The organism is Pseudoalteromonas sp. T1lg88, from assembly GCF_002964765.1.
Lineage (GTDB): Bacteria > Pseudomonadota > Gammaproteobacteria > Enterobacterales > Alteromonadaceae > Pseudoalteromonas.
In genome coordinates, this window is record NZ_PQCF01000002.1 from 1 (window position 1) to 57671 (window position 57671).

40 protein-coding genes, 3 tRNA genes and 3 pseudogenes (1 of these 46 running past the window's edge) are annotated in these 57671 nt (G+C 49.9%); 23 read left to right on the forward strand and 23 right to left on the reverse strand.

Features of this window, described 5'->3' with window-relative positions; genetic code table 11:
- Positions 1–7 precede the first annotated feature (7 nt).
- The 3 genes from C2M34_RS00630 to C2M34_RS00640 all read left to right on the forward strand — a co-directional run bounded on the left by C2M34_RS00630 (position 8) and on the right by C2M34_RS00640 (position 378).
- A tRNA-Glu gene (locus C2M34_RS00630) sits at positions 8–83 on the forward strand.
- 28 nt (positions 84–111) lie between these two features.
- Positions 112–187, forward strand: a tRNA-Ala gene (locus C2M34_RS00635).
- 115 nt (positions 188–302) lie between these two features.
- Positions 303–378, forward strand: a tRNA-Glu gene (locus C2M34_RS00640).
- A 445-nt stretch (positions 379–823) separates the two neighbouring features.
- Here the strand turns inward: C2M34_RS00640 and gloA are convergent.
- From gloA to C2M34_RS15980, 3 genes are all read right to left on the reverse strand, one after another.
- Positions 824–1222, reverse strand: coding sequence for a lactoylglutathione lyase (gene gloA / locus C2M34_RS00645; RefSeq protein WP_105190388.1), 399 nt, complete (start codon positions 1220–1222; stop codon positions 824–826).
- Positions 1223–1435: 213 nt separating this feature from the next.
- The gene (locus C2M34_RS16030; protein ID WP_105257806.1) at positions 1436–5728 is read right to left on the reverse strand and encodes an Ig-like domain-containing protein; all 4293 of its coding nucleotides are present in this window, start codon (positions 5726–5728) and stop codon (positions 1436–1438) included.
- Positions 5709–7043 carry a S8 family serine peptidase gene (locus C2M34_RS15980; RefSeq protein ID WP_158681372.1) on the reverse strand — a complete coding sequence of 445 codons (1335 nt, stop codon included), beginning with the start codon at positions 7041–7043 and terminating at the stop codon, positions 5709–5711. Before C2M34_RS15980 ends, C2M34_RS16030 begins: the two co-directional genes overlap by 20 nt.
- Positions 7044–7236: 193 nt before the next feature.
- Here C2M34_RS15980 and C2M34_RS00660 point away from each other — a divergent pair, with 193 nt between their 5' ends.
- Together C2M34_RS00660 and C2M34_RS00665 are read left to right on the forward strand one after the other, a co-directional pair.
- A complete protein-coding gene (locus C2M34_RS00660) occupies positions 7237–10314 on the forward strand; it encodes a ligand-binding sensor domain-containing protein (protein WP_158681373.1) in 3078 nt (1025 codons plus the stop codon).
- Positions 10311–10958, forward strand: a complete 648-nt coding sequence (locus C2M34_RS00665; RefSeq protein WP_105200622.1) for a response regulator — start codon at positions 10311–10313, stop codon at positions 10956–10958. Before C2M34_RS00660 ends, C2M34_RS00665 begins: the two co-directional genes overlap by 4 nt.
- A 43-nt stretch (positions 10959–11001) precedes the next feature.
- Here C2M34_RS00665 and C2M34_RS00670 read toward each other — a convergent pair.
- Positions 11002–11243: pseudogene (locus C2M34_RS00670) on the reverse strand (endonuclease III); the annotation flags it as partial.
- Positions 11244–11444: 201 nt separating this feature from the next.
- Between C2M34_RS00670 and C2M34_RS00675 the strand changes: the two are divergent.
- Positions 11445–12272: a MipA/OmpV family protein gene (locus C2M34_RS00675; RefSeq protein WP_105257809.1), complete on the forward strand. Its 828-nt coding sequence runs from the start codon at positions 11445–11447 to the stop codon at positions 12270–12272.
- 41 nt (positions 12273–12313) lie between these two features.
- Here the strand turns inward: C2M34_RS00675 and nth are convergent, their stop codons facing one another.
- The 8 genes from nth to C2M34_RS00715 all read right to left on the reverse strand — a co-directional run bounded on the left by nth (position 12314) and on the right by C2M34_RS00715 (position 20137).
- Positions 12314–12946: an endonuclease III gene (gene nth / locus C2M34_RS00680; RefSeq protein ID WP_105200619.1), complete on the reverse strand. Its 633-nt coding sequence runs from the start codon at positions 12944–12946 to the stop codon at positions 12314–12316.
- A gap of 39 nt (positions 12947–12985) precedes the next feature.
- A complete protein-coding gene (locus tag C2M34_RS00685) occupies positions 12986–13687 on the reverse strand; it encodes an electron transport complex subunit E (RefSeq protein ID WP_105257810.1) in 702 nt (233 codons plus the stop codon).
- Positions 13687–14325 (reverse strand): electron transport complex subunit RsxG, encoded by a 639-nt coding sequence (gene rsxG, locus C2M34_RS00690; protein WP_105200617.1) that lies wholly within the window; start codon positions 14323–14325, stop codon positions 13687–13689. The genes C2M34_RS00685 and rsxG overlap by 1 nt, the downstream gene beginning before the upstream one ends.
- The gene (rsxD, locus tag C2M34_RS00695; protein ID WP_105257811.1) at positions 14322–15380 is read right to left on the reverse strand and encodes an electron transport complex subunit RsxD; all 1059 of its coding nucleotides are present in this window, start codon (positions 15378–15380) and stop codon (positions 14322–14324) included. Before rsxD ends, rsxG begins: the two co-directional genes overlap by 4 nt.
- Positions 15377–17824 (reverse strand): electron transport complex subunit RsxC, encoded by a 2448-nt coding sequence (gene rsxC, locus C2M34_RS00700; protein ID WP_105257838.1) that lies wholly within the window; start codon positions 17822–17824, stop codon positions 15377–15379. The genes rsxD and rsxC overlap by 4 nt, the downstream gene beginning before the upstream one ends.
- 11 nt (positions 17825–17835) lie before the next feature.
- Positions 17836–18390, reverse strand: a complete 555-nt coding sequence (gene rsxB / locus C2M34_RS00705; protein ID WP_105215795.1) for an electron transport complex subunit RsxB — start codon at positions 18388–18390, stop codon at positions 17836–17838.
- A gap of 2 nt (positions 18391–18392) precedes the next feature.
- The gene (rsxA, locus tag C2M34_RS00710; protein WP_105190380.1) at positions 18393–18974 is read right to left on the reverse strand and encodes an electron transport complex subunit RsxA; all 582 of its coding nucleotides are present in this window, start codon (positions 18972–18974) and stop codon (positions 18393–18395) included.
- A gap of 131 nt (positions 18975–19105) precedes the next feature.
- Entirely contained in the window at positions 19106–20137 is a 1032-nt protein-coding gene (locus tag C2M34_RS00715; RefSeq protein ID WP_105257812.1) for a LacI family DNA-binding transcriptional regulator, read from the reverse strand.
- A gap of 486 nt (positions 20138–20623) precedes the next feature.
- Here C2M34_RS00715 and pgi point away from each other — a divergent pair, with 486 nt between their 5' ends.
- The 7 genes from pgi (at position 20624) to hemH (ending at position 31135) form a co-directional block, all read left to right on the forward strand.
- A complete protein-coding gene (pgi, locus tag C2M34_RS00720) occupies positions 20624–22267 on the forward strand; it encodes a glucose-6-phosphate isomerase (RefSeq protein ID WP_105257813.1) in 1644 nt (547 codons plus the stop codon).
- 370 nt (positions 22268–22637) lie between these two features.
- Positions 22638–24110: a glucose-6-phosphate dehydrogenase gene (zwf, locus tag C2M34_RS00725; protein WP_105200613.1), complete on the forward strand. Its 1473-nt coding sequence runs from the start codon at positions 22638–22640 to the stop codon at positions 24108–24110.
- Positions 24110–24820, forward strand: coding sequence for a 6-phosphogluconolactonase (gene pgl / locus C2M34_RS00730; protein ID WP_105257814.1), 711 nt, complete (start codon positions 24110–24112; stop codon positions 24818–24820). Before zwf ends, pgl begins: the two co-directional genes overlap by 1 nt.
- 405 nt (positions 24821–25225) lie before the next feature.
- A complete protein-coding gene (locus C2M34_RS00735; protein WP_105257815.1) occupies positions 25226–27826 on the forward strand; it encodes a TonB-dependent receptor in 2601 nt (866 codons plus the stop codon).
- A gap of 397 nt (positions 27827–28223) precedes the next feature.
- The gene (locus C2M34_RS00740; protein WP_105200610.1) at positions 28224–28931 is read left to right on the forward strand and encodes a SapC family protein; all 708 of its coding nucleotides are present in this window, start codon (positions 28224–28226) and stop codon (positions 28929–28931) included.
- A 190-nt stretch (positions 28932–29121) separates the two neighbouring features.
- Positions 29122–29766, forward strand: coding sequence for an adenylate kinase (adk, locus tag C2M34_RS00745; protein WP_105215662.1), 645 nt, complete (start codon positions 29122–29124; stop codon positions 29764–29766).
- Positions 29767–30130: 364 nt separating this feature from the next.
- Positions 30131–31135, forward strand: a complete 1005-nt coding sequence (gene hemH, locus C2M34_RS00750) for a ferrochelatase (protein WP_105200608.1) — start codon at positions 30131–30133, stop codon at positions 31133–31135.
- Between the two features lie 52 nt (positions 31136–31187).
- Here the strand turns inward: hemH and tpx are convergent, their stop codons facing one another.
- From tpx to C2M34_RS00775, 5 genes and pseudogenes are all read right to left on the reverse strand, one after another.
- Complete coding sequence (gene tpx / locus C2M34_RS00755) at positions 31188–31784, reverse strand: thiol peroxidase (RefSeq protein ID WP_105215660.1); 597 nt, start codon at positions 31782–31784, stop codon at positions 31188–31190.
- A gap of 316 nt (positions 31785–32100) precedes the next feature.
- Positions 32101–33608 (reverse strand): annotated as a pseudogene (locus C2M34_RS00760) (SpoVR family protein).
- Positions 33609–33622: 14 nt separating this feature from the next.
- A complete protein-coding gene (locus C2M34_RS00765) occupies positions 33623–34909 on the reverse strand; it encodes a YeaH/YhbH family protein (RefSeq protein WP_105200605.1) in 1287 nt (428 codons plus the stop codon).
- 29 nt (positions 34910–34938) lie between these two features.
- Positions 34939–36862 (reverse strand): annotated as a pseudogene (locus C2M34_RS00770) (PrkA family serine protein kinase).
- Between the two features lie 226 nt (positions 36863–37088).
- Positions 37089–37673 (reverse strand): Fe-Mn family superoxide dismutase, encoded by a 585-nt coding sequence (locus tag C2M34_RS00775; RefSeq protein WP_105200604.1) that lies wholly within the window; start codon positions 37671–37673, stop codon positions 37089–37091.
- 337 nt (positions 37674–38010) lie between these two features.
- Here C2M34_RS00775 and C2M34_RS00780 point away from each other — a divergent pair, with 337 nt between their 5' ends.
- The 4 genes from C2M34_RS00780 to C2M34_RS00795 all read left to right on the forward strand — a co-directional run bounded on the left by C2M34_RS00780 (position 38011) and on the right by C2M34_RS00795 (position 45659).
- Positions 38011–38352 carry a Grx4 family monothiol glutaredoxin gene (locus C2M34_RS00780; protein ID WP_105200603.1) on the forward strand — a complete coding sequence of 114 codons (342 nt, stop codon included), beginning with the start codon at positions 38011–38013 and terminating at the stop codon, positions 38350–38352.
- Positions 38353–38603: 251 nt separating this feature from the next.
- Positions 38604–39434 carry a substrate-binding periplasmic protein gene (locus tag C2M34_RS00785; RefSeq protein ID WP_158677886.1) on the forward strand — a complete coding sequence of 277 codons (831 nt, stop codon included), beginning with the start codon at positions 38604–38606 and terminating at the stop codon, positions 39432–39434.
- 343 nt (positions 39435–39777) lie between these two features.
- On the forward strand, positions 39778–44235 hold the full coding sequence (gene gltB / locus C2M34_RS00790; protein ID WP_105257817.1) for a glutamate synthase large subunit: 4458 nt from the start codon (positions 39778–39780) through the stop codon (positions 44233–44235).
- An 8-nt stretch (positions 44236–44243) separates the two neighbouring features.
- The gene (locus C2M34_RS00795; RefSeq protein ID WP_105257818.1) at positions 44244–45659 is read left to right on the forward strand and encodes an FAD-dependent oxidoreductase; all 1416 of its coding nucleotides are present in this window, start codon (positions 44244–44246) and stop codon (positions 45657–45659) included.
- A 77-nt stretch (positions 45660–45736) separates the two neighbouring features.
- Here C2M34_RS00795 and recN read toward each other — a convergent pair whose 3' ends face one another.
- Together recN and nadK are read right to left on the reverse strand one after the other, a co-directional pair.
- Positions 45737–47410: a DNA repair protein RecN gene (recN, locus tag C2M34_RS00800; protein ID WP_105257819.1), complete on the reverse strand. Its 1674-nt coding sequence runs from the start codon at positions 47408–47410 to the stop codon at positions 45737–45739.
- A gap of 247 nt (positions 47411–47657) precedes the next feature.
- A complete protein-coding gene (gene nadK, locus C2M34_RS00805; protein ID WP_105200598.1) occupies positions 47658–48542 on the reverse strand; it encodes an NAD(+) kinase in 885 nt (294 codons plus the stop codon).
- A gap of 88 nt (positions 48543–48630) precedes the next feature.
- On the opposite strand from nadK, the gene C2M34_RS00810 reads away from it, so the two are divergent.
- Both C2M34_RS00810 and grpE read left to right on the forward strand, forming a co-directional pair.
- On the forward strand, positions 48631–49575 hold the full coding sequence (locus tag C2M34_RS00810; RefSeq protein ID WP_105257820.1) for an HrcA family transcriptional regulator: 945 nt from the start codon (positions 48631–48633) through the stop codon (positions 49573–49575).
- Positions 49576–49634: 59 nt separating this feature from the next.
- Complete coding sequence (gene grpE / locus C2M34_RS00815) at positions 49635–50210, forward strand: nucleotide exchange factor GrpE (RefSeq protein ID WP_105215646.1); 576 nt, start codon at positions 49635–49637, stop codon at positions 50208–50210.
- 30 nt (positions 50211–50240) lie between these two features.
- Here the strand turns inward: grpE and C2M34_RS00820 are convergent, their stop codons facing one another.
- Positions 50241–51434, reverse strand: a complete 1194-nt coding sequence (locus C2M34_RS00820) for a multidrug effflux MFS transporter (protein ID WP_105257821.1) — start codon at positions 51432–51434, stop codon at positions 50241–50243.
- A 212-nt stretch (positions 51435–51646) separates the two neighbouring features.
- On the opposite strand from C2M34_RS00820, the gene C2M34_RS00825 reads away from it, so the two are divergent.
- Together C2M34_RS00825 and C2M34_RS00830 are read left to right on the forward strand one after the other, a co-directional pair.
- Positions 51647–52441 (forward strand): M48 family metallopeptidase, encoded by a 795-nt coding sequence (locus tag C2M34_RS00825; protein WP_105257822.1) that lies wholly within the window; start codon positions 51647–51649, stop codon positions 52439–52441.
- Positions 52442–52456: 15 nt separating this feature from the next.
- Positions 52457–52990 carry a hypothetical protein gene (locus tag C2M34_RS00830; RefSeq protein WP_105257823.1) on the forward strand — a complete coding sequence of 178 codons (534 nt, stop codon included), beginning with the start codon at positions 52457–52459 and terminating at the stop codon, positions 52988–52990.
- A 62-nt stretch (positions 52991–53052) separates the two neighbouring features.
- On the opposite strand, the gene efpL is transcribed toward C2M34_RS00830, so the two are convergent.
- The 3 genes from efpL to C2M34_RS00845 all read right to left on the reverse strand — a co-directional run bounded on the left by efpL (position 53053) and on the right by C2M34_RS00845 (position 55868).
- The gene (gene efpL, locus C2M34_RS00835) at positions 53053–53619 is read right to left on the reverse strand and encodes an elongation factor P-like protein EfpL (RefSeq protein WP_105200592.1); all 567 of its coding nucleotides are present in this window, start codon (positions 53617–53619) and stop codon (positions 53053–53055) included.
- Between the two features lie 42 nt (positions 53620–53661).
- A complete protein-coding gene (locus C2M34_RS00840; RefSeq protein WP_105257824.1) occupies positions 53662–54456 on the reverse strand; it encodes a nucleoside-binding protein in 795 nt (264 codons plus the stop codon).
- Positions 54457–54554: 98 nt separating this feature from the next.
- On the reverse strand, positions 54555–55868 hold the full coding sequence (locus C2M34_RS00845) for a Na+/H+ antiporter NhaC family protein (protein WP_105200850.1): 1314 nt from the start codon (positions 55866–55868) through the stop codon (positions 54555–54557).
- Positions 55869–56258: 390 nt separating this feature from the next.
- Here C2M34_RS00845 and dapB point away from each other — a divergent pair, with 390 nt between their 5' ends.
- The gene (gene dapB / locus C2M34_RS00850; protein WP_105257825.1) at positions 56259–57071 is read left to right on the forward strand and encodes a 4-hydroxy-tetrahydrodipicolinate reductase; all 813 of its coding nucleotides are present in this window, start codon (positions 56259–56261) and stop codon (positions 57069–57071) included.
- A gap of 206 nt (positions 57072–57277) precedes the next feature.
- Positions 57278–57671, forward strand: the start of a protein-coding gene (gene carA, locus C2M34_RS00855) for a glutamine-hydrolyzing carbamoyl-phosphate synthase small subunit (protein ID WP_105200589.1). 743 nt of this gene lie beyond the right edge of the window; only the first 394 of its 1137 coding nucleotides appear in the window; it begins with the start codon at positions 57278–57280; its stop codon lies off the right edge, out of view.

A 57671-nucleotide genomic window follows, 5' to 3' on the forward strand; every position in this document is an offset into this window, starting at 1 on the left:
ACTTTGTGTCCCCTTCGTCTAGAGGCCTAGGACACCGCCCTTTCACGGCGGTAACAGGGGTTCGAATCCCCTAGGGGACGCCACTTTACTGATTTGTCAGTATCAGGTTTTGGGGCTATAGCTCAGCTGGGAGAGCGCTTGCATGGCATGCAAGAGGTCGGCGGTTCGATCCCGCCTAGCTCCACCAAATCCTTTGTTCGACGCACATCATCCTATTTTAGGCTGAATATATTCATGTTTAGGTGTGTTCGATAACTCGCATGGTAAGAGTTTAAATAACCAGTCCTAGTGACACACTTTGTGTCCCCTTCGTCTAGAGGCCTAGGACACCGCCCTTTCACGGCGGTAACAGGGGTTCGAATCCCCTAGGGGACGCCACTTTCTTCTTGTTCTTATCCGGTTATATCCAACTTTTTAAAATCATCAGCGTTCAGCTCTGATATTTATAGATACAATCGATACACTCCTTTCCTGCTCAATAACTTCAGTTAACTTTTTTTAGCACAGTTGCGTTTCGGCTTTGCCATGTCTTGACAAAGATCTTGGCTTTTAAATCACTATCCCAATAACGCTAAATCTCTAAAAGAAGGCGAAGGCAAGTTCTACCTGGGTATAGTCACGACTTTAAAGCTGGATAGCGCATCTCTGAGCGCGTCTTATCAAATCTCGGGTGATTGCAGCCGATATCCTTACAGCCAGGCGCTTTGGTGCAGATAGATCGGGTTAAACATAATTATCGAGTGTCAGGCCTTGCTGGCCTTGTTAGGCAAGTGGTTGTTAATAGCGGCGGCGCAACCTAAAGTAGTTAGCCGCCGTTTTACAGTTAAAAGCTGGTGTATTCTTTTTTCTGAATAAGCTCGATGGCATAGCCATCTGGGTCCTTCACAAAAGCGATTTCAGTGGTGCCGCCTTTTACCGGGCCCGGCTCACGGCTAATTACTCCACCTGCAGCGCGAATATCGTCGCACGCCTTGTATATATCATCATACTCGATGGCGATATGGCCATAGGCCGTGCCCAGCTCGTAGCTATCCTGATCCCAGTTATAAGTCAGTTCAAGCACGGTATGATCTTTCTCTTCACCATAGCCTACAAAGGCTAAGGTATAGCGGTATTCTTCATTGTCTGCTCGGCGCAGCTCCTTCATCCCTAAAACTTGCGTGTAAAACTCAATTGAACGTTCTAAATTGCCCACGCGTAACATGGTGTGTAATAAGCGCATGATGCCACCTTACATTGTATATATGGAAAGACGCCATGGGCTTATCGGCAAAAACACCCGATAGCACACAGCATTATAACCGGGCTACTTTAACGTTAAACCCCTAGGGCTACAACCGCCAATTGGACAACAAAGCGGTGCTGTAAATACAAAAATGCCGCTCACTAATGGAGCGGCATGGGTTAACACTAACCTAGTGTCGGGCTTATGATGTTAGGCTTTTTGGCGGCGCAGCCAAGCAAAAGGAAGCAGTAGTATGAGCCAAGCAAATGAACCACTTGAGCTCTTTTTCTCTGTCTCTTCAACCGTGCTTTGCGCGGTCACCGTCACATTAACGCTTGAGGTTACTTCTTCCATACCATCGGAAACGGTAACAGTGAAGGTATGAGTGCCTACGCTCAAACCACTTACCGAGGTAGTGGCTGCAGTTTGGTCTGCAATCGAACCAGGACCTTCCCACAGGTAAGACAATTCATCACCGTCTACATCTGCTGCGTCAGCGGACAAGGTGATACTTGAGCCTTCAACAACTTGAGCGCTGTTTACACTCGCCTCTGCCGTCGGGGCGTGATTGACTGCCTCAATTTGCTCGGTTACCGTCACAGTGACGCTTGAGGTTACTTCTTCTGTGCCATCGGAAACGGTGACAGTGAAGGTATGAGTGCCTACGCTTAAATCACTTACCGAGGTAGTGGCTGCAGTTTGGTCTGCAATCGAACCAGGGCCTTCCCACAGGTAAGACAATTCATCACCATCCACATCGGCTGCGTCAGCGGACAAGGTGATGCTCGCGCCTTCAACAACTTGCGTGCTGTTTGCACTTGCCTGTGCCGTCGGCGCGTCATTGACGGCCTCAACATTGAGCATAAATGTAGTGCTCATAGCATCCGTTGGGTAGTTGTTATCGCTCACTTTCACCGTTACTTGCGTTTCACCACTGAAATCCGGATTAGGGGTAATATCTATGGTTGAACCGCTTTGGTGGCCATTTACTGTGGCTGTAAAGCCTTCACCGCTAACGGAAATGGTGTTAGAGACATTGTCATTATCCATATAGTCGACACGAATACCGCTCACCGTTTGCTCTTCCATCGTCGTTACATCGTCGATAGAGAACAAAGTGATATTCGATGGGAAACTAATCGTTTTGCTCATTGCCATCATAGGTTCACCTTCGATGTCAGCATTCACTGTTACATCAAAGTCTTGACCAATTGAGTTTGCATTTGAGCTGGCAACTATGTGTACTTTGAACGCGGTCACTTCCGGGCCATCGTAATCAAGGCACACAACCATGTCGTCTTTAAGATATTCATCAAGTAAGCCATAGTTGTCATCCCAAGGAACGATACTCTGGTTTGTCCAACCATAGAAGGGCGAACGCTGGTCCATTGGGCCGCGGAAGCCACGGATACCGGCAGAAGCAAATTCCATCACACCTAGACCGGCTTGGATACCCGTGCCGTTACCGTTCCAATCTTCAAAGTGCAGGTTGTCATAGGCGTAAATAACCTCATAGGCACCTGGGGAGTGGTCGTAGCCACGGGCAATAATTGCCTGGGCATCCACTCGCATATCATTGCCTTCGAGTGGTTCATACTCAAAATCAAGACCGCAACTGAAGTAATCACAGCCATTTTTACCTTGCATATGTTGCAGGTTGTCCCATTCAACGACTACGTGCGTACCTGAGCCCGTTCCTGGGTCGACAAGTCGAGTAACCGTAATACCTGCGACCTCACTTTCGGGCAGGGCGTTACCCTCAGCATCGTTCACTTGGTAAGGTGCGCCCCACGCCATTTCTTTAGCCATCACAGGGTGGAAGCGGTTATACCAGAATGCCCCCATCAGTTGCGCCGGACTGTTAAAGTTGTCAGCGGCAAAGCGGTAGCTCAGTGTGACTGCGCCATCAAAGTCGATTGCACCGGTTGGGTGAATGTATAGGCTATCTGACGCATTACCAAACTCATAGTTGTGGAACAGCGCAAATTGCTCGTCTTTTTCTTTATCGGTAAAGAGTGTCGAGAAGGGGATTTGCCATGCGCCGTCCAATGGAATAACCGGGGCGCTGGGCTCAGGTTGAATACCGTAAGAGAGCAGGTCGATATAGCCACCGTTTCCTACCGGCGTCTTACATGACTGATCGGTAATGGAGTCGGTGATATGGTACATGGACTTGCGGCCTTGGCTGTTGTTTTGCACGCCAGAGACCACAAAGCTATTGCCCTCAATCGCTACTTCGCCAGTGATGAAGCCATTGTTTGATAGATACACATCATCCAGGGTCAAGCCCTCTGGCAACTCAGCACTGATGTTGAAGGTACGGTCGCCGCCAGAAACATTCGGCAACACATCCAGTTCGAAGGCGATTTTATCACCGGCAATAGCCCGCGCTTTATCGCTATGGAAGCTGACCACATCATCACCGCGATTAACGTTGATCGATACTAAACCAAGGTTATCCGGGTTTTGGCTGTCCGAGCCCAGCTCAATGGCAGTGTAATGGCGCTCACCTGTTTGCTGCTCAAAGTCGTTAAATTTAACGGTAATATCTGACAGTACGTCAGAGTCAGTCACGGCACTGACCGAGCCTTCGGCATTCTCAGCCTTGTTACCAAGCACCACGGCAGTTGCTACCTTGTGCGGGAACCAGGCATCTTCTTTGCCTTGCCAGTAGTAGCGATTCTGGTTGTTTTCTTCCCACACAACCCAGTATTTTCCTGCTTCCGGGTAAGGAATATTACAGAACTCGGTCACTTCGGTGTTTTTAACCGTAGACTTACAGATAACTTCATCGTCGTATTGAACCTGGTTGTCGCCATTAGCGTCGATACCCACGTAAATACTGATATTACCTTTGTCTGCGTTACGCTCGTCTTCAACCGTTGCCGGGCCAGAGCTGACATGCTCGGCGATAAAGCGCACCGCGTCTTCGGGTACATCGACCCAAGAAACGTGCAGCGTTTCACTCGACGTATCCTGTTTTGCTTGGAACATTTCAGAGCCATTGCCATTTGGCAGCTCTTTAAGCAATAGCTCTTCTATATTCGCTTGCACCGGCTCATACACAGTCACCTGTGGCGCCGTGGCTTTACCAAGTGGCTGGTTATCCAAACGGAAGGTGGGCGCATCCGTGTGCGAAGTAAATTCAACAATCTCAGGCAGCTTACCGCTGTCCAGAGACATTTCCACATTCAATTGCGACACAGGCACGGCAGGGTCTTGAGCAATTAACTGCACCTTACCAAATACCGTGGCACCACGGGCACTGTCGGTAATACTTTGAGCATTTTGCCAGCTGCCCGTGATCGACAAGCGCTGCGTCTCACCTTTTTTCAGGGTGAATTGTTTTGGCTCAACATCGACATGGACGCTGTATTCATCGGTAATCGTGCTGACATCCCAGGTGCCATCGACCGTTGCCGTGACTTCTCGGATCCAGTTGCAGCTATAGAAACAGCGTTCGTCCACCATATTAGGGGTGTTTAATGCACCTAAGTTACCACCACCATATGGGTTCGTAAGCTGATAGTGCTCAACCGGCACGTGCATGATGAGGCCGGCATTGATTGCTTTATCAACTTGCGCAATACCCGAGCCATGGAACCAAGGGTGAATGTTGTCATAGCGGCCCAACGCATTTTTTACATCATCGTTGGCGGTGAGCTGAATGGCTGACATCACCTCTGAAGGGGACCACTCGGGATGTGCTTGACGCACTAGCGTCATAGCCCCAGCAATATGCGGGCTGGCCATGGAAGTACCACTTTTAACGCCGTAATCTGCCGGTCCAATTGAGCCAATCGCAACCTGAGCACCATAAGTAAACGGTTGATCTGTGGTGTCTGCGGCAAGGATATCCGAACCCGGAGCGGCAATACCCGGCGCCGTAGCTTCACGGTATTGGGGCACCGCAGCATGACCGATAGAGCTGAACATAGACATGGCATCGACCATGTTTTCGTTATGCTTAATGGTGTTATTTGATTTAGGGATCGTTAAGCGATGATCCGTGCCTTCGCTCAACCAGGCGACAAATTCGTTAGCGTTGCTTAGAGGTGTCATGCCAAGTGGAATGTCGGTTTCCAAGGTATAGTGCATGTTGGCGTTCGATGACTCAGTGTTGTAAACAACTACAGCCGCAGCACCTGCGTCTTTAGCATGTTTTACTTTGTCGGCTAGGGCGCCATTTTCACTGCTGCTATCTGAGCGGGCGCAGAACACGATTTCACCATTGGTAAAGGTGTTGGTAAAGGGCTGTTCACAGAATTCGTTGCCATAATCCGAGGCCAGTACCACAGGGCCTGTAATGTCACTTAAGAATGTCCCGTAGATATCTGTACGCCAGCTGCGAGGAGGAGTAATGCCTCCCTCTAGGTTGATAGCGCGAGATGATTGGGCGATGGAAAACGAACGGCCCGTTTGTGTTGAGCCTACGGATAGTACCCAAGGAGAGACGTGCTGCACGGAGCCATAGGTTCCGGCGTTACCGGCAGAGGCCGACACGGTTTATGCCCGCTTCATGAGCGGCTAAGAAGGCCAGCTCTACGTCGTCGTTGTGGGGATCCCAACCACCGGAGATCGAGTAGTTGATAACGTCTACGCCATCAATGATCGCTTGTTCAATTGCGGCAACCAGGGGTACGGTCGGACAGCCGATGTATTTATCCAAGGCACCGACCTGACCGGGTAAACAGGCCTGGTATGAAATAATGTTGGCATGAGGGGCCACACCGGATACTTGATCCAACGTAATACCTGTCTCGATGCCCTGTGAGGTAGCAGCCAGTGCAGGCAGTTTATGTTTTACGTTATAGACAATATTCCCCGCCGCGGTACTTGCGGTGTGGGAACCATGGCCATTGAAGTCCAAGCCCACTTCAGGACGAGTTTCACCGTAAGGCCCAGCTTCAGGGTCGCTGTACGCCGAGGTAATATCTGGGTGTGACCAAATACCGATAAGTTTGTCATTACACAGGTCTTCATAGCCGTCGATTTTACAATCGTGAAGGTAGTTGCCACTGCCCAGTGGGTTCATTACGGTATAGCCGTCATCGCCCGTGGCTTGGAACATAGGGTGTTCTGGATTAATACCCGTATCAACCACGCCAACGAGCATGCCTTCACCCTTTAGGCCCGTGCTCGAGCCATACTGAGTGTTCGCCCATGCTTCTTTTGTGCCAATGCGTCCGTGGCTGGTATCTGTCAGCAGATCATAGGTTTGTACCGCGCGTACACTGGCAACTTCTGGCAGCTTCGAAAGGCGCTCTGCATCGGCGGTGCTTAAGTGTGAGGCAATACCATTGATAGCAATTTGAAAACTATGCTCGACCGCGATATTGATACCGGTTTGGCGCTTAACGCTTGAAACGAAACTTGTTTGTTTTTGTTTCAACGAGTCAATGTAGTTCGCTACTTCAGGCTTAGCCAGTGGGTTTTGCTGGCGGGCGCCAAGCGTATTGGCAGCGAATAAAGCGGTTTGTGAGCCGTCTTGCTGAAGCTCTTTATGCAAGGCTGCCGGCGTATCGCGAAGGCGAATTAAATAAGTATGCGACGGGGCATCATCAGGCCCAGCAACAAATTTTTGTGGTGGCCGAATCATCACATTACGACCATTGCCCTGAAGCAGTGATGGCTCTTCAATATTGGCCTTTTGCGCTTCCATACGAGCTGCAATGGCTTGAGAGTTAAATTCGATTTTATCTACTTTTAATGCCGAATTTGGCGCTGAAGGCAAGGTAGTAGCACCAAGGCTCGCTACATACATTGCCGTTAAGGTAGCTAAAGCTGTTTTAGCAAAAACCTTGTTATGACGTTTCATATTTCCATCCTGTTGATTAGAGGATTGTTCTAGTTGGTGGTGAATAAGCATTCACTTATAAGGGTTATAACAACTTGGTTTTCAGGAGGGTATTAGGGGAAACCCTAGTATGAAATGTACCGAATTTAGCCTCTTGACCCTGAATCCATGGGCGAGGTATTGTTTCTCGATTGTTTTATTTGTAGAAAAAATATTGAAGTTTGTTGCATTTTTTGTCATTGCACTGAGTGTTCAAAGTGCTTTTGCGAGTCTAAGTTTTCATCATGTTGGCATTGATCTGGGTTCAATAATCGATATTGAATTCGATAGCCAAGGAGTGATGTGGTTGGCCTCTCGTGAGGGGCTGTATCGCTATGATGGTAGTCGCCTGCAGCATATTTCTTCTGAGGATGGCTTGTCCGACGATGATATACGCTCATTGACCGTTGATATGTCGGACAATATATGGATAGCCACGAACTCGGGAGGGCTCAATATCTTTGACCCAAAAACGGGCTCGGTGCAGCGCTTTAGGCAAACATCTTCGCCGAATTCTTTGTCCAATGACTCCGTTTATGATGTCGCCTTCGTTGGCAAGGACCGCGCCTGGGTGAGCACACAAAACGGCCTAAATCTTTTTGATATTCAAAGTGGTACGTTTACGCGGTATTTTCATAAAGCAACTGATCCTCAGAGTGTTTCCGCTAACTACGGTTATTCATTATTTGTCGATGATAGCCAAAGGGTATGGGTCGCGACCTTAGGCGGAGGGGTGTCTGTCTATAACCCCGAGCAGGATAACTTTGAACAAATCTGGTTGAGTCGTTACACCACATTTAAAAACAGTGATGGGGTGTTTGCAGTCAGACAATTGTCGTCAGAGCTGTTCCTATTCGCTACTCGTACCGGCTTGTATCGCTATCACTACGTCAGTAAGCAACTAGAGCCGGTGACCCTGTCGTCTGAACCAGGACAAGAGCTTGGAACCGTGACCGACTTGGCGTTAGATGAGAGTAAAGTCTTTGTCTCCACACTCAATGACGGTGTCTTCGTCTATGATATTCAAACTGCTTCACTGAGCGCCGCTAATCCGAGCGAGTTGGGCTCCCGTCTGCAGACGCCCGCGGTGCCCATTTACAGTTTGGCCCTATACGAATCTCAGCTGTTTATAGCCACTTTAAGTAAAGGCCTGTACAGCTCAAGAATTAACTATAACGACCTTGATGCACGGCTAATGCGCACGGATGTGATGGGCGATCTGACCAATATCACCAGTGTGGATATTGTTGACAATGGAGACCCTATATTCGGTAGCTTTGGTGCTGGCTTGATGGTAACCCAAGGCGATGAGTCATTGGTGAGAATGGACCAAGGAAGTGTTCAAGGGATATCCGCCTCTCGGTTCCAGCGTTTACGAGAGCAATACCCAGAGATAACCAAGGTTGGCATCCTGGCCGTCGATTTTGATACCGAACGAAATAGGCTTTATTTGGGCACCACGGTCGGGTTATGGGCTATCGATTTGAATACCGAGCAGTTGCTGAAAATTGCTCGCTATCGCCATACAGAGATTGGCTATGTAAACGCCTTACACATAGACGACAAGGGCGATGTCTGGTTTGGCAGTGGTGGTTTAGGCTTGATGCTTTGGTCGGGAAAATCTCAGCTCTTGATAGGCTTCAACGAGCATGAAATGCCTAACTCGGGACTCAGCGGCGACTATGTCACGACGCTGCAAAGAGATGGGCGCTATCTCTGGGTGGGTACCCGCTCCAATGGCCTCAGTCGCTGTGAGATAAAACCGCTAAAATGTGAACACCTGGACTCGCTCAGTGGCAGTGCATCACATTTTAATGTAACAGCAATCGCTAAGTTGAGTAATGGCAACATCATGTTTGCAACACGTGGTGGTGGAGTCTTTGAGCTAACCAATACGAGCTCAAGTACCAGCCTACACAAGGTCACCGAGGAGCAGGGCTTAAACTCAAACATTATTTTAGCCGTTGAGGAAGACAGTGATGGCAGTGTTTGGCTTGCCACTGCCAAGGGACTTTCACGGCTAAACCCAAGTCGTGATGATGTTGTCAATTATCCAATCGATGAGTTGGTAGGCACCCCCCAGTTTAATGCCCACGCCAGCGCTCAAAACGAGGATGCGCTTTTTTTCGGTGGGCTCGAGGGCGTGATACGAATTAACAAGCATACAAAAATGCCTGCAGACGTTGAACATTCGCTGCTTTTAAATGCAAAGGTGAAGCAAGAAGATAAGACGTTGAAGTTCACCACAGATAGTTCTTTGTCGGTGGGCCCAAGAAGCATAATCGAACTCGATTTTGCCTTGTTGGATTATGGCGTAGGCACTAAGGAATATGAGTATCGACTCAGTGCCAATGAAGCCTGGCAAGCCATTGGTGCAACCCAGCAATTCTTGCTGCATCATTTGTCTGCGGGAAGTTATCAAATCCAGGTTCGTAGCCGGGACTTCACCGGCCGATGGCAGTACAGCAAGCCCCTGCTTGTGAAGGTAAACCCACACTGGTGGCAAACACTCTGGTTCGTTGTAATCCTAGTCTGTGGGGCGCTTGTAACCATGTGGTGGTGGCACAAAATGCGCACCCAAAGGTTGCATCAGCGCAATCAGGATTTATTGCGTTTGCAAGCGTTAAAGCAGCAGGCAAAGGAGCAAGAAAGACGGCACATATCCCGGGAGTTGCATGATGAAATAGGGCAAAACCTGACGGCGTGCAAACTCGGTCTGCAAATGCTTAACTTGCAACAGCAAAGCCCCGACTTGTGTGCTCAAGTCGCGGGCAGCGTGTCCTTGCTTGATAAAATTATCAGCCAAACCCGTGACTTAACCCAGTCCCTGCGACCCCCCATGCTTGATGAATTAGGGCTGTTTGCGGCCTTGGACAGATACTTTATAGAGCTACAAAAGCGAACCAACACACGGCTCTGTGTGTATTTACAGCCTGATCTGGAGTCAAGCATTAACCACCACGGTGAGCTGGCCTTCAGGGTGATTCAAGAGGCGGTGAATAATGCCTTAAAGCACGCCAATGCCAGTACCATAGAGGTGAGTGCGACACGGGTGCGAGAGCACCTGGTGCTGACGGTGGCCGATAATGGCGTTGGCATTGAGCTAAAAGACATTGAGCAATGCATTCGCAGCGGCAAGCATCTTGGCTTACTGGGGATGCGCGAGCGCTTATACCAGGTTAAAGGCGATTTAACTATCAACGCAGGGCGCCACCAAGGCTGTAAAATCAAAGCAAGGATCCCATTACAATGACAGCGATAGAAAGCTTGATCATGGCTGATGACCATGAATTGGTGCGCTCGGGTTTAAAGAGCTTGATTCAACAACAATTCCCAGATGTTCCCGTGCTGGAAACTGGGTCCGGCGATGGCGCGTTGGCGTTGATACTCGAACAGCAACCGGCATTAGCCCTGCTGGATGTAACCTTGCCAACGATGAATGGGTTGGATGTGGTCGCCAGTGCGCGAAAGGCGGGATTCAAGGGCAAAGTAATCATGCTCTCCATGCATCACTGGCCAAAGTATGTTGCCCGAGCCTGGCTTAACGGCGCCAACGGCTATGTGTTGAAAGACTCTGCCTTTGAAGAGTTGCTGGTGGCCATAAATACGGTGATGAAGCATGAGCGCTATTTATCAAAAGGCATTTGTGCCCAGGCCGTGGACGATGTTTTAGAGTACATGGATGCGGAGCAAGAAGAGCTGCTTACACCGCGGCAAAGGCAGGTATTGCAGCTGGTGGCAGAAGGGCACTCGTCCAAGTACATCGCCAGTGAACTCAATGTCAGTTTAAAAACCGTTGAGGCTCACCGCAGCTCAATTATGAACAGGCTAGGCATTCATGATCTTGCCGGCTTGATTAAAGCGGCGATCAGTTTAGGTCTAACCGAGCTGGATTAGTGAAAAGGGCCTGGCGATTGCCGCTGCTGCGCTCTTTATTCAGCTATTCCGTCTTATCCTTAAACTCGCACAAATCTTCAATAATACCGCTGCCACAGTGCGGTTTGCGTCACACAGGTGTAACGGCCATGGAGAATAAGCCAGTGGTGCATATCGGCCTTAAACTCTTTCGGCACCAGTTTTTCTAGCTTTTGCTCAACCGCCACCACGTCTTTGCCATGGCGAACTTGGTACGGTTTGAAACGCAAAGATATGGGTGTCCACGGCTATGGTCGGCCAGCAAAAAAGGATAAAAAAGGGTAGATGTAAAAGTATGTTTAACTATCGATAGCTGTTCTGTGCCAATAGCGAAAGGTAAGTTTAGTCTGTGATAATAGGTCGGTATAACTTTAAAACATAAAACGAGAATATGTGAACCTTTCACTAAGCCCACGCGTAAACTAAGGTTACTAGGTATATCTACCAGCACTTATACAGGGTAACCAAATGAAAAATATTAAAAGCTTACTTTTGGCCTTGCTAATACAACTGCCCTTCTTTAATACAGCAATAGCACAAGACAACAAACCCGCTTTAGTGCCTTTACCTTCGGTAGATGATTTTACCCGAGGGGAAGATGGGTGGGCGTTAGGACTTGGGTTAGGTGTTGAATATGAGTCTGCGTACGAAGGGTCAGACGAATTTGGATTTGAAATCCAACCTGCTGGTGCTGTGCAGTGGCGAGACGGTAACCACATATATTACTTTGCAGGAGAAGCACTTGGTTGGCGAAGTCTTGTTGCTGAAAACTGGCTGCTAGATGCCTCGGTTGGTTTTGATGAAGGACGAGAAGAAGGTGACTCGGATGATGGTAGACTTGACGGTCTTGGTGACCAAGATGAAAGCTTTGAACTAGTGTTTCAAGCCCGCCGCTCATTCACCTCCGACTGGCGATATTGGTTAGTAGGCCGTGTGGTGGCAAGTGATGAGGGAAGTTTAGGTTTATTTGGCGTGGGTCGCCGCTTTGGGGAGCAAGTTGATGGCACGGGTTCAGAGATTAATTTGGTTGTAGTTGTTCATGACAGCGATTACGCTAACAAAGGTTTTGGTATAGATGCAAAACAATCGGCTGCATCAGGCCTGGCAGAAACCAACCTAAGCGGAGGAATACGTTCGGTTGGTGTTGATTATAATTACCGACATAATATCAATAAGCACTGGCAAATATATGGTGAAGCACTTTTTGAATACTATAGTAGTGAAGTTAGAGATAGCCCAATCGCTCGCAATAATTATGAAGCTGAGGTAGGTCTAAGTGTCATTTACACGTTTTAGCTAGCTCAAGCTTGGGACGTATCACTAAAAGCAGCCTATGGTCACTCGGTCTTATCCTTAAATTCACATAGGTCTTCGATAATACAGCTGCCACAGCGCGGTTTACGCGCCACACAGGTGTAACGGCCATGGAGAATAAGCCAGTGGTGCACATCGACCTTAAACTCTTTGGGCACCACTTTTTCCAGCTTTTGCTCAACCGCTACCACGTCTTTGCCCATGGCAAATTTAGTGCGATTAGAGACGCGGAAGATATGGGTATCGACGGCTATGGTTGGCCAGCCGAAAGCTGTATTAAGGACCACGTTAGCGGTTTTTCTGCCTACGCCTGGAAGGGCTTCTAAGGCCTCGCGATTTTCCGGTACTTCGCCGCCATGCTGCTCCACCAGAATTTGGCACATCTTGTAGACATTATTGGCTTTGGAGTTGAACAGGCCGATGGTTTTAATGGCTTCGCGCAGCTCTTCTAAGCCTAAATCAAGAATGGCTTGAGGCGTATTTGCACGCGGAAAAAGTTTGCGGGTAGCTTTGTTAACGCCCACGTCCGTAGCCTGCGCAGACAAGGTAACGGCAACCAGCAGCTCAAACGGCGAGCTGTATTCAAGCTCGGTTTCCGGGTGCGGATTGGCTTCGCGTAAGCGCTCTAAAATCAGGCGGCGTTTTTCTTTATTCATTTTCTGCCCTTGTTATTTTTATACAGTTTCGCGTGGACGCTAGTCTAAGCTGGTAACCCGAGCGCGAGGCCCTTTTACCTGCTCGGCATCCGGTGCCAGTTGCTTTGCCTTTAATTGCGCGTCAATGAGGTTTTTAGCGGCAATCAATAAACCCAAACCGATAAAGGCACCGGGCGGCAAAATAGCCAGTAAAAATTGATTATCAAAATGAATGATGTCCAGGCGCAGGCTTTGAGCCCAAGGGCCAAGGAGTAAATCGGCACCGTCAAACAAGGTGCCTTGGCCAATCAATTCGCGCATGGCGCCCAATACGCAAAGAATAAGGGCAAAGCCAAAACCCATCATCAAGCCATCCCAGGCACTGAGCAGGGGGCTATTTTTTGAGGCGAATGCCTCGGCGCGACCAATAATGGCGCAGTTGGTCACGATCAAGGGAATAAAAATACCCAGTGATTGATACAGGCCGAAGGTAAAGGCATTCATCAGCAATTGAATAATGGTTACAAAGGCGGCAATGATCATCACAAATACGGGAATACGTATGTCTTTAGGCACCCAGTTACGTACCAGGGACACGGTGACATTCGAGCCCACCAAGACCAGCAGGGTGGCAAGGCCAAGACCTAGGGCATTGGTGATGGTGCTGCTCACCGCCAGCAACGGGCACAGGCCAAGCAGCTGAACCAGGGCCGGGTTATTGGCCCAGACACCGTCTTTAAAAAGGGTTTTGAAATCTCTCATTATGACTCTCCCGGGTTGCAGCTATTCTCTGCCTGGGCCAGGGTATTGAAATTACGCTGCGCATAGAGCACGGTATTTTTTACCGCACCTACCACGGCGCGCGGGGTTATGGTGGCCCCGGTAAACTGATCAAAGGTGCCGCCGTCTTTTTTCACCGCCCAGCGTCTGTCATCCTGGCTGCGCACCTGTTGGGTGCTAAAGCTGTTGATCCACTCGCTGCGTTTGGCTTCTATCTTATCGCCAAGGCCGGGCGTTTCGTTGTGTTTGGTAACCCGCACGCCCGCTACCGTACCGTCGGGGTAGATGGCGCTGAGCAGCTCGATATTGCCGCTGTAGCCATTCGGTGCCGTGCTTTGCATCACCAAGGCCACCACCTCGCCTTGCTGTCGGGCCCGGTAGACGGTATAGCTAGGCTGTGGGCCCAGCTCCTGGCTGCTTATCTGAGTGCAATCCAGATACAATTCGTTGTCATAGGCAGACTCGGGAAGTACTTGATGCAGCAGCCCCTGTAGCTGTTTTTTCTCTTGAATGGCAATTTTAGGTGCGGTGAATTGCTGGACCAGGGTCACAGCACCTGTGGTGAGCAGCGCAAAGGCGGTCAAAATGGCGCCATTTTTTCCCATAGATGAGAGGATCATGATTTTGCTCCATAGCCATAGGTGCGCGGTTGGGTGTAATGGTCAATCAGCGGTACCGCCATATTCATCAGTAACACGGCAAAAGCCACCGCATCCGGGTAGCCACCGAAACTGCGGATCAGGTAAACGATCACGCCAATGGCGGCGCCATAAATCAGGCGGCCACGATTGGTAGTAGATGCCGATACCGGATCCGTGGCGATAAAGAAGGCGCCCAGCATGGTGGCGCCACTGAGTAAGTGGAATGCTAAGCCGGGCTGATTGCCTGAATCGAAGATATAGCCGATGCTGGCACACAGGGATAAGGCTGCGAGCATGGCCACGGGAATATGCCAATTGATCACCCGCTGTTGCAGTAAAAATAAGCCACCAAGTAAATAAGCGGCGTTAACCCATTGCCAACCCAAGCCGGCGGTCTCGGTAAAAACAGGCTTTGTCATGCTCTCGGCCACGGTCAAACCATGGCTGACATCGGTGCGCAGGGTATCCAAGGGCGTGGCCATGGTAATGCCATCGACGTTGGAGCGCAGTTGCTCCAAACTGTATCCAGATTGGCTATAGTTGCTGAAAATCATACTTAGCTCATCAAGCAAACCGACCTGATGATGCATCAATTCTGCCGGCGGTAACCAGGAGGTCATTTGCACCGGAAATGAAACCAGCAGCAAGACATAGCCCGCCATGGCCGGGTTAAATAGGTTGCCACCCAAGCCACCATAAAGCTGTTTAACAAAGACGATGGCGAAGAAAGTGCCGATCACTATCACCCACCAAGGTGCCAAGGGAGGAATACTTACCGCCAATAACAGTCCGGTCAACCAGGCGCTGCCGTCTTGCAGGGTGTGCCAAATTTTACGGCCGCGCAAATACAGCACACCGGCTTCAAACAGGGTGACACACACCAGGGCCAATGCCAGCTGGATCAGCACCCCAGCGCCGAAAAAGTAGCACTGCGCCAATATTCCCGGCACCGCAGCCAGGGTCACTAACATCATCACACTTGTGAGCGATTTATGGCTGTGCTTATAAGGTGAACTCATCATATTGAGATTCATGATGGATCCTCTTGATCTGGTTTATTTTGGGCATCGCGCGCCGCTTTTTTCGCTTTGGCACGAGCTATGGCTGCCGCAACCGCCGCTTTCTTTTTATCTTCCGCTGACGATTGCGCATCAAGGGCTTTCGCTCCTTCGTTAGGCTTGTCCTGAGTAGCTTCGCCTTGAGCAGTCTCGGTTTTAGCGGCGTCTGCAGCTTGGGCCGCTTTCTTTGCTTTGGCACGAGCTATGGCTGCCGCAACCGCCGCTTTCTTTTTATCTTCCGCCGAAGATTGCGCATCAAAGGCTGTCGCTTCTTCGTTAGGCTTGTCCTGCGTAGCTTCGCCCTGAGCAGTCTCGGTTTTAGCGGCGTCTGCAGCCTGGGCCGCTTTCTTCGCTTTGGCACGAGCTATGGCAGCGGCGACGGCGGCTTTCTTTTTATCTTCCTCGGACTGTGGTGCTGCGGCCGAGTTTGCGTCATCGTTTGTCTCTACCTTTGCTTCATCGGCTTCGGCTGCCTGTGCGGCCTTTTTCGCTTTAGCACGGGCAATTGCGGCGGCTACTGCAGTCTTCTTATCGTCTTGCGCCGGTGCGTCAGCATCTTCGGCTTGCGCCGCTTTTTTCGCTTTGGCGCGAGCTATGGCAGCGGCTACCGCGGCTTTTTTATCGTCCTGCGCTGGCGCCTCAGTTTCTGCAGCCTGGGCTGCTTTTTTCGCTTTGGCACGAGCTATGGCAGCGGCTACCGCCGCTTTTTTATCGTCTGCTGCGACCGGCTCGGCAGTATCCGCTTGTTGCTTTTGCTCTTTATACAAGCGTGCCTGCTCTTTACGGGCGGCGCGCTCCTGCGCTACTTCGCTGTTATCCGGTTCAAGCTGTTCGCCTGCCTTTTTCGCTTTAGCACGGGCAATGGCGGCGGCGACCTTGTCTTTGTCAGCGCCTTTATCGGCTTGCTTGCTTTTAACCCGAGCTAGGGCTTCGGCCACCTTTTCTTTGCTTTGCGTGTCTTGCTCTTTGCTGCGACTAGGACGCTTATGGCGATTGCGACGTTCTTCTTGTTCGCGCTCTAAGCGCTCCTTACGGGCTTCAAAGCGCTCCTTGGCACGGTCCGATTTAATTTGTTCAATCTGCTGTTCGCGAATTTCCGCTTTGGCCACGCGATAATACTGCACCAGTGGGATTTCGCTGGGGCAGACATAGGCACAGGCACCGCATTCGATACAGTCGAATAGCTTGTGCTCTTCGAGCTTTTTGTATTCCTTGGTCTTGGCGAACCATTGCAACTGTTGCGGCAACAAGGAAGCCGGGCAGGCATCGGCGCAGGCGCTACAGCGAATGCAGGCACGCTCTTCACCCGGGAATGGCATCTCGGCTTCACTTGGCGCCAGGATACAGTTTGTGGTTTTCACCACGGGAATACGTACCGTGGGCAGGGTAAAGCCCATCATGGGGCCGCCCATAATCACCCTTTGCATCGGCTCCGGAGTAAAGTCTTGTTGCGCCAATAGGTGTTTGACCTCGGTTCCCAGCAAGGCCCAAACATTGCGCTGCTCGGCCAGGGTGTCACCGGTAACTGTGACCACACGCTCAATCAGTGGCTTACCCAGCTCAACCGCCTGTTGCACCGCGTACATGGTACCTATGTTTTGCACCAGCACGCCAATATCGGCGGGAATGCCGCCGGCGGGCACTTCTTTTGACGTTAGGATCTGGATCAGCTGTTTTTCCCCGCCGGATGGGTACTTGGTGGGGATGGCGCGCACCTGCATATCTTCAATGCTGGCACAGGCTTGCTCCATGGCCGCTATTGCCTTGGGCTTATCGTCTTCGATAGCGATCAGGGTGATCTTGGGCTGTAACAGATGGCGCAGTACTTCAATACCGCGCACGATTTCGTCGCTGTGCGCCTGCATCAGCACATCATCGGCGCTGATATAGGGTTCGCACTCGGCGCCGTTGATGATCAGCACCTCGATTTGCTGCTTGGTCGAAGCCTTAATATAGGTTGGGAAGCCTGCGCCACCCATGCCGGAAATACCGGCAAAATGCAGTATGTCGATTAAACGCTCGGCAGTCAGCTCGCGGTAATTAGGGTGGGGCACTAGCTCGCACCAACGGTCTTCGCCATCGGGCTCAATAATAATGCTGAGCTCCGGCAATGCCGACGGGTGTGCCGAGGGCATAGGAGTAATATCGACGATTCGCCCAGAGGTTGGCGCATGCACGGGCACCGACCAGTTGGCATGAGGCTTGGTTAATGCCTGGCCTTTAAGCACCTGCTCATGGACATTCACCAGCAGGTGTCCTTGCGCCCCTATATGCTGTTTTACCGGCAGCACCAGGCGCGGCGGCAGCGGCAGAATATGGATAGGCAACGAATTTGACTGGCTTTTGTTTACCGCCGGGTGAACGCCACCTGGGCTTGGCCAAAGTTGTCCGCGACTAATACGAGCTAATAAAGAGTCCAACACTGCACCTCTTAATCAATTTGTGTCACGGGGATGGCTTGCAACTGCCATTTCCACGTCTGTTTGGTTTGCGCTACCGGCACCATGTCGATGCAATCCACCGGGCAGGGGTCGACACATAAGTCACAGCCGGTACATTCATCAATCAGTACCGTGTGCATTTGTCGCGTGGCACCAACTATGGCGTCGACCGGGCAAGCCTGAATACATTTGGTGCAGCCGATGCACTCGTCTTCGCGAATATAGGCCACTTTCTTCTCCGGCTCGGCCTGTTCGCCACCTGCGAGCGGGGTCGCTTCAACGCCCATAAGGTCGGCTAATTTTTTAACCGTGGCTTCACCACCGGGCGGGCACTTGTTGACATCATCGCCATTGGCGATGGCTTCGGCATAGGGACGACAGCCTGGATAACCGCACTGACCACACTGGGTCTGAGGCAAAATGGCATCGATTTGCTCGACTATGGGGTCGCTTTCAACGCGAAAACGCACCGCGGCAAAACCTAGGATGACGCCGAAGATTAACGCTAGGAGCCCTAAGGCACAGAGGGCGTAAAATAAAATCATCATTAAAACTTAACTAATCCGCTAAAGCCCATAAAGGCCATAGACATTAACCCAGCGGTGACCATGGCAATGGCCGCGCCTTTAAAGGGCACAGGCACATCGGCACCGGCTAAGCGCTCGCGCATTGCCGCAAACAGCACCAAGACCAAGGAGAAGCCCACCGCGGCACCGAAGCCGTAAACGGCCGACTCGACAAAACTATGCTGCTCTTTGATATTTAACAAGGCGACACCTAGCACCGCACAGTTGGTGGTGATGAGCGGCAAGAAGATACCCAGTAAGCGGTATAGTGTGGGTGAGGTTTTCTGCACCACCATTTCGGTAAATTGCACCACCACGGCGATCACCAAGATAAAGCTCATGGTACGCAAAAAGGTCAGCTCAAGAGGCAGCAGAATATATTGATTTACCAGGTAACTAGTGACGGACGCCAGGGTCAGTACAAAGGTGGTGGCCAGTGACATGCCGACGGCGGTATCCAGTTTGCTGGACACGCCCATAAAGGGGCATAAACCCAAAAATTGTACTAATACGAAATTGTTGACCAACACGGTACTGACAAGCAGTAAGAGATATTCCGTCATAGGCACCCAAGAAGCTGAAAAGAACCGAACTATTATCCTTATTTCTCGGCCATTTCACAACCATTGCGATGGTCAATAGGCGAGGATGGTCAATCGCGAGAGAGTGGCGGCCGAGACCGCCATGTTTGTGCTTAGGCGGTTTTGGCGTCGGAGCTGCCGCGGATCACCAGGCTTGGGGTGAAGATACGAGTGATGTCTTTATCCTGATTGCGTGCGCCTCGGGTTTTACTGAACAAGAGTCGTGCCGCATGCTGGGAGATCTCGTCATTATTCTGATGAGCCGTGGTCAACTTGGGCCAGGTTTGTTTGGAAAAGGGTGAGTCCTCAAAGCCGGTGATAGCCAGTTCGTCAGGGATGGCAATATTCATCAGGCGCGCGGCAAACAAGGCGCCGGCGGCGATTTCATCGTTACCGCCCATCACGGCTGTGATGCCAAGGGCATTGTCGTTTTTGAGCAGTTCCTTGGCCCCCTTTACGCCAGACTCAAAGGAATAGTCGCCGCGGAAGAGCAGGGCTTCGCTGGCCTGAATCTGATTGTCTGCCAGAGCTTGTTGGTAGCCGGCCAAACGCTCGGTGGTGGACTTGTGTCCCTGATCACCGCAAATAAAGGCGATGTTCTTATGGCCAAGCTGCAACAGGTGAGAGGTGATCTCGTAGGCCGCCGCATAGTCGTTAACATAAATACAAGCGCTGTTGTCCTTGTTATCACCACGACCTGAGAGAATGCGCACATAATGCATATTCATTTCATCGAGTTCATCGATAAGGTCTTGTTGTTCCGACAAAGGCGGGGTGAGCACCAGTCCGGCAATACGGGAGCGGCGGATCATGGTTTTCAGTTCGGTTTTCATATCGCTGTCGGCGTAGCTGCAGGGATGGATCACCAGCTCATAGCCTTCCTGGCGGCAGCGCGACAAAACACCGTTTTGCATGTCGATTACATAGTAGGCGTTAGGGTTATCGTAAACTAAACCTATGGCGTAGGAGGAAGTACCGGCCAGGTTGCGGGCGGCCAGGTTGGGCTGGTAATTGAGTTCTTTTACCGCGGCCATGACCTGGTCATGGGTTTTTTTGCGCACCGAAGGCTCGTTATTGATTACCCGCGAAACCGTTTTCATTGACACCCCGGCCAGTTTCGCAACGTCATTTATGGTTACTTTCATGAGCGTTTCTTATTATTTTGGCAGCGCTTGGCGGTGCCCGTATTTGTTATCTAATTAGCGTCTCTAATTAGTGACCTAGATGGTACTGTACACAGCAGAGAATCGAGTAAAGCTTAGGTCTATTCGCTTCCTAGTTTTGCCAGTTCCCACTCGCTGTTTCCAAAGAAAAATGACTGTAGGTCAAGTTTTCATTGAGTGTATCTAAAGTTATAAATAATTAGCAGGAATAATTTTAATTTTTCCTAATGATACCGGTGTCAAGGACGAAAATATGCGCTATGATCCGCCCATAAAATTTCAAATAAGCAGTTTGACAGCGTTGTCATTTTAACTTAACGTTTACCGAAAATGGCAATTTTAAACGCAAGATTAGTGGGTTTGTCCTCGTACTTTCACAAAAATAAAGAAAAATGTGGTGATAGTGAGTGAATTCGCGCGCAACGGTCGCGAGTCTATTAATCTAGTTGGAAAGGTAAGGAATTAACAATGGTAGCAAGTCGTTCACAATTAACGAGCTGGCAAACGCTTCAAAAGCAGGCCCAAGGGTTAAAAAACACCCACTTAAAACACCTGTTTGCCGCGGACGCAAGCCGCTTCGATAAGTTGTCATTGGCTATTCCCGGAGTGCTGTTTGATTATTCCAAACAACTGATAGATGTACAGGTACGCGACACCCTGGTTGAGCTGGCGGAGCAATGCGACCTGGCTCAGTGGCGCGACAAGATGTTTGCTGGTGACAAGATCAATTTTACCGAGCAACGCGCGGTCTTGCATACGGCACTGCGTAACCCAGGCACTCAGGCTATTAATCTTGATGGCGTCAATGTTGTTGAACAGGTACACAAGGAACTGGCGAAAGTAGCCGCTTTTGTTGACAAGGTGCGCAGTGGTCAATGGCGCGGTTATAGCGATAAAGCCATTCGTGATGTAGTCAGTATTGGTGTGGGCGGTTCTAATCTTGGCCCGCAAATGGCGACAGAAGCATTGGCAAGCTATGCCGATGATACCCTCAACATACATTATGTTTCCAATGTTGATGGGGTGCAGATAGCTCAGGTATTAAAGCAACTCAACCCAGAAACTACCTTGTTTGTGGTGTCGTCGAAAACCTTTACCACCTCGGAGACCATGACCAACGCCGCCACCGCGGTACGCTGGTTAAAAGAGGCGGCCAAAAATGATGGCGCTGTGGCCAAGCATTTTGTTGCCGTGAGCACCAATTTGCAAAAAACTGCAGCCTTTGGCATTGCCGATGAAAACGTATTCACTATGTGGGACTGGGTTGGTGGTCGCTTTTCGATGTGGAGTGCGATAGGTTTGCCTATAGCCCTGTATCTTGGCTTTAACGCCTTTAGTGAATTGCTGGCCGGCGCCTTTGAAATCGATGAGCATTTCCGCGAGGCCCCGTTAAACGCCAATATCCCGGTGCTTATGGGCTTGTTGAGCGTTTGGAATACCAGCTTTTTAGATCATAGAGCCCAGGCTATTTTGCCTTACGATCAAGCCCTGCATATGTTGCCTGCCTACTTGCAGCAAGGGGAAATGGAAAGTAATGGTAAGGCGGTAAATTTTGCCGGTGAACCTGTGCCTTATACCACGGTGCCGCTGATCTGGGGGATGACGGGCATTAATGGTCAGCATGCCTTTTACCAGTATCTACACCAAGGCACGACTATAGTGCCGGCGGACTTTATTGCGTCGGTCGAGCCGCAGACCGAGGTTGATGGCCATCACCATGTTTTGATGTCGAACTTCTTCGCTCAAAGCGAGGCCATGATGAACGGGGTTGACGCCGAGCAGGTGCGTGCCGATTTGCTGCAAAAGGGTGTCAGTGAGCAACAAATAGAAGAGTTGATCCCTCATAAGCTGCATCCGGGAAATCGGCCAACAACCTCTATTATTTTAGATAAGTTGGATGCGAGAGCGCTGGGGCGCTTAATCGCCTTGTATGAGCATAAGATTTTTGTGCAGGGGATCATCTTACAGATTTGCTCCTTCGATCAATGGGGCGTCGAACTTGGCAAGGGACTGGCAAAGAATATCGAGTCGGAACTGCGGGCGCAGAGTGTTGGGGAGCACGATAGCTCAACGCAGGGACTGATGGCGTATTATCTGAATAAACGCCGATAACAGATTTAGCTGCATCGTCAGCAAAGCCGAGTGGCGCTTATCCCATGATGGGACGGCTTACAGAATACCTTTGAACGGGTAGCGCTGGAGTCTTTGGGGCCTGTATTTTTGTGAGAGGAATTACAGTGACCCTAAAGCTCATTTATTCCCAAGCTCCGATAGCTAGTTGTCTAGGATCGGAGCTTTGCCTTTTTCGCCGCTAAGAATTCGTCTGGCGTTAAGGGCTAGACGCACCCTTGGGTGCGCACCAACATCAGGGTCACAGGCCGTGGGCTTGTTATAATTCCCAATAAGAACAACGAATATGCCCTATACAGGCTCGGCATTGCTGGCTTGTCGGAACACACAGTAAACAGGTAGAGAGTAAATCATGCTAAATCCTTTTGATATCATAATCTTTGGTGGTGGTGGCGACCTTGCTTTGCGCAAGCTGCTACCGGCCATGTATCGCGCTTATCAGGAAGGGAACCTGCCACAAGGAACGCGGATCTTACCTAGCGTACGCAGCGTAGAACAGCGTGACGAATACATTGAAACAGCTCACACAGCTTTAAAAGAGCACCTGAGCCAGGGCGAATACAATAACAAAGACTGGCAGGCTTTTGCCAACTACCTGGTACCCGTGCTGATCAATGTAACCGAGGCCGATGAGCATTGGGATGAGTTGAACAGCATTCTGAATGAGCATGATGAAGATAAATCACGTGTTTTCTATCTTTCTCTGCCGCCAGCCGTTTACGGTACCTGCTGTGAAATTTTATCCACCAAGGGTCTTATCACCGACACCTCGCGTGTGGTCGTGGAAAAACCAATCGGCTATTGTGGTGAGTCTGCCGAGCAGATCAATGGGAAAATCGCGCAATACTTTAGCGAAGAGCAAGTTTTCCGTATCGACCATTACCTGGGTAAAGAAACGGTGCAAAACCTGATGGCGCTGCGTTTCTCTAACTCAGTATTTGAGAACCTGTGGGATGCCAAGACCATAGATAATATTCAAATCAGCATTTCCGAGACAGTAGGTCTGGAGAGCCGCGCTGGCTTCTATGACAAGGCCGGGGCGCTGCGCGATATGATACAAAACCACTTGTTGCAGTTGCTGTGCCTGGTGGCCATGGAGTCGCCGCATAAGCTCAATGCCAACTCCATTCGCACCGAAAAATTAAAAGTGCTTGAGGCGCTGCGTCCGCTGGTGGCCGAGCAGGTCGATGACAATATCGTTCGTGGCCAGTATGTGCCCGGCGATCTTGGCGGCAAAATAGTCCCGGGCTATCTTGAAGAGCTCGCGGACGGCCCAAGCAATACCGAAACCTTTGTCGCCATTAGGGCGCATATTGATAACTGGCGTTGGGCGGGTGTGCCATTCTATCTGCGCACCGGTAAGCGCATGAAAAAACGTTGTGCCGAAATCGTGGTTGAGTATAAGCCAGTTTCTCATAATGTTTATGATGAGAGTGTTGGCCCCATTCAGCCTAACCGTTTGGTGATCCGTTTACAGCCGGAAGAGAGCATTCAATTAACCCTGATGTCAAAGCGTTTGGACAATCTTGAGATGCAACTTGAGCCGGTGACCTTGAACATTGAATTATCCGAGTCTTATGGCTCAGGTTTCCACTCCGATGCCTACAAGCGCTTGATGCTCGATGCTGCGGCCAATAATCCAGCTCTGTTCATTCACCGTGACGAAGTACGTCAAGCCTGGCAGTGGATCGACCCTATTATTGAGCGCTGGCAGGAAAAAGGCGCGCCGGCTTTATACCGTGCCGGTACTTGGGGCCCAGTCGATGCCGATGAACTGCTGGCCGAAACTAATCACCGTTGGTTCAACACAGGAGAGGGTGCATAATGGCGACCATTACAGAGCATTTTTTTGATTCAAAAGAGCAAATGACACAGGCCCTGGCAGCTTCGCTGGCGGAGCGTTTAACCAGCGCTTTAACTGAGCGTCAACGTGCGTCTTTAATGGTATCCGGCGGCTCTTCACCGGCACCGGCCTATAAATATCTGTCGGGCCTGGATATTGCCTGGGACAAGGTTGATGTGGCCATGGTTGACGAGCGTTGGGTTGATGCCGACCATGATAAGAGCAACGAAAGCTTTATTATCAGCACCTTGTTGCAGGATAAGGCGGCAAGCGCCAACTTTATCACTATGAAAAATAGCGCTGAAACCGCCGAGGCCGGGGTTGAGCAGTGTGAGCAAATGTATGCACAGATCCAGCGTCCGTTCGATGTCACCATCTTGGGCATGGGTCCGGATGGCCATACCGCATCTTTATTTCCTCACGCCGAAGGTTTAGAAACAGGCTTATCTTCACAGCAATTAGTGTGTGCGATTAATGCCATCGAAAGCGAAGTGACCGGTGCTATCACCGAGCGTATGACTCTTACCCTTCATGCTATCGCCCAATCGCGAGTGGTTAAGTTGTTGATCAGCGGCGAGGAAAAACTGGCTGTCTACAAAGAAGCCAAAGCAGGTGGTGATGTGCAGGCGATGCCTTTGCGCGCTGTGTTACAGCATCCAGACATCGAACTGGAAGTATACTGGGCTCCGTAAATAATTACCTGTAAGGCTTGGCCTTTAAAATACAGAAAACGCAGCTTAGGCTGCGTTTTTTATGGCCATAGGTTTACCTATTTCATTTCGATATCCTTTTGTGATCAGCTCTTGCAACCGCGTATTAACTTTCACTTATCGCGTACTTTACTCTTGCTCTAGTATTTGTGTTATATTCGCCGCGATTCAATCCAACAAACCCCTAATAGCTCATAGTTAAATCAAATAAAATCAGTTTGTTACAGTTTTATTAGTACTTTTTTTAAACTAAAAAGACAAAAAATGTAGCGAATTTGTAATTTTGAGTGTAAGGTTTGTTACTAGATGACAGCGTTGTCATCATCACTGGGCAGAAGTGATTTGATAATCAATAAAATGATTCAAGAATAATTAAAGGGGAATCCTGTGTTAGCTAAAAATTTTAAGAAAAGCTTATTAGCAGTGAACGTTACTCTCGCGCTCGGCGCCGGTTTTTCTGGTGTAGCCGTGGCGGCCGATACACAAACACAAGTAAAAGAAGATGTTGAAGTAATTGAAGTTCGCGGTATTCGTCGCTCGCTTGCGGCGGCCATGAACACCAAGCGTTTCGCCAATTCGGTTGTCGATGCCGTATCCGCAGAAGATATTGGTAAATTTCCAGATAGCGATGTGGGTGAAGCCCTGGGTCGTATTTCCGGTATCTCGGTAAACCGCCAGTTTGGCCAGGGTCAACAGGTGTCTATTCGCGGTGCGTCGGCGCAGCTGACTCGCACCTTACTTAATGGTCACTCGGTGGCATCAACAGGTTGGTATGATCAGCAGTCAATCGACCGCAGCTTTAACTACACCTTGTTACCACCTGAGCTGGTTGGCGGCATTGAAGTAAGTAAGTCTTCACAAGCAGATACAGTAGAAGGCGGCATCGGCGGCACGGTGAACGTGAAAACACGCAAGCCGCTGGACTTAGATGCCAACACCATTTTCGGTGGCATCAAGGCGGACTATGGCACTATTTCCGAAGAGACGGATCCGGATGTATCGGGTCTTTATTCGTGGAAAAACGACAACGAAGACTTTGGCTTCCTAGTAGCCGCAGCTTATTCGGAAACCAGCTATCAGCGTAACGGCATCGAATCTCTAGTTGGCTGGGGTGAGATAGTTCCTACTACCTTCCAGCAAGAGCGTGAGCGCACCGCAATCAATGCCGCTTTCCAGTATCGTCCAAGCGATGCCCTTGAATTAGGCTTAAATATCATGAGCCTGGAACTTGAAGCAAACAACGCCAACACTTCGCTGTTCGCCGTATTCCCGGATGACAAAGCCGCGGCCTGTGAGCAAACCAATGCTTCGGGTACCTGTACTTTCTATCGTCGTAGTGCCGATGATACTAACCCGGGCTGGGCGCAAACCTGGGCTCGTGCAGGTTCAATGACCTCAGATACGGTTGATTTTGACTTTAAATATGTGGCCGACAACTTCGAAGTAACCGGCCGTATCGGTAATACCCAGTCGGACGGTGGTACCAACCTGACTTCAAACTATGGTTTCTGGTTGGGCACTCCGGCGGATTTCGCGGGCACCTATGATGCTACCGGGGATGTGATCAAGATAGATATCGCCAATAAAGAGTTTGATGCCAGCGACTTTAACGGCGAGCTGTCGCCGGCAGGTTGGTCACTGAAGAAACAACCCAACTCGGACGAAGAAACCTATGCCCAGGTGGATTTCACCTTCCCGGTAGATTTTGGTGCCATTACCGCTATTAAAACAGGTGTACGCTGGGCTGATCATGAGGTTAAGCAGCTGACCTATTCGGCAAACCTGATTGATAATATCGCCGCTAAGAGCGCCGATCACTATTACTCAGGCACGGTTTCATCGGGCGCAGGTTTTACTTTGCCAGAGCCAAACTTGGATGCCATGATCACCGACGGTTACGCGGCAATTGCCAGCTTTGATAATACCTCTGACGTTTATCGCTCAGGTTACGGCACCATAAAGGAAGAAAACCTGGCACTTTACCTAATGGCCGACTTTGAAGCCGAAGGGATGCGCGGTAATATCGGTGTGCGTTATGTGTCTACCGATGCCGAGTCTGACTACTATGATCTCGATGCCATGGGCAATTATGCGGATACTCTGAGCACCGACAAGGCGGACTATGATGAAGTCTTGCCGAGTGTGAACATTGCCTTTGACCTAAGCGAAGACGTGATCTTACGCGTGTCGGCGGCCCAGGTTATGTCACGCGCTAACTACGCGGATATGTTCTCAGCTTCCACTTTGGCCGGTTACAACGACGGTACCTCGGGTAACGAAGTGCTGAAAAAAGGTAATATCGGTCTTGAGCCATTCAAGGCAACTCAGGCGGACTTTGGTATCGAGTACTATTTCGATAACGACGCCATGTTCAGCGCCACTTACTTTATCAAGGATATCTCTAGTTTTACTAAAACCGATCAAGTGCTTAACCAAGGCATAGGTATTGTTGATAACGATTCGGGCGTAGATAACTGGACCATAGCCACCATGGGCACAGGTAGCGGCGGTGACATTCAAGGTCTTGAGCTGCAATTGCAGGACGGCTTTGACAATGGCTTCGGTTACCAGGTGAACTACACCTTAGTAGATTCATCGGCACCGGCGGAAAACTTCCCGGATCGTGTATCCGTGTTTACCGATTCATCGGATCACACGGTTAACTTGGTTGGTTACTATGAGACAGACGACTTTAACGTACGCCTTGCCTATAACTGGCGCTCTGAGTACATGATCCGTGAGTTGCCTGGTTTCTATGGCAACCGTGAGCACCAGGACTATGGCACTTTGGATTTAAGCGCCAAGTACTCGGTGACCGACAGCCTGGATGTGACCTTTGAAGCCGTGAACCTGACCGAAGAAGACAGTGTACAAATCGGTGTAGCCGAAGGCGATGCTCAGGTAGTACCTGAGCTGAAAGACGGCTACCCGGCGTGGTTCTTCGAAGGCGAAGCTCGCTATAAGCTTGGTTTACAGTTCCGATTCTAATACCAATTCTGTTAAGTATGTGAGCAGATATAGCGCTGGATAAATGATGTGATAACAAGGCGGGATTTTTTCTTATGTAGTTATTCTACATAGAAAAATTCCAACGCTGTGAGCATGATATTTAGCCCGCTAGAATGATTAGCTATTTAAGTGAATTGGTATAATTAAGCTGTGCGCTACAGCAAAAAGCCAGTGTTTGAGCACTGGCTTTTTTTATGCCCTTAATTTGCGGCGTTTTAAACAAGTCTAACCAAGGGCTAGGGCATTACCGAACCGCCAAAATAGGGGGAAAAGGGTACATCAAACTTTAATGTATTTTCACTTTCTTTTTGTCAACAAAACCGATAGCCTTAGGCCACAACAAGTAATAAATACGTAAATAGTATGGAGCAGTATCATGGCGGAACAACAAGTACAGCCTTTGCATAACGAAAAGCATGCCAACACAAAAATTAAACCTGGCCTTAACATCGAATTTTTAAAAACTCAGCATTTAGTGCCGGTAGTGGCGCACGAGTTTGGTCGTATCGCCAATGAATTCCCACTGGCGTTCGTAAAAAACAATGAGTCTGGTAAATTCCAAGCGGTTGCCTTATTCGGTCTTGAGCCGGGCGAAAACCTGTTTATCAAAGACGACCAATGGCAGGCAGCTTTTGCCCCGCTAGCGGTTACTCGCTACCCACTAGGTCTGGTTAAGCACCCAGAGCAAGAGCAATACGGTGTGGTTATCGATGAAGCCAGCCCGCTAGTTGGCGAAGAAGAAGGCAATGCCCTATTCGAAAACGGTGAAGAGACGGAATACCTTAAGCGTCGTAAAGAAGCTTTGGTTTCTTTTATCGAGTTCAGCGGTGTAACCGATGCCTTCACTCAGTACCTTGCCGATAAAGAACTACTGGTAGCACAAACGCTAACCGTTGATATCAAGGGCGAGAAAAAAGACATCACGGGTATCCACCTGATCGATGAGAAGAAGTTGCAAGAGCTTAGCGATGAGGACTTCCTTGAGCTACGTAAGCGCGGTTACTTGGCGCCTATCTACTCTTTCTTAACCTCGACTCATCAGGTTGGTCGCCTAGCTCGTTTGAAAGCTGAGCGCGATGCATAAGTAAATCGTTTAACAACGAACATAAGAGCCCGGAAATAACCGGGCTTTTTTATGCCCGGCTGGTCACTAAATCGGCTGTTAACCATGTTGGACGAAAGTTTTACCTTTTTATCCTTGAGTAACACTCGTCCTTGTGAAAAAATTTGAGTTTATTTTATGACCCCAATAACGCAGACACGAGGATATGATTATGCGCATTATCTTATTAGGCGCACCCGGTGCTGGTAAAGGCACGCAAGCTCAGTTTTTAATGGACAAGTACGGCATTCCACAGATTTCTACCGGTGACATGCTACGTGCTGCTATTAAAGAAGGCACGCCGCTTGGTTTAGAAGCGAAGAAAGTGATGGATGCGGGCCAACTTGTGTCTGACGATATTATCATTGGTCTGGTTAAAGAGCGTGTAGCTAAAGCCGACTGTGAAAACGGCTTCCTACTTGACGGTTTCCCGCGCACGATTCCACAAGCCGATGCCATGAAAGAAAACGGCATTGCCGTTGATCATGTTATCGAGTTTGATGTTGCCGACGAAGTGATCGTCGAGCGCATGGGCGGTCGTCGCGTACACCCAGGCTCTGGCCGTGTTTACCACGTAGTTTACAACCCGCCTAAGGTGGAAGGTAAAGACGACGTGACCGGTGAAGACCTAATCATCCGTGATGACGACACCGAAGAAACGGTACGTAAGCGTCTGGCTATTTACCACGACCAAACCAAGCCTTTGGTTGATTACTACCAAGGTGAAGCCGATGCGGGCAACACTCAGTACCACAAGCTAAATGGTACTCAGGCGGTTGAAACCGTAAGTCAGCAACTAGCTGAATTACTAGGTTAAGCGCCGAAAAAACAAAAACCGCCGTCAGGCGGTTTTTTGATCCTAGCGCTGCTTTTATCGGTATAATCAGTATCCTAGGGTCTGTTTATCTTTGCGGTTTACTTTATGTTCAATCTAAACCCATTCTGATCGCGACGCTCGTTATGCAGCATAGTTATTCTATGTCGGTAACGAGCAACAAAGAGCAGAGGGCGTTTAGAAGAACCCCTAGGGCAGCGCTTGAAGCCTATTTCTCCCGTGTTGGCACATGTTTATGTAGAATAACTACACCACACATGTGCCGCCTTGTATAAATACGTTACAAACAGCTACAGAAACAAACAACAAAGGTCAACAGACCCTTGCAACGAAAGGAAATGAGTTTATGTCTTTAGCTTTGACGCAGCCAGCCAGTCGTTATGGTGTGTTGTTGGTCAATTTGGGAACTCCGGAGGCACCGACGGCCGCGGCGGTGCGTGCTTACCTTAAAGAGTTTCTTTCGGATACCCGAGTGGTGGAGATCCCGCCTTTGCTGTGGTCCATCATCCTCAATGGCATTATTTTGCCCACACGTTCAGCTAAGGTGGCCAAGGCCTATGCCTCTATCTGGCAAAGTGAAGGCTCGCCGCTGCGGGTCATTACCGAGCGTCAGGCAAAGGCCCTCAAGCAAGCCATTCAAAGCCAAAGTGGTCAGTCTATTCATGTGGACTATGCCATGACTTATGGCCAGCCCAGCATTCAACGCAGAATTGCTGATATGCAGGCTCGCGGCATCGACAAGATAGCTGTCTTGCCTTTATATCCTCAGTATTCGGCAACCACCACGGCGGCGGTATTCGACAAGCTAAACCGTCATCTTGCTAAGGTGCGTAATATTCCCGAGATCCGTTTCTTAAAGCATTATTATGAGCGCGACAGCTATATTCATGCCTTGGCCGGGTCTATTGCCAAATACCGCCAAGTTCATGGTGACGCAGAAAAGCTGATTTTCTCCTTTCATGGTATCCCTAAGCGCTGTGTGAATAAGGGCGACCCTTATTACGAGCACTGCAAGTTTACCGCCGAGCGCTGTGCACAGAAGTTGGGGCTCAGCGATGAGCAATGGCTGATGACCTTTCAGTCGCGCTTTGGCAAAGAGGAGTGGTTACAGCCCTATACGGATAAAACCTTAACCGAACTGGGTCAAGCCGGAGTGAAGAAGCTGCAGGTGGTGTGCCCGGCCTTTGCCGCCGATTGTTTGGAAACCCTGGAGGAAATATCGGTAGAAAATGCCGAGATTTTCACCGAAGCGGGCGGTGAGCATTTGGGTTATATCCCAGCACTGAATGATGATGCCGAGCATATCGAGCTCTTGGTCGAGCTTGCCTATTCGCAGTTGCAGAACTGGTAATTAAAAAAGCGCCCTCGGGCGCTTTTTTAATGTCTGATTTTTACCGCGGATATTAAAGTGAATCTAGAGCGGCGATGGCTTTTTTATAGTCCGGCTCTTGTGAGAGTTCACTGACCAATTCCTTGTAAACCACCTTGTGCTCTTTATCGAGGACAAATACGGCTCGGCTTAAAATGCCCATGTCTTTAATAAGCAGCCCATAGTGTTCGGCAAAATCGCGCCACACAGCATCGGATAAGGTTTCCAGCTTGTCTATGCCTTCTGCGGCACAATAGCGTTTTTGCGCAAAGGGCAGATCGGTGCTGATGGTGAGCATGGCTACCTGCGGGTAATTGGCCGCCACCTGCTCGTTAAAATGTTTGGTTTGAATGCTGCACACCCCAGTGTCTAGGCTCGGCACTACGCTTAGCAGTACTGCCTGTTGTTGATAATCACTCAGGCCTTTGGCCTGGAATGCACTATCGACAACACGAAAATCAGGAGCCTTTTGACCAACGGCTACACCATTTCCGAGCAGTACCACGGGCTTGCCTTTGGCTGTAACCTTATTGGCATCCAGGGTGTTGATGGTGGTGCTTTGTTCTGCGAAGGCGCCGTAGCTGACACTGGAAGCCAGCACGAGGGCGCTGAGCAATACTTTATTTATCATATTCTTGCCTTAATTTTAATCTGTATGCTGTAAATTGTTTTGATAGAGCCAGTCTATATTTAAATTGAGTAATGTTAATACCACTATTTGTGGTTAGCTTTTGTAAAATAAGCGGTAATTATCATTTCATACCATTCTCAGCCCCTGGTGTCAGGTATTCTAAGTGATGAAAACACCAGTGTCGCGCAGCCGTAACTCGCCCGCTTTTGCCCACAGGCTGAGAAGTAAAACTTATGCTCGCAACCCATGACTGAGAATGTCTGACTCTATTACAGACCGACAATCTAGACGTTTTATTTCTTCGTTTATTCTCGACTTAGTGCTCGAGTTCCAACTCTGAGTTGGGGCAAGTGCCTAACTTGACTATGCTACCGTCAGCGTTTTCCTGCTCAAGGCGCACGGGGAAGCCCCATAACCTGTGCAGGTGTTTAAGCACCTCATCCTTGGATTCGGCCAATGGAATACCAAGATGAGGGATATAGCGCAGGGTTAGCGACCTATCGCCACGAATATCAATGTTATAGACCTGAATATTGGGCTCATGATTGCTGAGGTTGTATTGTGCTGACAGCGCCTGGCGAATTTTTTGGTAGCCGTTTTCATCGTGGATCGCTGCGACTTCTAAATGCGGTTGCTGGCTGTCATCGACAATGGAAAAAAGTTTGAATTCACGAATGAGCCGCGGTGATAAAAACTGGCTGATAAAGCTCTCATCTTTAAAATTCTGCATCGCAAAATGCAGGGTTTCCAACCAATTACTGCCCGCATACTCGGGGAACCACTGACGGTCCTCATCGTCCGGATTTTCACAAATACGGCGAATATCCACCATCATATTAAAACCCAAGGCGTAGGGGTTGATGCCGGAGTAATAATTACTGTTGTAGGGTGGCTGATAAATTACATTGGTGTGGCTTTGCAGCACCTCGAACATAAAACCATCGGTGAGTTTGCCCTCGTCATAGAGGTGATTAACAGGGTGTAGTGCCAGAAGGTGGCCCAGCCTTCATTCATAACCTGGGTTTGCTTTTGCGGGTAGAAGTACTGGGATATTTTGCGCACTATACGCACTATCTCGCGCTGCCAGGGTTCCAGGAGAGGCGCATTTTTTTCGACAAAATAGAGAATATTTTCCTGCGGTTCTGAAGGAAAACGCGGGCGCTTTTTACTTTTTTGTTGTTCACTGGTGGGAATGGTACGCCACAGCTCATTGACCTGAGATTGCAAGTAATCGGCGCGCTCCTGCTGGCGCTTTTGCTCCTCATACAGGGATATTTGCTGCGGTCGCTTATAGCGGTCGACGCCATAATTCATCAGTGCATGGCAGGAGTCGAGAATATCTTCTACCTCATCTATGCCATATTTTTGCTCGCACTCGGCGATGTAGTTTTTGGCGAACAGCAGGTAATCGATAATGGAGCCGGCGTCGGTCCAGGTTTTAAACAGATAATTCCCCTTAAAAAAGGAATTGTGGCCATAACAGGCATGGGCCATCACTAAGGCCTGCATGGCCATGGTGTTTTCTTCCATCAGGTAGGCAATACAGGGGTTGGAGTTAATAACGATTTCATAGGCCAAGCCCATTTGGCCACGGCGGTAGTTTTGCTCTGTTTGAATAAATTTCTTACCGAACGACCAGTGGTTGTAGCCTATGGGCATGCCGACGCTGGAGTAGGCGTCCATCATCTGCTCGGCGGTGATCACTTCAATCTGATTGGGGTAAGTGTCGAGCTTATAGTGCTCGGCGACCCGTTTGATCTCCTGCCGATATTCTTCCAGTAAATCAAAAGTCCAATCTGGGCCGTCACTTAAAGGCTTGGTCATAGTCACCCCTTATGCTAGGCGCGTTGCGCCGTAGTGCTTGCACTTTTTTTAAAGAGTTCGCGGAAGATAGGGTAAATGTCTTCCACCGAGGTAATGTGCTTAATGGCAAAGTTCCCGAAGTGCGCCGCTAATTGTTCATACTCGCGCCACAGGCTTTGATGGGCGCGATTGGTGATCTCCACATAGGCGTAGTAGCGCACCATGGGTAAAATCTTGTTGCTCAGTACCTCAGCGCATTGAGGGGAATCATCGGCCCAGTTATCGCCATCGGACGCTTGGGCGGCGTAGATATTCCACTCGCTGGAGGAATAGCGGGCGGCAATGATCTGGTGCATCAGCTTTAGGGCGCTGGAAACTATGGTGCCGCCAGTTTCTTGAGAATAGAAAAACTCCTGCTCATCGACCTCCTTGGCCTGGGTATGGTGGCGTATATACACTACCTCAATGTCTTTATAGGTGCGGGTCAGGAATAAGTAGAGCAGAATATAAAAGCGCTTTGCCATATCCTTGGTGGCCTGATCCATGGATCCAGACACATCCATCAAGCAAAACATCACCGCCTTGGAGGTGGGGTGGGGGCGCTTTTCATAGTTGCGAAAGCGCAGATCATAATTATCGATAAAGGGCACGGCCGAAATTTGGCGTTCCAGCTCTTCTATTTGCACCAGCAATTGATTGATACGAGTTTGCTCCGGCACAGGTTGTTGCTCTAGGTGCATAAGTTCTTGTTTGAGTTCGGCCAACTCACGCTTTTTCCCTGCTGTCATGGCCACTCGGCGCGCTAAGGAGCTTTGCAATGAGCGGATAATGTCTATATTGCTTGGCACCCCATCGCTACAAAAACCGGCCCTGTGGGTGCGCATCTGCACCAGCTTGTCGAGGCTGTTTTCCTGTAAGTTAGGCAGCTCTAGATCTTCAAAAAGGAGGTCGAGATATTCGTCCTTGGAGATGGAGAACACAAAGTCATCCGTGCCTTCTCCTTGGTCGCTGGCTTCGCCTTCACCGGCGCCACCGCTTTGCCCTGCTGGAGGGCGCTTGATCCTGTCGCCGGTATTGAACTGATCATTGCCCGGGTGCACCTGCTCGCGAAAGCCGCCCTTGCCCTGATGAAACACCGGCTCTTTGATGTCCTTTGCGGGTATGGATATGCTCTCACCGCTGGACACATCGGTGACACTGCGTTTGTTTATGGCGTCTGAAACGGCTTCCTTAATTTGCTTTTTATAGCGTCGAATAAAGCGTTGACGATTAAGCGTACTTTTATTCTTGCCGTTCAGGCGCCTATCGATAAAGTGCGCCATAAAATTCCCCTCAACTTACTTCAAAGGCGTTATTGTGATTTGCGTACGCGCAAGTACCACTCAGATAACAGCCTTACTTGTTTCTGGGTGTAGCCCTTAGCTACCATGCGATTTACAAAGTCTTCGTGCTTCTTCTGATCTTCCGCCGAGGTTTTGGCATTGAAGGAGATAACCGGCAACAAATCCTCGGTATTTGAGAACATTTTCTTCTCTATCACGGTGCGAAGCTTCTCGTAGCTGGTCCACAAGGGGTTTTTGCCATTGTTGTGCGCCCGTGCCCGCAGGACAAAGTTGACGATTTCGTTGCGGAAGTCCTTAGGATTGGAGATGCCCGCAGGTTTTTCAATTTTTTCCAACTCGGCGTTCAGAGCGGCACGGTCAAATAGCTGCCCCGTATCCGGGTCGCGGTATTCCTGATCCTGAATCCAAAAGTCTGCATAGGTCACATAGCGGTCGAAAATATTCTGACCATATTCGGAGTAGGACTCTAAATAAGCGGTTTGCAGCTCTTTACCGATAAATTCAACGTATTGCGGGATCAGGTAGCCCTTAAGGTGCGATAAGTAACGCTCTTGTACCTCGGCACTGTATTGTTCACGCTCGATTTGTTGCTCAAGCACATAAAACAGATGCACCGGGTTGGCCGCCACTTCGCTGTGATCAAAGTTAAAAACCCGGGACAGTATCTTAAAGGAGAAACGTGTCGACAGCCCGGTCATCCCCTCATCGACGCCAGCGTAGTCGCGATATTCCTGATAGGATTTGGCCTTGGGATCCGTATCCTTGAGGCTTTCGCCGTTATAAACCCGCATTTTTGAATAAATACTGGAGTTTTCCGGCTCTTTAAGGCGGGATAAAACTGAGAACTTGGCTAAAGTCTCGAGTGTGCCTGGGGCGCATGGAGCGTCGCATAGCTCACTGTTTTGTAATAGCTTATCGTAAATTTTTACTTCTTCGGTAACGCGCAGGCAATAGGGCACTTTAACGATATAAACCCTGTCGAGGAAAGCCTCGTTGTTTTTGTTGTTTTTAAAGGTTTGCCATTCTGACTCATTGGAGTGAGCGAGAATAATACCGCTAAAGGGCAGGGCCGAAATGCCTTCGGTACCGTTATAGTTGCCTTCTTGGGTTGCAGTAAGCAGTGGGTGCAGCACCTTGATTGGCGCCTTAAACATTTCCACAAACTCCATCAAGCCTTGGTTGGCCAGGCATAAAGCGCCGGAATAGGCGTAGGCATCGGGATCATTTTGGGCAAAATGCTCTAGTTTACGAAATATCGACCTTGCCAACTAGGGCCGAGATATCCTGGTTGTTCTCATCGCCGGGTTCGGTTTTGGCGATGGCGATTTGATTTAAAATAGAGGGGTAGCGCTTAACCACCCTAAACTGGCTGATGTCGCCATTGTATTCTTTTAAGCGTTTTGCCGCCCAAGGCGACATTATGGTGCGCAAGTAACGTTTTTTGATGCCGTATTCGTTCTCTAACAGGTCGCCATCTTCCATAGCGTTAAAAAGGCTTAATGGATGGTCATTAACCGGCGAGCCTTTTAAACAATAAATCGGCACCTGTTGCATCAGGTATTTCAATTTTTCGGCGATGGATGACTTACCGCCACCAACTGGGCCAAGTAAGTACAGAACTTGTTTATACTCTTCAAGGCCTTGCGCGGCGTGTTTAAGGTAAGACACTATTTGCTCTATGGCATCTTCCATACCATAAAACTCACTGAATGCCGGGTAGCGGGCGATCACCCTGTTGGAAAAGAGGCGACTGAGTATCGAGTCTTGCGAGGTATCTATCATCTGCGGCTCGCCTATGGCCGTCAGTAGTCTTTCAGCGGCCGTGGCGTAGGCCGTTTTGTCTTGTTTGCACAACTCTAAAAACTCGCTAACGCTATATTCTTCTTCTTGGGATGCTTCAAAGCGAGATTGATAATGCTCAAATATTGTCATAGCGACCTCCAAGGAACCCGAAGCTAAGATGAAAGGCAAAGATGCAACTCGGTTACTTAAAGCGTAGACAGTGTTATAAAAATTTGCGAAATATATTAGGAATTTAGTCCTCTGGATTGGCGTTGGATTCGGGCATAAAAAAAGCCCAGTTGTACACCGACAACAAGGCTTTTTTTGTCATTTAGTCAAGGTGAAATTAATTCACCTTAACATGACTGTCTGGCGATTAAGCAGCGAAGTTTTGGTTCGCGAAATCCCAGTTAACTAGTGCCCAGAAACCTTTAAGGTAATCAGGACGCAGGTTACGGTAATCGATGTAGTAAGCGTGTTCCCACAGATCCACAGTTAGGATAGGAGTTACGCCAGCTTCAGTTAGCGGAGTCGCTGCATTTGAAGTGTTAACGATATCTAGAGAACCGTCGGCAGTTTTAACTAGCCAAGTCCAGCTTGAACCGAAGTTGTTAACTGCTTTATCGTTGAAAGCTTCTTGGAAGGCTTCGAAAGAACCCCATTTAGCGTTGATAGCATCGGCAACTGCGCCAGTTGCTACACCACCGCCATTTGGAGATAGGCTGTGCCAGTAGAAAGTGTGGTTCCAGATTTGTGCAGCATTGTTGAAAACACCGCCTTCTGATGAACATACGATCTCTTCTAGTGATTTACCTTCGAAATCAGTACCTTCGATTAAGCCGTTTAACTTTACTACGTAAGTGTTGTGGTGCTTACCGTGGTGGTACTCAAGAGTTTCTTGAGAAATGTGCGGCTCAAGAGCGTTGATTTCATAAGGTAGTGACGGTAGTTCAAATGCCATGTTTTTCTCCATCTGTCTTTATTTGAAAATGGGCTTTAACCGGGTGCACGTTGCGCTCGGTGTACTGAAAGCCTTTATAGTGGTACTATAATTCCCGAGTATTTTACTCAAGTTTAAACAAACAGCAACGCTTTAAGAAGTGTAAGCTATTCTCGCTTTTACCAATGTTAGCAAGCATGGCACTATTTTTCGTTAACTTTGCGAGAAAAATAGCTCATGCGTTTACCCTGGGAAACTATCCAGCGTTGGCCGTTTGCTTTAACATACCCTAAACATTGTGGTCGCGGTGGTGGTTTTCAATACAAACCAGCATCGAAAATTGAAATAGAGGTTGTTAATGGAAACCATTGATAAGATTAAACAGCAAATTGCCGAAAACCCGATTCTGCTTTATATGAAGGGTTCGCCTAAATTACCAAGCTGCGGCTTTTCTTCGCAGGCTTCACAAGCATTGATGTCTTGTGGTGAGCAATTTGCTTACGTGGATATTCTACAAAACCCGGATATTCGCGCTGAATTGCCTAAATATGCCAACTGGCCAACCTTCCCACAGCTTTGGGTTGAAGGCGAGTTGATCGGCGGCTGTGACATTATTATCGAAATGTTCCAACGCGGTGAATTACAGCCACTTATTCAAGAAACTGCTGCTAAATATAAAGAAGCGGACAGCGCCGAATAAGCAAACAGGCTATGCTCTTGGGCGCAACCAAGGGTTATGTCGTTGATAAACGATAAAAATAATACTTAAGCCGGCAGTCGCCGGCTTTTCTTTTTCTTTTCTTTCCATCTCGCCAGCATCTATTACACTTTCATCTAGGCATTAATGGGTGACTATGGAAGTGGGTGATGTTCTCAGTGCGAATTCAGGGAATACTCGTGTTACTCCTTGCGACAAGCTGGCCGTTTAAGTGGGTCGTAGCAGCAGACAAGGTGACACAAGTAACCCTGGAATACCGACTTGATAATCAGAACTACAGTTACACCGGTATGTGGCAGGGTGCGACTCTGAGTTTTGATGGCGGCCGAGAGCGCAAGGCGGTGGTAGCTACTCTTGATTGGCCTCCCTATATAGGCCGGCAAGAATGCCAAGGTGGCTGGCTGCTTCAGTATATGGCGGCGGTGATAATACAGGCCGGCTACAATCCCGAATTTCGCTTTTTACCCTGGGCCCGTGCTGTGCGTATGGCGGAGCTGGGTCATGTGGATATACTCGCTCCCGAATATGAAATAGAAGCTTCGGCACCGTCCGATGTGGTGCTGGGCAATACTCGTTTACAGCATTTAGCCTTGTCCTCTCCTTACGCCCACACTCCCGTGCATTATATTAGCGCCGCCAACAGCGAGCTCACCCAGGCTCCGGCTCCTCAATCCTTGTCCGATTATGCTGTGGGCGTGGTACGTGGCTACCAAAATGCACCCGAGGTTGACAAAGTGCTCGACGGTGGTCGCGTGATTGTGCAGCAAGCCATAGACGACAGCCAGAACCTGCAATTATTACTTTCGGGGCGAGTCAACCTGATTGTGGCCGATCCCCTAGTGATAAACACCCTGGCTCAGCGTCAGAATGTCGCCAGCGATAGCTACCGAGTATTGCAACCGGCTATCACCGAGCAGTCCTTGTATTTTGCGCTGTCAACGGCGCGGCCTCAGTGGCAAAGGTTAATGTTGGATATTAATAGTGAGATCGCGCAGATGCAGAAACAGGCGTTGCGTACGCAACTGATGTCCCGACTCAAACAAGCCTGCCCTGCATACAATTAAAAAACCAGTGAATACCCACTGCTCGCTGTGAATAATTATTCACTATGAGATTTCATTTACGTTAACGTAAAGTGCAGGTTTACCTTAACGTAATTTAGCGTTTTTTCATTTTGACACTGGTGTCATGTTAAAAATAACGAATATAAAGCGGATAAATAGTACAAGGTGTTTACTTTTTATGGTGATCACAAATAATGAAAAATATTCAAGATTGTGAATATGTATTCGTTATTTCGTTGACACCCCAGATGCAAAGGGTTAGCGTTGACGGTCCGCTAGCACCACAGCAAGGGTCAATAATTGCCAAGCTAGCACGCAGTAGCAATGGGGAGAGGGGTCCAACATGTTATATGACTCAAGTTTAGAAAAAGATAATTGCGGCTTTGGCTTAATAGCCCAGGTCAACGGTCAGGTTAGCCATAAACTTATTCGCACCGCCATTACCGGATTGGCGCGTATGGAGCATCGTGGCGGTATTTCTGCCGATGGTAAAACCGGCGATGGCTGTGGTTTATTGATGCAAAAGCCCGATAGCTTCTTTCGTGCTATTGCCAAAGAAAATGATTGGTTGCTGGGTAAAAACTATGCTGTCGGCATGCTTTTTTTAAGTCAGGATCCCGTCCAGGCCCAGGCGGCCAAGACGCTGGTGGCAAAAGAATTAGAGCAGGAAACCCTGACCTTGGTGGGCTGGCGCGAGGTGCCGGTGGATACCAGTTATCTGGGTGATATTGCCTTGGCGCAATTGCCGCAGTTTGTGCAGGTATTTGTCAGTGCCCCTGAGGGCTGGCGGCCCAAGGATTTAGAGCGCCGCTTGTATATCGCCCGGCGCCGAATCGAAAAGCAGTTGCAGCAGGATAAGGATTTTTATATCGCCAGCTTGTCTGGTTTGGTGACCGTCTACAAGGGCTTGATGATGCCCGAAGACTTGCCTAATTTTTATCTCGACTTGGCCGATATGCGTATGACCACGGCGATCTGCGTGTTCCACCAACGCTTCTCTACCAATACCCAACCGCGCTGGCCTTTGGCCCAGCCGTTTAGATATTTGGCGCACAATGGCGAGATCAACACCATCACGGGCAACCGCCAATGGGCCAGAGCTCGCGCCTATAAATTTGCCTCGCCGCTGTTGCCGGACTTACAGACCGCGGCACCTTTTGTGAATGAAAGCGGTTCGGATTCATCGAGCCTGGATAATATGCTCGAGTTGTTTTTGGCCGGCGGCATGGACTTGTTCCGAGCCATGCGTATGTTGGTGCCGCCAGCATGGCAGAAAAACCGCGCCATGGATGAGGATTTACGCGCCTTCTACGATTTTAACTCCATGCATATGGAGCCCTGGGACGGCCCAGCCGGCATAGTGATGTCGGATGGTCGCTTCGCCGCTTGTAATCTGGATAGAAACGGCCTGCGTCCAGCACGCTATGTGTTGACCCAGGACGGCTTTATTACCCTGGCCTCGGAAGTGGGGATCTGGGATTATGCCGCCGATGAGGTGGTGGAAAAAGGCAGGGTAGGCCCAGGTGAGCTGATGGTCATAGATACTTTGCATGGCAAGGTGTGGCATTCCGATGAAATCGATCAGGATCTAAAAGCCCGCCATCCTTACAAGCAATGGCTTGAGCAAAACGTTAGGCGCCTGACGCCTTTTGAGTTACTGAGCGATAAAGAGGCGGGTAACCGTTCATTCGATGAAGAAACCCTGCTTATCTATCAAAAGATGTTCGCCTATACCAATGAAGAGTTGGATCAGGTGATCCGAGTGATGGGTGAAAATGGCCAGGAAGCGACCGGCTCCATGGGTGATGATACCCCGTTTGCCGTGCTTTCCGAGGGGCATAGATCTCTGTTCGACTATTTCCGCCAGAAATTTGCTCAGGTGACTAACCCGCCTATCGATCCACTGCGGGAAAATCATGTTATGTCTTTGGCGACCTGCATTGGCCGCGAACAAAATGTCTTTAACGAGACCACGGGCCATGCCAAGCGCTTGCAGTTTGACACCCCCATACTTATGTATTCCGACATGGTACAGCTGCGCAGCGCCAATGATGAGCACTACAGCCATAGCTCAATCGATTTAAACTACACCGCCGATGAAACCCTGGAGCAGGCATTAGTGCGCATTTGTGATGAAGCCCAGCGCAAGGCCGAATCCGGTGTGGTGATGTTGCTGCTAAGCGACAGACATATCAGCCAGGACAGTCTGCCTATTCCGGCCGCCATGGCCGTGGGAGCTGTGCACCAGCGCCTGGTCAACAACAGCCTACGCTGTGATACCAATATCATTATCGAAACCGGCAGCGCCCGCGACCCGCATCAATTTGCTGTCTTACTTGGCTTTGGTGCCACCGCTATTTACCCTTATCTGGCCTATGAATCCTTGGTGGCGATGAGCGATGCCAAGGTCATTAACAAGAGCTATCGCGAAGTGACACTTTCGTATCGTAACGCCATCAACAAGGGCCTGCTTAAAATCATGTCTAAGATGGGTATTAGTACAGTGGCTTCCTATCGTTGCTCCATGTTGTTCGAAGCCGTTGGCCTGTGCGAGCAGGTGGTGGATCTTTGCTTTAACGGCGTTGCCAACCGCATTAGTGGTGCCGGCTTTGAGGATTTCGAGCAGGATCAGTTGAAGTTGCGTCAGCTTGCCTTTAGCGCGCGCAAGCTTTTGACCCACGGTGGTTTATTAAAGTTTGTTCATGGCGGTGAATACCATGCCTATAATCCGGATGTGATCCAGTCGCTGCAAAAAGCAGTTCGCTCCGGCGATTATCAGGATTATCTGCGTTATGCAGACTTGGTTAATAACCGGCCGATCACCAACATTCGCGATATGTTGGCGCTAAAGGGCGGCACTAATGCCATTGCCATCGATGAGGTAGAAGCACCCGAGGAGCTGTATAAGCGTTTCGACTCGGCGGCCATGAGTATAGGCGCCCTGTCACCGGAAGCGCATGAGGCTCTGGCGATTGCCATGAACCGCCTCGGCGGTTGCTCCAACTCGGGTGAGGGCGGCGAAGATAAGTTGCGTTATGGCACAGAGAAAAACTCCCGTATCAAGCAGGTGGCCTCGGGGCGCTTTGGCGTTACGCCGCATTACTTGCGCAGTGCCGATGTTATTCAGATCAAGGTAGCGCAAGGCGCCAAACCGGGCGAGGGTGGACAATTACCAGGGGAAAAGGTCACCCCCTATATCGCCAAATTACGTTACTCAGTGCCCGGTGTAACCTTGATTTCACCGCCACCGCACCATGATATTTACTCCATTGAAGACCTGGCCCAGCTGATTTTTGATCTTAAACAGGTGAATCCTGAGGCCATGATCTCGGTTAAGCTGGTGTCTGAGCCCGGTGTTGGCACTATAGCCACTGGGGTGGCCAAGGCCTACGCGGACCTGATCACTATAGCTGGTTACGATGGCGGCACAGGTGCAAGCCCGCTAACCTCGGTCAAATACGCCGGCAGCCCATGGGAGCTAGGTCTGGCGGAAACCCAGCAGGCTCTGGTTGAAAATGGCTTGCGTCATCGTATTCGCTTGCAAACCGATGGCGGCTTAAAAACCGGTCTCGACATTATTAAAGCGGCTATCTTGGGCGCCGAAAGCTTTGGTTTTGGTACTGGCCCCATGGTGGCACTGGGCTGTAAATACCTCAGAATTTGTCATTTGAATAACTGTGCCACAGGTGTGGCGACTCAGGATGAAACCCTGCGTGCCAAGCACTATCACGGCCTGCCGGAAATGGCGATGAACTACTTTAAGTTTATCGCTCAGGAAGCGCGCGAATTGATGGCCTCCTTGGGCGTAACCCGATTGGTTGATTTGATCGGGCGCACCGACTTGCTTGAGGCGCTCGAAGGCAAAACGGCGAAGCAGCAAAAGCTGGATTTATCGCACTTGCTGGCACAACCAAAAAATATAAGCGGTCAGTCCTTATATTGTTCTATGCCTAATACCTCGCACTATCGCGGCGCCCTTAATGAAGAGCTGTTGGCGAAGACGAAGCAGGCCATAGATAATCGCAGCGGAGCCAATCTGGTGACGCGTATCTGTAACACCGATCGCTCGGTAGGGGCCATGCTTTCCGGTTATATCGCCGCCCAGCATGGTAACCAGGGCATGGCTGCAGAGCCGCTGCGTATTGAATTGCATGGCACCGCAGGTCAGTCGTTTGGGGTGTTTAATGCCGGTGGTCTGGAAATGACTCTTGTCGGTGATGCCAATGACTATGTGGGCAAGGGCATGGCTGGCGGCCGTTTGGTGGTGCGTCCGCCTTTGGGTTCTTGTTTCCAGTCACACCAGGCGGCAATTGTAGGTAATACCTGTTTATACGGTGCCACTGGCGGCAAATTATATGCCGCGGGCTGCGCTGGTGAACGCTTTGGCGTTCGTAACTCCGGAGTTACCGCCGTGATTGAAGGTCTTGGCGACAACGGTTGTGAATATATGACCGGCGGAGTGGTCTGTGTGCTTGGTAAGGTAGGTATTAACTTTGGTGCTGGCATGACCGGAGGTTTTGCCTATGTGCTTGATGAAGCACATGACTTTACCAAGCGCATGAACCCTGAGCTGGTGGAGATAGTGAGCCTGGAGCAGTTGCCGACTCATCAGGAGCATCTGCGTGGTTTGATTGCCGAGCACCTTGAGCTGACTGGCTCGCAGCGCGCCGAGGCCATCCTCGCCAGCTTCGATCTTTACTTGCCCATGTTTAAGTTGGTGAAGCCTATTTCCAGTGATGTTCATAGCCTGTTGGGACACCGCGCCCGCAGTAGCGCCGAACTACGAGTGCAGGCGCAATAGGAGGAAGTATGAGCCAGAATGTTTATCAGTTTATCGATGTACAGCGTGTCGATCCGCGCAAAAAGCCGATTTCTACGCGCAAGCAGCAGTTTGTTGAGATCTATGAGCCGTTTTCACAAAACCAGGTCGACTCTCAGGCGGATCGTTGTCTTGACTGTGGCAACCCCTATTGTGAATGGCAATGTCCGGTGCACAATTATATCCCGCAGTGGTTAAAGCTTATTCGCACCGGGCGTATTCTCGAAGCGGCGGAGCTTTCTCACCGCACCAACAGTCTGCCCGAGGTGTGTGGGCGCGTGTGCCCGCAGGACAGGCTTTGTGAAGGCGCCTGTACTCTGAATGAGGAATTCGGTGCCGTCACCATAGGCAATATCGAAAAATACATTACCGATACCGCCTTTGCCATGGGTTGGAAACCGGATATGAAGCACGTGGTATGGAGTGATAAAAAGGTCGCCATTATCGGTGCTGGGCCGGCGGGACTCGGCTGTGCCGATGTGCTGGTGCGCAATGGAGTTAAACCCGTGGTGTTTGACCGTCACCCGGAAATTGGCGGTCTGCTGACCTTTGGTATTCCTTCGTTTAAGTTGGAAAAAGAAGTGATGCAACGACGTCGGGAAATCTTTACCGAGATGGGTGTCGAGTTTCGTCTGAACACAGAGGTGGGCAAGGATATCGAGCTGCAACAGATCATCGATCAGTATGATGCGGTCTTCCTCGGCGTCGGTACCTATCAAAGTATGCGTGCCAACCTTGAAAACGAGGATGCCGAAGGCGTGCACGACGCCCTGCCATTTTTAATTGGCAATACCAACCGAGTGATGGGCTATGAAGAGGGCGATGCTCCCTATCTTGATATGCAGGGTAAGCGGGTAGTGGTACTCGGTGGTGGTGATACCGCCATGGACTGTGTACGTACCTCGGTGCGTCAACAGGCGCAGCAGGTGATCTGTGCCTATCGCCGTGACGAAGAGAATATGCCCGGCTCTAAACGCGAGGTAAAAAATGCCAAGGAAGAAGGCGTCGAGTTTATGTTTAATGTTCAGCCTAAGGGCATAGTGGTGGACGAGCAAGGTCGGGTGAGCGGCGTTCGCATGGTGCATACCCAATTGGGCGAGCCCGATGAAAATGGCCGTCATCGCGCCGAAGAAGTTCCCGACTCAGAGCATACAGTTGCCGCCGATGCGGTGTTGATGGCCTTTGGCTTTAAGCCCCATAAGATGGAATGGCTGGAGCCCTTTGGTGTGGAAATAAATCACTGGGGTGGCATTAATGCCCCAGAGCAGGGCGCCTTTACGCATCAGACCACTAACCCGAAAATTTTTGCCGGGGGTGATGTGGTACGGGGCTCGGATCTGGTGGTTACCGCCATCTTTGAAGGCCGTAATGCCGCAGAAGGCATTATGGATTACCTGGAAGTTTAATTTTGGATAAACCTTGGAAGCAGCAAAGCGGGCATTAGCCCGCTTTTTTTATGCGCTGTTTTTACTCATTGATAATGTTAAGCGTGAGCTGCAATCAGCTCCCTGGCATTGGCCAAGGTGGTTTTACTGATATTGTCACCGGCCAGCAGGCGGGCGATTTCATCAACGCGGCCTTGCTTATTAAGCGCCAGCATTTGTGTAAAGGTTTCATCATTGGCCACCTGTTTGCCCACGAAGAACTGGTTCATGGCGCTGGAGGCCACTTGGGGCAGGTGGGTCACACATATAACCTGAGTAGATTGGCCAAGGCGACGCAGCAACTTACCTACCGCTGCTGCGGTTGGCCCGGAGATACCTACATCCACTTCATCGAAAATAAGCGTTGGCGTGGTCACGCGCTGGGCGATGATCACCTGGATTGCCAAACTGATCCGCGAGAGCTCACCGCCGGAGGCAACCTTAGACAGCGCCTGCATGGGTTGACCCGGGTTGGTGCTTACCAAAAATTCGATGCGGTCTAAACCAAGGCGGCTGGGTGTGCGCGCTGAGTCAAAATCGAGAGCAATGGCAAAGCGGCCATTTTCCATCGACAACTCATGCATACTGGCGCCGATCAGTTCGCTTAATTCTTGCGCCGCCTCTTTACGGCTGGCGGATAATAGCTCGCAGCACTGCTGATATTCATTAAGAGCTTCGGCTATCTCATCATCGAGCTGAGCCAGGCGTTGATCGTCAACACAGATTGCTTCAAGATCCGTCTTAATTTGCAGGTGATGTGCCACCAGAGCCTTAGGTTCAACCATATGCTTGCGCGCCAAGGTGATGGCGGTGCCCAGGCGTTCATCGAGCTGGGTTAAGCGCTCTGGATCCAACTCAGCGCTATCGCAATAACCGCGCAGCTCGCGGCTTGCTTCTTCTACCTGCACACAGGCGTCGTTAAGCATGGCGGCGATGCCTTCTAAGCTTGGATCTATGGCGGCCAGCTCGCTAATGGCAATGGCGCTGTGCTGTAGAGCACCGTTAATGGTTTGCTCATCGCCTTCGTACAAGGCATAAAGTTGCTGCTGTGAGCCTTCAAGCAAGTGCTGGGCATGGCTAAGACGATTATGCTCCACCTCGATTTGCTCATATTCGCCGTCCTCCAGAGCAAATTCGTCGAGCTCGGCGACCTGATATTCAAGCAGTTGCTTTTGCGCCTGTTGTTGGGCGTGCTTGGCCTCTAACTCGCGCAGCTCCAGCTGTAACTTTTGGTATCGGCTAAAGCTTTTCGCCGTATTTTCAAGTAAGGATTTATGGCCGGCATAGCCATCGAGTAATTGCAGCTGATGGTCGTTTTTCAGCAACAACTGGTGCGCATGCTGACCATGGATAGATAATAAGTGCTGGCCCAATTCCTTTAACTGGGCGGCGGTAACACTGATGCCGTTGATATAGCTTTTGCTGCGGCCATTTTTCGCAACTACGCGTCGCAGTAGGCATTCTTGCTCATCTGCCTCCAGCATATGCTCTTGCAAAAACTGTTGAGCCTTGGGCAGGCGACTAATATCGAAACGGGCGCTAATGTCTGCCTGTTTGGCGCCGGGGCGCACGGCGGCAGCGTCGGCACGCTCACCTAAGCACAGAGAGAGGGCATCGATGGCAATCGATTTACCTGCACCGGTTTCCCCTGTGATTGCGGTCATACCGGCATGCCATTGGGTTTCAAGCTCGCTAACAATAGCAAAATTAGAAATAGTTAATCCCGAAAGCATACTGTTTATCCATCCAGTTATATACTAACTGTTAATCTATACAGTAGTCCGTTTTTTTGCAAATTAAATTTTAAACAATTTGCGCTTGCTCTGGCTCGGTGTATTTGTTGGCAGGCACTCTAGAAGGTATCTTGTACTCGATACCTGGCTTAGGGAACGCTCTAAGCCATTTATCTTCTTGCCAGCGTCAATTAACTTGCTTTGAAAGCCGTGTAATTCCCGGTCGCTGATGTATTCCAAAGTAACTCTAATACAGGCGCGAGCCCCAATTTAGTTTTTGGCGCAGCACGTTATAGTAGGAGTAATCCGTGGGGTGAATTAAGCGCAGCGGCCTTTCTGCTTTTTTGATCACCACTTCATCGCCGGGCAGGGTGGCTAGCACCACATGGCTGTCGCAACTGACCTGCAGGCTGTCGGTATTATCCAAGCTCAGTTTAAGACGAATAACGCTCTCACCATCGACCACCAAGGGTCGGCTCGATAGGGTATGAGGGAACATGGGCACCAGGGCCATGGCATTAAGACCCGGAGTAAGAATAGGGCCGCCGCCAGACAATGAATAGGCGGTGGAGCCGGTCGGCGTTGACACTATCAGGCCATCGGACTTTTGCGAAAACACAAAATCATCGTTAATAAAGCATTCGAATTCGATCATGTGTGCCACCTTGTCGGCGTGCAGCACAGCTTCATTCATCGCCGAGTTGGCACTTTTGAGCTCGGCATGACGAAATACTTCCACTTCCAGTAAGAAGCGTTTTTCTTCTATGTAATGGCCGCTGAGCACCTGCTCCAAGGCAGGCTCAAAGCCGTCCGGGTTAAGGTCGGTTAAAAACCCTAGGTTGCCGCGGTTTACGCCGATCACGCCAACATTAAAGCGGGCCAGTACGCGCGCGGCGCCAAGCATATTGCCGTCACCGCCGACCACTATGGCCAAGTCCGCTTGCTCACCCAGCTCGACCAAATCGACCAGATTGGCATCTTCGGGATTTGCCAATTGCCCGCCATAATGACGCTCCACCAAGACCCGGTAACCTAAAGCTTGCAAAAAGGCATAGAGGCGTTGTAATGTCAGCGCCGCGCCTTCATGATGTGCTTTACCAATTAAGCCAATAGTTTTAAAAGAAGCGCTCATATCTGTGCCATAAATGAAGTAACTCTTTATAGAGTAACGCAAAAGTGGTGGGGTTGAAACTGAGGCAAAGAGCCTAAATTATAACAATATGAAATTATCTCCACGTGATGAGCAGATATTCTCTGCGGTAATGAGTTTATACTGCGACGGTCAGGGTCTGCCGGTTGCCTCTTCTCGTATTGCCAAGCAAAAGGGGATGGCGGTGTGCAGCGCCACCGTACGCAACGCCATGGCACGCCTAGAAAAACTGGGCTTACTCTATTCGCCCCATACCTCCGCCGGACGTATTCCTACCCAGCAAGGCTTTGATTTTTGGTTCGATTCCTATTTTCATCTAGATCAGCTGGGTCAATATTGGCAGCCGCCACAGGAAAAACTGGTTGAATTTGCCCACCACCTGGCACGGCGCTACAAGGTTTGTTGCTGTGTTGGTCTGCCTCAGGTCACCACTCAGTGGGTGTTCCGAGTAGAAGTGCTGGATTTTGACCGCACCCATTGGCTGGTGCTGCTGTTGGACCGCCAAGGTCAGGGACACAATATTCTTATTACCAAGCCCCTTGAGGCCAATGATGATATTCGCTATCAGTTTGCGACCTGGTTGAATTCGGTTTTTGCGCAGCAAAACCTGCTTGAAGGACTGCACCGAATGAAGGCCATGAGCCGCACCGCGCCCCATTATTGTCATGGCTCCTTGGCGCAGTGGACGCGCGAGTTAGGAAATAAACTTGGCAGCGACAACAGTATAGTGGTCGGCGAAAATAACCTTTATGCCTACACAAATAGCGAGCAGGAACTCACCATAGGTGCGCGCTTCTTACATGGCATCGAAGATAAGCTGGCGTTTCGCAACGGTGTGTCCGTGTTGTTTGGCGATCAGTTGCCCTTACCGGGTTTTGAACCCTTCTTAGTTTTTAGCCTGGCTTACTTTGCCAACCAGGAATATCAAAGTCGATTTTGCGTGATCTTGCCCAAGTCGGCGCCGATTGAGGCGATCATTCAAGAATTTGCGCAAATCGAGCACCTTGACTCTTGAATCCGCTGAATACATCCCCATAATGAATCGCAGTTACGCAGTTTTTGGAGAATATAAAGATGTCTGAGCAACCACAGGCTAACGAACACGAACAGGAAAACGTCGAGGCTCAAGAAGAGCAAGAACAAGAGCAGGGCTCACAAGAGCAAAGCATTGAAGCTGAGTTAGCGGCTCTATATGCGGAATTAGAAGCTGCAAAGCAAACCGTTGAAGAGCAAAAAGACAGCGTGATTCGCGCCGCCGCCGAAGTTGAAAACATTCGTCGTCGTGCTGCACAAGATGTTGAAAAAGCACATAAGTTTGCGCTAGAGAAGTTTGCCAACGAACTGCTTCCGGTGATCGATAACCTAGAGCGTGCCATCGAGTTTGCTGACAAAGAAAATGAAGCCCTGGTTCCTATGCTTGAAGGCATCGAAATGACGGCCAAAAGCTTTGTTGAAGCCGTTGCCAAGTTCAATGTCGAAGTGGTTAACCCTCAGGGTGAGGCGTTTAACCCGGAACTTCATCAAGCCATGGCAATGCAACCGAGCGAAGATGTCGCACCTAATACCGTTATAGCGGTTATGCAAAAGGGTTACACCCTGAACGGTCGTTTGTTACGCCCGGCCATGGTTATGGTATCGAAAGCGCCTTAAGTTTTTGATTAATAGAAAAATGCCCACTTTTTAGTGGGCATTTTTTTTGCGGTGCCAAAGCTGAGTTACGGCGATTAGGATAATAGCCACAAACATCATGCTGGAGAAGGGCACCGCATTAACCGGGTGGATCAGCGCTAAAAAGGGTCCCACTAAAGCACCGCTGCCAAAGCGCAGTGTACCTATGACAGCCGTAGCCGTCCCCGAGTTACGTTCAAACTCCATTAGAATAAGGGCATCGGCATTAGAGGCGATAATGCCTAAACTCATCATCAGCGGCGCTATGCTCCACACTATGTAATACAGCGACTGCTCCATCAGGCTAAAGGCCAATAAGGCGCTGCCGCTGATAAGGGCCAGAGCCAGACCAAAATACAGCATCTTGCGCGAGCCGACCTTAGGCACCACTCGGGTGTTAATAAAGTTACCCAGCATCAAGGCAATAACATTAAACGCAAACAGCACGCCGAAAAGTTGCTCCGAAACTTTAAAATAACCCAGGTAGATAAAAGGAACCGAGGTTAAAAAGCAGAAAAATGCAAAGGAGGCCAACATGGAGCTAAGTATATCGGCGCGAGCCTTGGCCTCACTGAGGACCACAGCATAGCTGGCAAAAAACAGCTTCAGACCACGGTGCTCACTGCGATAAATGGGTATATCGATCAGGTGCATCTGCACCCAGACAAGACATGAGAAGGCATAGCCACCGAGTACCAGAAATATCACCTGCCACTGTGCCAGGGTTAGAATTGCTGAGCCTATGCTGGGCGCCGCCAGGGGCGCAACCATCATGATCATCGACACATAGCTCATGCCCTTGGCGGTATTTTGCTGATAAATATGGCGGATAATGCCGGGCACCACCACGGTCGCGGCGGCGCCGGTAAAGGCCTGCACACTGCGCAGTAACCAGAATAAATAGATGTCTTCGCAAAAGGCCAAAGCCACCGAACTGAGCCCAAACAAGGCGAGGCCAATACGCGCCAAACGGCGACGACCCATTTGATCGGCAATGGGGCCAAAAAACAGCATGCCCAAGGCATAGCCTGCAAGGTATACGCTCAGGGAAATTTGTACCTGAGGCATGGTGGCGCCAAGATCCTTGGCGATTTGCACCATGGCCGGCAAATACATATCCACGGCCAGCGGCGTAATAGCCACAATACTGGCCAACAAAGGCAATAGCACACGCCGACTGGGCGTTCTTGTGTCGGTTAAGGACATAGATACAATATCTTCTAAGTTGGTGAAGGAGAGACTAGGGGAAAGTGCGCAGGCAGCGTCCAGTGCCTAGTTTGTTCACTATAGCACCAAGGTTTCGGCCAGAATAGGGGAACCTTATTAACATTATGTTAATTAGACACTTTATTCGACGCTAGGCGTTGCCTTTGTGGTTTGCTATGCTTGGCGCAAGAGAAAAATGGGAAGCATTAATAATGAAAAAACTAATCTTAGCCCTTAGTGTGGCGGCCGTTATCGCCGGTTGTAAAACCTCACCGACCGGACGCACTCAGGTGACCTTGTATTCCGATGCGCAAATGAGCCAGTTAGGCGGCGCCAGCTTTGAGCAGATGAAAAAAGAACAAAAGGTTAACACCGACTCGCGTACCAATGCCTATGTGCAATGTGTGGCCGATGCGGTGATCCAGGTGTTACCAACAAAGTATGCGCAGCAAAAGTGGGAAGTGGTGGTATTCGAGGAAGACTCGGCCAATGCCTTCGCCCTGCCAGGCGGCCATATAGGTGTGCACACCGGCTTACTTAAGGTAGCGCAGAACCAGGATCAACTAGCTACCGTGATTGGCCATGAAGTGGGCCATGTGATCGCCGAGCACTCCAATGAGCGTGCTTCACAAAGCCAAATGCTGCAAACCGGTATGCAAATTGGCGCCGTGGCAATGGATATGGGCGAGATAGGTTATCGCAATGAAATCATGGCGGCGCTTGGTTTAGGTGCTCAGTATGGCGTGGTATTGCCATTTAGCCGCACCCATGAAAGCGAAGCGGATGAAGTGGGTCTGGAGCTGATGGCCAAGGCTGGTTTTGAACCACAGCAATCCGTTGCCCTGTGGCAAAATATGGCGCAAAGCGGTGGCGCGACTCCTCCTGAGTTCTTATCGACGCACCCGGCGCCAACTAGCCGTATTAACGAATTGCAAAAGCGCATGCAAGGTGCCAACGCCTTGTATCAGCAGGCTAGAAGTCAGGGTAAGCGTCCTCAGTGTCGTTAATTCTGGGTTTGTAGCATGCCTAAGCTAGCCCTGTGCTTGGCCTTGCTGCTGGCTGCGGCCTTGACCTTAGACAGCCTGATCTCGGCGCCTGTCTTTGCCATTCAGTGGCGCAGCCCCGAGTTTATGGCGGGCATAGCGCCGACCTTTAACCTGGTTAAATTACTGGGTATGGCCGTACTTACGGCCTACCTATGGTGGGGCGTACCGCAACGACAGTATTCCCCCGCCATCACCATTGCGCTGCAATGTGTGGTGCTAATATGTGCAGTACATACGGTGGTGTTGCTGATCGGCAGACAAAGCCTGGTGAGCGACGCTGAGCACTATACCTCTGAGGGTCCCTATACGGTGCACACCATAGAATCTCGGGATGCCCGCACCAGCCGGCAGGTGATCTATTGGCGTTGCCAGCGCTCGCTTGGTTTTTACTCCCTTGAGGAACTACGCCAGCTTCCCTATCACCCAGGTGCCTATATAGAAAAGCAAGATGGCAAGTGGTATTACATAGGTGAAAAGCGTTATGAATTGGCGGCAGGGCAGTGTGACTAGCAAGCTAATCAGCAATAAAAAAGGTGAGCAAGTGCTCACCTTTTTTAATTGCGAGGTAGTTATTAGGCGCGGCTAATAAACTTGCTCTCAGCGGTGTTGATTTTAATTTTATCGCCGCTTGAGATGTGCTCTGGCACCTGAACCACAAGACCTGTGGTCAAGGTAGCCGGCTTAGTACGCGCACTGGCAGAGGCACCTTTAATTGACGGAGAGGTGTCTTCAATTACCAATTCAACACTGGTCGGCAAGTCCACAGAAACTGGGCGGCCTTCTACTAGCACTACCTGCACACCCTTGGTCGACTCGTCGATAAACAACAACTGCTCGGCAATGCTGTTTTTGTTCAGGTGGTACGGCGTGTAATCTTCATCATCCATAAAGATGTACTCGTCGCCATCAACGTACGAGAACATAGCCGCGCGGCGCTGTAGATCGGCAAAGTTCAGCATGTCTTCGGCTTTGAAGGTCTCATCAACCTTGCCGCCATCAACCACGTCATACATGCGCATACGGTACAGGCTACCACCGGCGCGGCCCTGAGGCACAGAGCGCTCGATATCACGGACGATCATAACGCGACCATTGTATTCAATGGCGGCGTGTTTTTTAATTTCGCTAGCCTTAGGCATAGTCTTACTTCCTAATTTAATTGACCGGGTTAAGTTACCCGATTAAAAGGTCCAAGCCAAGTGGATTTGCGGCACAGATTCAGTGGTGTTGGTGCCCAATTTGTTATGCCAGTACTGCCACTCAACACCCAGCATCAGGGTTTGCTCCGGCATTTGCAGGGCGTGACCCAGATCCCATTGCACTATCGGCTGAGCTAAAAGCCAGCTCTTCACCTTGTCGCCAAACTCGTTGTCGCGCTCATCGATATATTCAACATGGCCGGTAAAGTAAAACTTTTGCTCGCCTATGTTAAAAGGTGCGCCCCAGGCCAGGTCCAACATCCAGCTGTCGCTTTCAGTCGGTGCACCGCCTGAGCTGACGCCATCGCTGTCATCGATATAGGCGGTTACCAGGGTTGAGAAGAAATCAAAACCTTCTACTTGCCAGTCTAGCTTCACACCGGGCAGGTACTTCATCACATTGGCATCGCCGGCGGCGTTAAAGCCCATCACAAAGCCCACATCTTTTAGCGGACCTAGCTCAATTTGGTCACCGCTGATCTTGCTGTAGCTGAAGTTGGAGTACCACTCGCCGTAGAAATCGCTGTCCTGATAACCATCTTCTAGGTCGTCATTGATGATATCGATAAAGAAGAAGTTATCGCCCAGGCTGTAACCCGAAGCGTGTTGCAAAGAGACGATACTGGTGCCCGCTTCTTTTTTAGTGAAGGGGTTTTTAAAGTCGCCATAGTTTACATGTAACTGAGTTTGGCTCCAGGTTGCGGCTTGTGCATTGCTTACACTGGCACACAAGGACAGCGCCACCGCGCCGTATAACAAGGGTGTGGTAATTTTCATAACTACAAGGTGATTAATAAATAAAAGAAATGTCGGCGGCTATTGTAACAGATGGCGGCATTAGGTCGCCACTGTAAGCAGGAGGGCAGGATGCTGGGTTATACCTTATGGCGGCGTAAGATGATGATCAGTACCGCAGTGATAGCCAGGATAAAGCAATAGAAGGCCGAGGTAGATACCTGCCAAGGGCTAATGCCAAAGGTCGCGCCGAGAAGCAGCGCCTGAGCGCCATAGGGCAGTGTGCCTTGCAGCACGCAGGCAAAGATATCGAGCAGGCTGGCAGAGCGCTTTGCGGAAATCTCGCCGTCCTGGGCCAGCTTTTTAGCTATTGGACCGGCAACGATAATAGACACGGTATTATTGGCAATACACAGGTTCGATGTCATTACCAGCACGGCGATACCCAGCTGATCCGCCACCTGGCGATTAAACCTGGCCACGAGCTTGGTTACCGCCTGGATTTTTCGTGCCAGGTAATCAAGGCCGCCGCCGCGACGAATAAACTCAGACAAACCGCCAATAAACATCGACAGCAAGAAGATCTCCTGCATATTGCTAAAGCCCTTGTAGATGTCTTTAACAAAGGCGCCACCTTCATAACCTGAAGTAAAACCCATCAGTGCCGCGAAAATAATGCCGCTAAAGAGCACCACAAAAACGTTTAAGCCCATAACCGCCAGTACAAGAATAAAGACGTAGGGCAACACCAGAAGCCAGTCAAAATCACCCACCTCTACAGGTTGCGGCTCAGGGGTCAGGTAAACCAATAGCGCTATGGTTAGCACGGCCGCAGGCAGGGCGATTTTCAGGTTCTCGCGAAACTTATCTTTCATTTCACAGCCTTGGGTGCGGGTGGCCGCGATTGTGGTGTCGGAAATAATAGATAAGTTGTCGCCAAACATGGCGCCAGACACTATGGTACCGGCCATCAGTGCTGGGTCTATGCCGGTTTTCAGTGATACCGCCAGGGCAATAGGGCCAATGGCGCCGATTGTGCCCATGGACGTGCCCATGGCGGTGGAAACCACGGCCGAAATCAAGAACAAGCCGGGCAACAGCATGCTTGGCGGAATAAAGGATAAACCGGCATTGACTATGGCATCCACACCACCAGTCGCACCGGCCACCGCCGAGAAGGCACCAGCGAGCAAATAAATAAGACACATGGTGATGATGTTGCTGTGTCCGGCGCCGCGAATAAAGGTTTCTACCGATTCGTTGATGCGCTGCTTAGCGAGTACAAAGGCCAGTACTATGGCAGGCAAAATGGCCACAGGAGCCGGTAATTGATAGAAAGCGTAATCAACGCCTTGCGATTGTAAATACAGACCTGTGCCTAAAAATATAGCGACAAAGACCAGTAGGGGGACGAGTGAAAGTTTTGCCACAGTGGCATTATAGTTAGGCTGCATGTATACCTCAATTTCGATCACCAACAGCCAAAACCTTCTTTTAGCTGCATTTATTTTGCAAAACAAGCTAAGCCCTGTTGTGCATGCGCCCGCAAGCCAAAGACCAAATCGGCGCCAAGTGGAGAAGTTTAAACGTGTGGATGGCTAAAGTCTATGGTGATCACGTTTTTGTTATTGTTTTTCATTTTTGTAGCACAAAAAAACAACGATATCTAATTTGTGTCACTCACATAGGTAATACCTAAAGCTAAGCCCTCAAGCAAAGCCCATATTTGTCTGATGCCTTTGCTTAAGGATGCTTTTAGTTTGCACGGTGCTTGTGCCTAGCACCTAACACCTATCTGCGTTAGCATACGGGTAGTCAAAATGAATCATATTATGGGGATTAGAATGAGCGTAGGTTTAGGCATTTTGGGCGCCAATGGGCGCATGGGTCAGGCGCTGTTGGAAGCGGGTAACGAGGATACACAAGCCTGTATTAGCGGCGCCTTTGTACGTGAGCAGTCGCCATTAAATGGCCTGGCGGTAGAAACCCTGGTCAAAGGACTTAAAGAGAGCGCGCAGACCCTTACCTTTACCCCTCTTACGCCCAGCGACAAGCTGGATGTGCTGATCGATTTTACCTTGCCCGAAGGCATGCTGGTTCACCTAGACTTTGCCGTTGCCAACAAGATCCCTATGGTTATCGGCACCACGGGCCTGAATGATGCGCAAATGCAGCGCTTGCATGAGGCCGCCAAACATATCCCCATCGTCTTTGCCCGTAACTTCAGTGTTGGCGTTAATCTGCTTTTGGATTTGGTGCAAACGGCGGCGACAAAATTCGGTGACGACGCGGACATCGAAATATTTGAAGCCCATCACCGTCATAAAATCGATGCGCCGTCGGGCACCGCCCTGGCCATTGGCGAAGCCATTGCCGAAGCCAAAGGCTGGGACCATGATCAAGTGGCCGTTTATGACCGCTCACAAAGTGAACAGGCTAAATCACAAAAGGAAATTGGCTATTCGGTGCTCAGAGCGGGCGATATAGTTGGCGAACATACGGCTTATTTCGCATTAATGGGGGAAAGGCTTGAATTAACACATAAAGCTAGCTCAAGAATGACCTTCGCCCGTGGCGCTGTGAGGGCTGCAAAGTGGGTGCAAAATAAACATCCTGGCTTTTATTCCATGCGCGAAGTGCTGGAACTGGGTAAGTAAACGTGCTTTTTTGGGTGTTTCGGTGTTTTTTTGTGTCAAAGGTGTTGTTTTCTATATTTATTGATATTTAATTAGATCTTTTTGCTACTCTCGTGTAGAATATCGCCAATTTGCCAAAATTTCATAATGCGCCTAGTTAAGCGCTTTAAACGGGTTGTAAATCAGTCGCATTTTTTACTCCCGTTTTTTACTGTTAGGAGGTTAACTTGACTAAATCCGCTCTGTTAGTCCTAGAAGACGGCACAGTGTTTCGCGGTACTGCGATCGGCGCTGACGGCATGTCAGTCGGTGAAGTAGTATTCAATACGTCTATGACTGGGTATCAGGAAATTCTGACCGACCCGTCTTACGCGGAACAAATCGTAACTTTGACTTACCCGCATATCGGTAACACGGGTACTAACAGCGAAGACGAAGAAGCGAACAAGATCTGGGCCAAGGGCCTGGTTATTCGCGATTTGCCACTGCTAGCGAGTAATTTCCGTAATGAACAATCACTCAGTGATTACCTAAAAGAGCGCAACATTTTAGGTATTGCCGATATCGACACCCGTAAGCTTACTCGTATCCTACGTGATAAGGGCGCGCAAAACGGCTGTA

Excerpts from the sequence above, each read along its gene's own strand:
- gloA (WP_105190388.1), bottom strand. The coding sequence starts at position 1,222 with ATGCGCTTATTACACACCATGTTACGCGTGGGCAATTTAGAACGTTCA.
- C2M34_RS15980 (WP_158681372.1), bottom strand. The coding sequence starts at position 7,043 with ATGAAACGTCATAACAAGGTTTTTGCTAAAACAGCTTTAGCTACCTTA.
- C2M34_RS00665 (WP_105200622.1), top strand. The coding sequence starts at position 10,311 with ATGACAGCGATAGAAAGCTTGATCATGGCTGATGACCATGAATTGGTG.
- C2M34_RS00675 (WP_105257809.1), top strand. The coding sequence starts at position 11,445 with ATGAAAAATATTAAAAGCTTACTTTTGGCCTTGCTAATACAACTGCCC.
- nth (WP_105200619.1), bottom strand. The coding sequence starts at position 12,946 with ATGAATAAAGAAAAACGCCGCCTGATTTTAGAGCGCTTACGCGAAGCC.
- C2M34_RS00685 (WP_105257810.1), bottom strand. The coding sequence starts at position 13,687 with ATGAGAGATTTCAAAACCCTTTTTAAAGACGGTGTCTGGGCCAATAAC.
- rsxG (WP_105200617.1), bottom strand. The coding sequence starts at position 14,325 with ATGATCCTCTCATCTATGGGAAAAAATGGCGCCATTTTGACCGCCTTT.
- rsxD (WP_105257811.1), bottom strand. The coding sequence starts at position 15,380 with ATGAATCTCAATATGATGAGTTCACCTTATAAGCACAGCCATAAATCG.
- rsxB (WP_105215795.1), bottom strand. The coding sequence starts at position 18,390 with ATGATTTTATTTTACGCCCTCTGTGCCTTAGGGCTCCTAGCGTTAATC.
- rsxA (WP_105190380.1), bottom strand. The coding sequence starts at position 18,974 with ATGACGGAATATCTCTTACTGCTTGTCAGTACCGTGTTGGTCAACAAT.
- C2M34_RS00715 (WP_105257812.1), bottom strand. The coding sequence starts at position 20,137 with ATGAAAGTAACCATAAATGACGTTGCGAAACTGGCCGGGGTGTCAATG.
- pgi (WP_105257813.1), top strand. The coding sequence starts at position 20,624 with ATGGTAGCAAGTCGTTCACAATTAACGAGCTGGCAAACGCTTCAAAAG.
- zwf (WP_105200613.1), top strand. The coding sequence starts at position 22,638 with ATGCTAAATCCTTTTGATATCATAATCTTTGGTGGTGGTGGCGACCTT.
- pgl (WP_105257814.1), top strand. The coding sequence starts at position 24,110 with ATGGCGACCATTACAGAGCATTTTTTTGATTCAAAAGAGCAAATGACA.
- C2M34_RS00740 (WP_105200610.1), top strand. The coding sequence starts at position 28,224 with ATGGCGGAACAACAAGTACAGCCTTTGCATAACGAAAAGCATGCCAAC.
- adk (WP_105215662.1), top strand. The coding sequence starts at position 29,122 with ATGCGCATTATCTTATTAGGCGCACCCGGTGCTGGTAAAGGCACGCAA.
- hemH (WP_105200608.1), top strand. The coding sequence starts at position 30,131 with ATGTCTTTAGCTTTGACGCAGCCAGCCAGTCGTTATGGTGTGTTGTTG.
- tpx (WP_105215660.1), bottom strand. The coding sequence starts at position 31,784 with ATGATAAATAAAGTATTGCTCAGCGCCCTCGTGCTGGCTTCCAGTGTC.
- C2M34_RS00765 (WP_105200605.1), bottom strand. The coding sequence starts at position 34,909 with ATGGCGCACTTTATCGATAGGCGCCTGAACGGCAAGAATAAAAGTACG.
- C2M34_RS00775 (WP_105200604.1), bottom strand. The coding sequence starts at position 37,673 with ATGGCATTTGAACTACCGTCACTACCTTATGAAATCAACGCTCTTGAG.
- C2M34_RS00780 (WP_105200603.1), top strand. The coding sequence starts at position 38,011 with ATGGAAACCATTGATAAGATTAAACAGCAAATTGCCGAAAACCCGATT.
- gltB (WP_105257817.1), top strand. The coding sequence starts at position 39,778 with ATGTTATATGACTCAAGTTTAGAAAAAGATAATTGCGGCTTTGGCTTA.
- C2M34_RS00795 (WP_105257818.1), top strand. The coding sequence starts at position 44,244 with ATGAGCCAGAATGTTTATCAGTTTATCGATGTACAGCGTGTCGATCCG.
- recN (WP_105257819.1), bottom strand. The coding sequence starts at position 47,410 with ATGCTTTCGGGATTAACTATTTCTAATTTTGCTATTGTTAGCGAGCTT.
- nadK (WP_105200598.1), bottom strand. The coding sequence starts at position 48,542 with ATGAGCGCTTCTTTTAAAACTATTGGCTTAATTGGTAAAGCACATCAT.
- C2M34_RS00810 (WP_105257820.1), top strand. The coding sequence starts at position 48,631 with ATGAAATTATCTCCACGTGATGAGCAGATATTCTCTGCGGTAATGAGT.
- grpE (WP_105215646.1), top strand. The coding sequence starts at position 49,635 with ATGTCTGAGCAACCACAGGCTAACGAACACGAACAGGAAAACGTCGAG.
- C2M34_RS00820 (WP_105257821.1), bottom strand. The coding sequence starts at position 51,434 with ATGTCCTTAACCGACACAAGAACGCCCAGTCGGCGTGTGCTATTGCCT.
- C2M34_RS00825 (WP_105257822.1), top strand. The coding sequence starts at position 51,647 with ATGAAAAAACTAATCTTAGCCCTTAGTGTGGCGGCCGTTATCGCCGGT.
- C2M34_RS00830 (WP_105257823.1), top strand. The coding sequence starts at position 52,457 with ATGCCTAAGCTAGCCCTGTGCTTGGCCTTGCTGCTGGCTGCGGCCTTG.
- efpL (WP_105200592.1), bottom strand. The coding sequence starts at position 53,619 with ATGCCTAAGGCTAGCGAAATTAAAAAACACGCCGCCATTGAATACAAT.
- C2M34_RS00840 (WP_105257824.1), bottom strand. The coding sequence starts at position 54,456 with ATGAAAATTACCACACCCTTGTTATACGGCGCGGTGGCGCTGTCCTTG.
- C2M34_RS00845 (WP_105200850.1), bottom strand. The coding sequence starts at position 55,868 with ATGCAGCCTAACTATAATGCCACTGTGGCAAAACTTTCACTCGTCCCC.
- dapB (WP_105257825.1), top strand. The coding sequence starts at position 56,259 with ATGAGCGTAGGTTTAGGCATTTTGGGCGCCAATGGGCGCATGGGTCAG.